This window comes from Streptomyces sp. NPDC054887 (assembly GCF_053610585.1).
Window position 1 is genome coordinate 1 of the sequence record NZ_JBSGYQ010000039.1, and the last position, 54,758, is coordinate 54,758.

52 protein-coding genes and 3 tRNA genes (1 of these 55 running past the window's edge) are annotated in these 54,758 nt (G+C 72.0%); 18 read left to right on the plus strand and 37 right to left on the minus strand.

Annotated elements, in window-relative coordinates:
- Window positions 1-227 precede the first annotated feature (227 nt).
- From ACWGH0_RS21920 to ehuB, 6 genes are all read right to left on the minus strand, one after another.
- Window positions 228-301 (minus strand) — tRNA-Lys (locus ACWGH0_RS21920).
- A gap of 60 nt (window positions 302-361) precedes the next feature.
- Window positions 362-1,120, minus strand: coding sequence for an IclR family transcriptional regulator (locus tag ACWGH0_RS21925; RefSeq protein WP_453405877.1), 759 nt, complete (start codon window positions 1,118-1,120; stop codon window positions 362-364).
- Between the two features lie 165 nt (window positions 1,121-1,285).
- Window positions 1,286-2,041, minus strand: coding sequence for an ectoine/hydroxyectoine ABC transporter ATP-binding protein EhuA (gene ehuA / locus ACWGH0_RS21930; protein ID WP_453405878.1), 756 nt, complete (start codon window positions 2,039-2,041; stop codon window positions 1,286-1,288).
- Window positions 2,031-2,681 carry an ectoine/hydroxyectoine ABC transporter permease subunit EhuD gene (ehuD, locus tag ACWGH0_RS21935; RefSeq protein ID WP_453405879.1) on the minus strand — a complete coding sequence of 217 codons (651 nt, stop codon included), beginning with the start codon at window positions 2,679-2,681 and terminating at the stop codon, window positions 2,031-2,033. The genes ehuA and ehuD overlap by 11 nt, the downstream gene beginning before the upstream one ends.
- A complete protein-coding gene (ehuC, locus tag ACWGH0_RS21940) occupies window positions 2,678-3,361 on the minus strand; it encodes an ectoine/hydroxyectoine ABC transporter permease subunit EhuC (RefSeq protein ID WP_453405880.1) in 684 nt (227 codons plus the stop codon). The genes ehuD and ehuC overlap by 4 nt, the downstream gene beginning before the upstream one ends.
- Window positions 3,358-4,260: an ectoine/hydroxyectoine ABC transporter substrate-binding protein EhuB gene (ehuB, locus tag ACWGH0_RS21945; protein WP_453405881.1), complete on the minus strand. Its 903-nt coding sequence runs from the start codon at window positions 4,258-4,260 to the stop codon at window positions 3,358-3,360. Before ehuB ends, ehuC begins: the two co-directional genes overlap by 4 nt.
- A gap of 96 nt (window positions 4,261-4,356) precedes the next feature.
- Between ehuB and ACWGH0_RS21950 the strand changes: the two genes are divergently transcribed.
- On the plus strand, window positions 4,357-4,869 hold the full coding sequence (locus ACWGH0_RS21950) for a DUF3830 family protein (RefSeq protein ID WP_453405882.1): 513 nt from the start codon (window positions 4,357-4,359) through the stop codon (window positions 4,867-4,869).
- Here the strand turns inward: ACWGH0_RS21950 and ACWGH0_RS21955 are convergent.
- Together ACWGH0_RS21955 and ACWGH0_RS21960 are read right to left on the minus strand one after the other, a co-directional pair.
- On the minus strand, window positions 4,844-6,247 hold the full coding sequence (locus ACWGH0_RS21955; RefSeq protein WP_453405883.1) for an amidase: 1,404 nt from the start codon (window positions 6,245-6,247) through the stop codon (window positions 4,844-4,846). The two genes, ACWGH0_RS21950 and ACWGH0_RS21955, sit on opposite strands and share 26 nt — an antisense overlap.
- Window positions 6,240-7,199 carry a D-2-hydroxyacid dehydrogenase gene (locus ACWGH0_RS21960; RefSeq protein ID WP_453405884.1) on the minus strand — a complete coding sequence of 320 codons (960 nt, stop codon included), beginning with the start codon at window positions 7,197-7,199 and terminating at the stop codon, window positions 6,240-6,242. Before ACWGH0_RS21960 ends, ACWGH0_RS21955 begins: the two co-directional genes overlap by 8 nt.
- 106 nt (window positions 7,200-7,305) lie before the next feature.
- On the opposite strand from ACWGH0_RS21960, the gene ACWGH0_RS21965 reads away from it, so the two are divergent.
- The 3 genes from ACWGH0_RS21965 (at window position 7,306) to ACWGH0_RS21975 (ending at window position 10,110) form a co-directional block, all read left to right on the plus strand.
- Complete coding sequence (locus ACWGH0_RS21965; protein WP_453405885.1) at window positions 7,306-8,094, plus strand: maleate cis-trans isomerase family protein; 789 nt, start codon at window positions 7,306-7,308, stop codon at window positions 8,092-8,094.
- Between the two features lie 2 nt (window positions 8,095-8,096).
- Complete coding sequence (locus ACWGH0_RS21970) at window positions 8,097-8,816, plus strand: maleate cis-trans isomerase family protein (protein WP_453405886.1); 720 nt, start codon at window positions 8,097-8,099, stop codon at window positions 8,814-8,816.
- 196 nt (window positions 8,817-9,012) lie between these two features.
- Window positions 9,013-10,110, plus strand: coding sequence for an LLM class flavin-dependent oxidoreductase (locus tag ACWGH0_RS21975; RefSeq protein WP_453405938.1), 1,098 nt, complete (start codon window positions 9,013-9,015; stop codon window positions 10,108-10,110).
- 51 nt (window positions 10,111-10,161) lie between these two features.
- Here the strand turns inward: ACWGH0_RS21975 and ACWGH0_RS21980 are convergent, their stop codons facing one another.
- Entirely contained in the window at window positions 10,162-11,844 is a 1,683-nt protein-coding gene (locus ACWGH0_RS21980) for a putative bifunctional diguanylate cyclase/phosphodiesterase (RefSeq protein WP_453405939.1), read from the minus strand.
- 520 nt (window positions 11,845-12,364) lie between these two features.
- Here ACWGH0_RS21980 and ACWGH0_RS21985 point away from each other — a divergent pair.
- Window positions 12,365-13,627, plus strand: coding sequence for a M6 family metalloprotease domain-containing protein (locus tag ACWGH0_RS21985; protein WP_453405940.1), 1,263 nt, complete (start codon window positions 12,365-12,367; stop codon window positions 13,625-13,627).
- A gap of 63 nt (window positions 13,628-13,690) precedes the next feature.
- On the opposite strand, the gene ACWGH0_RS21990 is transcribed toward ACWGH0_RS21985, so the two are convergent.
- From ACWGH0_RS21990 to ACWGH0_RS22020, 7 genes are all read right to left on the minus strand, one after another.
- Window positions 13,691-13,764 (minus strand) — tRNA-Lys (locus tag ACWGH0_RS21990).
- The gene (locus tag ACWGH0_RS21995; RefSeq protein ID WP_453405887.1) at window positions 13,755-14,378 is read right to left on the minus strand and encodes a bifunctional DNA primase/polymerase; all 624 of its coding nucleotides are present in this window, start codon (window positions 14,376-14,378) and stop codon (window positions 13,755-13,757) included. Before ACWGH0_RS21995 ends, ACWGH0_RS21990 begins: the two co-directional genes overlap by 10 nt.
- A gap of 187 nt (window positions 14,379-14,565) precedes the next feature.
- Window positions 14,566-14,907, minus strand: coding sequence for a hypothetical protein (locus tag ACWGH0_RS22000; RefSeq protein ID WP_453405888.1), 342 nt, complete (start codon window positions 14,905-14,907; stop codon window positions 14,566-14,568).
- 87 nt (window positions 14,908-14,994) lie between these two features.
- Window positions 14,995-16,350, minus strand: a complete 1,356-nt coding sequence (locus ACWGH0_RS22005) for an AAA family ATPase (RefSeq protein WP_453405889.1) — start codon at window positions 16,348-16,350, stop codon at window positions 14,995-14,997.
- A gap of 97 nt (window positions 16,351-16,447) precedes the next feature.
- Window positions 16,448-18,043 carry a hypothetical protein gene (locus tag ACWGH0_RS22010; protein ID WP_453405890.1) on the minus strand — a complete coding sequence of 532 codons (1,596 nt, stop codon included), beginning with the start codon at window positions 18,041-18,043 and terminating at the stop codon, window positions 16,448-16,450.
- Window positions 18,044-18,140: 97 nt separating this feature from the next.
- Window positions 18,141-19,334 carry a hypothetical protein gene (locus ACWGH0_RS22015; RefSeq protein WP_453405891.1) on the minus strand — a complete coding sequence of 398 codons (1,194 nt, stop codon included), beginning with the start codon at window positions 19,332-19,334 and terminating at the stop codon, window positions 18,141-18,143.
- A complete protein-coding gene (locus tag ACWGH0_RS22020; protein WP_453405892.1) occupies window positions 19,219-20,169 on the minus strand; it encodes a phosphatase PAP2 family protein in 951 nt (316 codons plus the stop codon). The genes ACWGH0_RS22015 and ACWGH0_RS22020 overlap by 116 nt, the downstream gene beginning before the upstream one ends.
- Window positions 20,170-20,396: 227 nt before the next feature.
- Here ACWGH0_RS22020 and ACWGH0_RS22025 point away from each other — a divergent pair, with 227 nt between their 5' ends.
- Window positions 20,397-20,993, plus strand: coding sequence for a histidine phosphatase family protein (locus tag ACWGH0_RS22025; RefSeq protein ID WP_453405893.1), 597 nt, complete (start codon window positions 20,397-20,399; stop codon window positions 20,991-20,993).
- 65 nt (window positions 20,994-21,058) lie between these two features.
- On the opposite strand, the gene ACWGH0_RS22030 is transcribed toward ACWGH0_RS22025, so the two are convergent.
- Entirely contained in the window at window positions 21,059-22,402 is a 1,344-nt protein-coding gene (locus ACWGH0_RS22030) for a hypothetical protein (protein ID WP_453405894.1), read from the minus strand.
- Window positions 22,403-22,640: 238 nt separating this feature from the next.
- On the opposite strand from ACWGH0_RS22030, the gene ACWGH0_RS22035 reads away from it, so the two are divergent.
- Together ACWGH0_RS22035 and ACWGH0_RS22040 are read left to right on the plus strand one after the other, a co-directional pair.
- Window positions 22,641-23,150 carry a hypothetical protein gene (locus ACWGH0_RS22035; protein ID WP_453405941.1) on the plus strand — a complete coding sequence of 170 codons (510 nt, stop codon included), beginning with the start codon at window positions 22,641-22,643 and terminating at the stop codon, window positions 23,148-23,150.
- A gap of 91 nt (window positions 23,151-23,241) precedes the next feature.
- Complete coding sequence (locus tag ACWGH0_RS22040) at window positions 23,242-24,108, plus strand: spermidine synthase (protein ID WP_453405895.1); 867 nt, start codon at window positions 23,242-23,244, stop codon at window positions 24,106-24,108.
- Between the two features lie 19 nt (window positions 24,109-24,127).
- On the opposite strand, the gene ACWGH0_RS22045 is transcribed toward ACWGH0_RS22040, so the two are convergent.
- A complete protein-coding gene (locus tag ACWGH0_RS22045; protein ID WP_453405896.1) occupies window positions 24,128-24,718 on the minus strand; it encodes a hypothetical protein in 591 nt (196 codons plus the stop codon).
- A 67-nt stretch (window positions 24,719-24,785) separates the two neighbouring features.
- On the opposite strand from ACWGH0_RS22045, the gene ACWGH0_RS22050 reads away from it, so the two are divergent.
- The 4 genes from ACWGH0_RS22050 (at window position 24,786) to ACWGH0_RS22065 (ending at window position 29,176) form a co-directional block, all read left to right on the plus strand.
- On the plus strand, window positions 24,786-25,475 hold the full coding sequence (locus tag ACWGH0_RS22050; protein WP_453405897.1) for a response regulator transcription factor: 690 nt from the start codon (window positions 24,786-24,788) through the stop codon (window positions 25,473-25,475).
- Window positions 25,472-26,899: a sensor histidine kinase gene (locus tag ACWGH0_RS22055; RefSeq protein WP_453405898.1), complete on the plus strand. Its 1,428-nt coding sequence runs from the start codon at window positions 25,472-25,474 to the stop codon at window positions 26,897-26,899. The genes ACWGH0_RS22050 and ACWGH0_RS22055 overlap by 4 nt, the downstream gene beginning before the upstream one ends.
- 175 nt (window positions 26,900-27,074) lie before the next feature.
- Complete coding sequence (locus ACWGH0_RS22060; protein ID WP_453405899.1) at window positions 27,075-28,586, plus strand: glycoside hydrolase family 18 protein; 1,512 nt, start codon at window positions 27,075-27,077, stop codon at window positions 28,584-28,586.
- A gap of 284 nt (window positions 28,587-28,870) precedes the next feature.
- Window positions 28,871-29,176 (plus strand): hypothetical protein, encoded by a 306-nt coding sequence (locus ACWGH0_RS22065; RefSeq protein WP_453405900.1) that lies wholly within the window; start codon window positions 28,871-28,873, stop codon window positions 29,174-29,176.
- 27 nt (window positions 29,177-29,203) lie between these two features.
- Here ACWGH0_RS22065 and ACWGH0_RS22070 read toward each other — a convergent pair whose 3' ends face one another.
- The 3 genes from ACWGH0_RS22070 to ACWGH0_RS22080 form a co-directional block, all read right to left on the minus strand.
- On the minus strand, window positions 29,204-29,644 hold the full coding sequence (locus tag ACWGH0_RS22070; RefSeq protein WP_453405942.1) for a CBS domain-containing protein: 441 nt from the start codon (window positions 29,642-29,644) through the stop codon (window positions 29,204-29,206).
- Between the two features lie 82 nt (window positions 29,645-29,726).
- Window positions 29,727-30,098, minus strand: a complete 372-nt coding sequence (locus ACWGH0_RS22075; protein WP_453405901.1) for a cupin domain-containing protein — start codon at window positions 30,096-30,098, stop codon at window positions 29,727-29,729.
- A gap of 73 nt (window positions 30,099-30,171) precedes the next feature.
- Complete coding sequence (locus ACWGH0_RS22080; RefSeq protein ID WP_453405902.1) at window positions 30,172-30,705, minus strand: hypothetical protein; 534 nt, start codon at window positions 30,703-30,705, stop codon at window positions 30,172-30,174.
- 174 nt (window positions 30,706-30,879) lie between these two features.
- On the opposite strand from ACWGH0_RS22080, the gene ACWGH0_RS22085 reads away from it, so the two are divergent.
- Window positions 30,880-31,758, plus strand: a complete 879-nt coding sequence (locus ACWGH0_RS22085; RefSeq protein WP_453405903.1) for a hypothetical protein — start codon at window positions 30,880-30,882, stop codon at window positions 31,756-31,758.
- Between the two features lie 109 nt (window positions 31,759-31,867).
- Here ACWGH0_RS22085 and ACWGH0_RS22090 read toward each other — a convergent pair whose 3' ends face one another.
- The 4 genes from ACWGH0_RS22090 to ACWGH0_RS22105 are packed head-to-tail and all read right to left on the minus strand — an operon-like array spanning window position 31,868 to window position 36,558.
- The gene (locus tag ACWGH0_RS22090; RefSeq protein WP_453405904.1) at window positions 31,868-33,289 is read right to left on the minus strand and encodes a GH1 family beta-glucosidase; all 1,422 of its coding nucleotides are present in this window, start codon (window positions 33,287-33,289) and stop codon (window positions 31,868-31,870) included.
- Between the two features lie 43 nt (window positions 33,290-33,332).
- Window positions 33,333-34,199, minus strand: coding sequence for a carbohydrate ABC transporter permease (locus ACWGH0_RS22095; protein WP_453405905.1), 867 nt, complete (start codon window positions 34,197-34,199; stop codon window positions 33,333-33,335).
- Window positions 34,196-35,224, minus strand: a complete 1,029-nt coding sequence (locus ACWGH0_RS22100; protein WP_453405906.1) for a carbohydrate ABC transporter permease — start codon at window positions 35,222-35,224, stop codon at window positions 34,196-34,198. Before ACWGH0_RS22100 ends, ACWGH0_RS22095 begins: the two co-directional genes overlap by 4 nt.
- Complete coding sequence (locus ACWGH0_RS22105) at window positions 35,224-36,558, minus strand: ABC transporter substrate-binding protein (protein ID WP_453405907.1); 1,335 nt, start codon at window positions 36,556-36,558, stop codon at window positions 35,224-35,226. The genes ACWGH0_RS22100 and ACWGH0_RS22105 overlap by 1 nt, the downstream gene beginning before the upstream one ends.
- A 280-nt stretch (window positions 36,559-36,838) precedes the next feature.
- On the opposite strand from ACWGH0_RS22105, the gene ACWGH0_RS22110 reads away from it, so the two are divergent.
- Window positions 36,839-37,903, plus strand: coding sequence for a LacI family DNA-binding transcriptional regulator (locus tag ACWGH0_RS22110; RefSeq protein WP_453405908.1), 1,065 nt, complete (start codon window positions 36,839-36,841; stop codon window positions 37,901-37,903).
- A 15-nt stretch (window positions 37,904-37,918) separates the two neighbouring features.
- Here ACWGH0_RS22110 and ACWGH0_RS22115 read toward each other — a convergent pair whose 3' ends face one another.
- The 3 genes from ACWGH0_RS22115 to ACWGH0_RS22125 all read right to left on the minus strand — a co-directional run bounded on the left by ACWGH0_RS22115 (window position 37,919) and on the right by ACWGH0_RS22125 (window position 41,737).
- Window positions 37,919-39,655 (minus strand): glycoside hydrolase family 6 protein, encoded by a 1,737-nt coding sequence (locus tag ACWGH0_RS22115; RefSeq protein WP_453405909.1) that lies wholly within the window; start codon window positions 39,653-39,655, stop codon window positions 37,919-37,921.
- Window positions 39,656-40,661: 1,006 nt separating this feature from the next.
- Window positions 40,662-40,859 carry a hypothetical protein gene (locus tag ACWGH0_RS22120; RefSeq protein ID WP_453405910.1) on the minus strand — a complete coding sequence of 66 codons (198 nt, stop codon included), beginning with the start codon at window positions 40,857-40,859 and terminating at the stop codon, window positions 40,662-40,664.
- Window positions 40,860-41,254: 395 nt separating this feature from the next.
- Entirely contained in the window at window positions 41,255-41,737 is a 483-nt protein-coding gene (locus tag ACWGH0_RS22125) for a hypothetical protein (protein WP_453405911.1), read from the minus strand.
- 696 nt (window positions 41,738-42,433) lie between these two features.
- Here ACWGH0_RS22125 and ACWGH0_RS22130 point away from each other — a divergent pair.
- Both ACWGH0_RS22130 and ACWGH0_RS22135 read left to right on the plus strand, forming a co-directional pair.
- Window positions 42,434-43,678 (plus strand): Twin-arginine translocation pathway signal, encoded by a 1,245-nt coding sequence (locus ACWGH0_RS22130; RefSeq protein WP_453405912.1) that lies wholly within the window; start codon window positions 42,434-42,436, stop codon window positions 43,676-43,678.
- Window position 43,679: 1 nt separating this feature from the next.
- Complete coding sequence (locus ACWGH0_RS22135) at window positions 43,680-43,997, plus strand: 4a-hydroxytetrahydrobiopterin dehydratase (RefSeq protein WP_453405913.1); 318 nt, start codon at window positions 43,680-43,682, stop codon at window positions 43,995-43,997.
- Between the two features lie 163 nt (window positions 43,998-44,160).
- On the opposite strand, the gene ACWGH0_RS22140 is transcribed toward ACWGH0_RS22135, so the two are convergent.
- The 4 genes from ACWGH0_RS22140 to ACWGH0_RS22155 all read right to left on the minus strand — a co-directional run bounded on the left by ACWGH0_RS22140 (window position 44,161) and on the right by ACWGH0_RS22155 (window position 46,894).
- Window positions 44,161-44,233, minus strand: a tRNA-His gene (locus tag ACWGH0_RS22140).
- 89 nt (window positions 44,234-44,322) lie between these two features.
- On the minus strand, window positions 44,323-44,925 hold the full coding sequence (gene orn, locus ACWGH0_RS22145; protein ID WP_453405914.1) for an oligoribonuclease: 603 nt from the start codon (window positions 44,923-44,925) through the stop codon (window positions 44,323-44,325).
- A gap of 5 nt (window positions 44,926-44,930) precedes the next feature.
- Window positions 44,931-46,151: a helix-turn-helix domain-containing protein gene (locus tag ACWGH0_RS22150; RefSeq protein ID WP_453405915.1), complete on the minus strand. Its 1,221-nt coding sequence runs from the start codon at window positions 46,149-46,151 to the stop codon at window positions 44,931-44,933.
- A gap of 368 nt (window positions 46,152-46,519) precedes the next feature.
- Entirely contained in the window at window positions 46,520-46,894 is a 375-nt protein-coding gene (locus ACWGH0_RS22155) for a hypothetical protein (RefSeq protein WP_453405916.1), read from the minus strand.
- 307 nt (window positions 46,895-47,201) lie between these two features.
- Here ACWGH0_RS22155 and ACWGH0_RS22160 point away from each other — a divergent pair, with 307 nt between their 5' ends.
- On the plus strand, window positions 47,202-47,723 hold the full coding sequence (locus ACWGH0_RS22160) for a universal stress protein (protein ID WP_453405917.1): 522 nt from the start codon (window positions 47,202-47,204) through the stop codon (window positions 47,721-47,723).
- 33 nt (window positions 47,724-47,756) lie between these two features.
- On the opposite strand, the gene glmS is transcribed toward ACWGH0_RS22160, so the two are convergent.
- Together glmS and ACWGH0_RS22170 are read right to left on the minus strand one after the other, a co-directional pair.
- Window positions 47,757-49,574: a glutamine--fructose-6-phosphate transaminase (isomerizing) gene (glmS, locus tag ACWGH0_RS22165; protein ID WP_453405918.1), complete on the minus strand. Its 1,818-nt coding sequence runs from the start codon at window positions 49,572-49,574 to the stop codon at window positions 47,757-47,759.
- A 36-nt stretch (window positions 49,575-49,610) separates the two neighbouring features.
- Window positions 49,611-49,892 carry a hypothetical protein gene (locus tag ACWGH0_RS22170; RefSeq protein WP_028811565.1) on the minus strand — a complete coding sequence of 94 codons (282 nt, stop codon included), beginning with the start codon at window positions 49,890-49,892 and terminating at the stop codon, window positions 49,611-49,613.
- 269 nt (window positions 49,893-50,161) lie between these two features.
- On the opposite strand from ACWGH0_RS22170, the gene ACWGH0_RS22175 reads away from it, so the two are divergent.
- Window positions 50,162-51,769, plus strand: a complete 1,608-nt coding sequence (locus ACWGH0_RS22175; protein WP_453405919.1) for a beta-N-acetylhexosaminidase — start codon at window positions 50,162-50,164, stop codon at window positions 51,767-51,769.
- A gap of 75 nt (window positions 51,770-51,844) precedes the next feature.
- On the opposite strand, the gene ACWGH0_RS22180 is transcribed toward ACWGH0_RS22175, so the two are convergent.
- The 3 genes in view from ACWGH0_RS22180 to ACWGH0_RS22190 are tightly spaced (each overlapping or abutting the next) and all read right to left on the minus strand, a layout consistent with a single transcriptional unit that may run on beyond the window.
- Window positions 51,845-53,641: an IucA/IucC family protein gene (locus ACWGH0_RS22180; RefSeq protein ID WP_453405920.1), complete on the minus strand. Its 1,797-nt coding sequence runs from the start codon at window positions 53,639-53,641 to the stop codon at window positions 51,845-51,847.
- Complete coding sequence (locus tag ACWGH0_RS22185) at window positions 53,638-54,177, minus strand: GNAT family N-acetyltransferase (RefSeq protein WP_453405921.1); 540 nt, start codon at window positions 54,175-54,177, stop codon at window positions 53,638-53,640. Before ACWGH0_RS22185 ends, ACWGH0_RS22180 begins: the two co-directional genes overlap by 4 nt.
- Window positions 54,174-54,758 carry the final stretch of a lysine N(6)-hydroxylase/L-ornithine N(5)-oxygenase family protein gene (locus ACWGH0_RS22190; protein ID WP_453405922.1) on the minus strand. Its footprint extends 699 nt past the window's final position, so the window shows 585 of its 1,284 coding nt (coding positions 700-1,284); its start codon lies beyond the right edge, outside the window; it ends in the stop codon at window positions 54,174-54,176. The genes ACWGH0_RS22185 and ACWGH0_RS22190 overlap by 4 nt, the downstream gene beginning before the upstream one ends.

Below are 54,758 nucleotides of genomic sequence, written 5' to 3' on the forward strand. Positions count from 1 at the left end.
TCACCGTGCCGCCCGGCACCCTCGCGCACCCGTCACCCTTCCGGCCGCACGTGGCGTGCGGGGCGGCCCGGGCGGGAAGGATCGCGGTTCACTCCGGGGAGGACGCCGTCCGCACGGACGCGTTCGCGCCCGGACGGCGGCCCGGGACCAGCTCCGCGACGACGGCGGCTGCTGCTGAGGGGGAACACGAGAAAGACCCCCGCTTCCGCGAGGGTCTTTTCCGTCTGTGCGCCGCCAGGGACTCGAACCCCGGACCCGCTGATTAAGAGTCAGCTGCTCTAACCAACTGAGCTAGCGGCGCTTGACTCGTAAATAGTACCTGGTCCGCGGGGGTGCCCCGCACCACGCGGGGTGATCGCCGTCACAGGGCGAGCGACAGCACCACCGGGGCCGCCCGGCGGTTCAGCGTGTCCGCCGCCGCGCGCAGCCGGTGGGCGTGCTCCAGCGGCAGGGACAGGGCCAGGCAGCCCACCGAGGAGCCGGCCGTCAGCGGCACGGCCGCGCAGACCGTGCCCACCGCGTACTCCTGGAGGTCGAGGACCGGCACTGTGGGCGGCTGGCTGTCCAGCTTGGAGAAGAGGACCCGCTCATTGGTGATCGTCTTCGAGGTGAGCCGGGCGGTCTTGTGCCGTGAGAGGTGGTCGCGGCGGCCGTTCTGGTCGAGCTGGGTCAGCAGGCACTTGCCGATCGCGCTGGCGTGCGCCGCCGACCTGAAGTCCACCCACTCGTTCACCCGGGGCGTCTGCGGACTCTCGGCGATCTGCGTCACCTTGATCTCGCCGTCGATGTACCGGCTGATGTAGATGGCCGCGCCCACCGTGTCGCGCAGCTGGTCGAGCGTCTGCTGGAGCTTGGCCTGGAGGGCTTCGCGCCGGGTGGAGCCCGACCCGAGCAGGACGAGCGAGTCGCCCACGACGTACGCGCCGTCGGCCACCTGCTCGACGTACCCCTCGCGGCGCAGCATGAGCATCAGGGAGGCCAGGTGGGCGGTCGGCAGTCCGGTCTCACGGGCGATCTGCGCATCGGTCACACCGCCGCCGTGCCTGGAGACCGTCTCCAGTACACGCAGGGCGTACTGCACCGAGTGGAACGGTGCGGTCGGCTCCGGCTTGAGCGCCACGGTTTCCCCCTACCAGGTTGTGACCGCTTGCATCCGTTCCACGATAGCCGCCAAGAACCTTTTGTGGGGCTCCTGTTGGCGACAATGTGGCGCGCCCCCGCCCGGTGCCCGGGGGCGCGCCGCCTGCGCATATGCCAGCGGCAGGATCTTGTTCCGTGCGCGGGGTCAGAGCACCGCGCCGAGGAACTCGCGCGTACGTTCGTGCTCCGGATCGCTGAAGATCTTCTCCGGTGAACCGGACTCGATGACCCGCCCCGCGTCGAACATCAGGACCTCGTCGGAGATGTCCCGCGCGAAGTTCATCTCGTGCGTGACGCAGAGCATGGTGATGTCCGTCGTACGGGCGATGTCGCGCAGGACGTCGAGCACGCCCGCCACCAGCTCCGGGTCGAGCGCCGACGTCACCTCGTCCAGGAGCAGCACCTGCGGGCGCATCGCCAGCGCCCGCGCGATCGCGACCCGCTGCTGCTGGCCGCCGGAGAGCTGGGTGGGCCGCACGTCGTGCTTGTCGCCGAGCCCGACCAGGTCGAGCAGCCCCTTGGCGCGCTCGGCGGCCTCGTCCTTCGACATGCCGAGGACCCGGACCGGCGCCTCGGTGACATTGCGCAGGACGCTCATGTTGGGGAAGAGGTTGAACTGCTGGAACACCATGCCGATGTTCTTGCGGACCTCGCGGATCTCCTTCTCGCCCGCCGGGAAGAGCTGCCCGCCGTTCACCCTGATCACGCCCGCGTCGGGCTTCACCAGGGTCATCAGCAGCCGCAGGATCGTGGTCTTGCCGGAGCCGGAGGGCCCGATGAGGGTCACGTGCTTCCCGGTCTCCACCGAGAAGCACAGGTCGTCCAGGACGGTGTTGTCGCCGAACCGCTTGGTGACGTTGTCGAAACGGATCAGCTCGTGGGGGTTCGGGTCAGCGGACAAGACGACGCTCCAGGGCTCGCATGAGAAGAGAAGCCGGGTAGGCGATGAGGACGAAGGCGACGCCGACGACGGTCAGCGGCTCGGCGTACTGGAAGGTCTGCGCGCTCGCCAGCCGGGCCTGCTGGAGCATCTCCAGCACACCGATGGCCATGAGCAGCGGCGTGTCCTTCAGCATGGAGATCACGTAGTTGCCCAGGGCGGGAACGATGCGCCGGATCGCCTGCGGCAGGATCACCGCGCACCACGTGCGCGACGCCGGCAGGCTGAGCGCCGTGGCCGCCTCCCACTGCCCGGCCGGGACGGCGTCGATGCCGGCCCGGTAGACCTGCGCCGTGTACGTCGAGTAGTGCAGCCCGATCGCCAGGGTGCCGGTGGTCAGCGCCGACGCCTGGACGCCCCACTCCGGCAGCACGAAGTAGAAGAAGAACAGCTGCACCAGCAGCGGGGTGTTGCGGATGAACTCCGTGACGACGTTCACCGGCCAGCGGACCCAGCGCGGCCCCCGGTATCCGATCGCCCAGACCATGCCGAGCGTGAAGGAGAGCAGCGAGCCGAGGACCAGCACCTGGAGGGTGACGAGCAGGCCGTCCCAGAACGCCGGCATGAAGTCCGCGACGGCGGACCAGTCCCAGTTGTTCATCGCGCCCCTCCGGCTCCGGCGGCCGCGGCGGTGATGCCGACACCGGCCTTGGTCTTGCGTTCGAGGGCCCGCATGCCCCGGGTGAGGACGAAGGCGATCACGAAGTAGATCACCAGGGTCACGGAGTAGATCTCCACGCTCTCCTGGGTGGCCAGGCGCACCAGATAGGCGGAGAACGACGTGTCGGCCACGCCGAGCAGTGAGACGAGCGCCGTGCCCTTGAGCAGCTCGATCAGCAGGTTGTTGAAGGGCGGGATCATCTCGGGCACCGCCTGCGGCAGCATGATCAGCCGCATCCGCTGCCAGGGGGTGAAGCTGAGCGCGACGCCCGCCTCGCGCTGCGCGGGGGCGACCGCGCTCAGCGCGCCCCGCACGACCTCGGCCCCGTACGCCCCGTACGACAGGCCCAGCGCCAGGACGGCCGCCCACATGGGGACGAGCGCCCAGCCGAAGAGTCCCGGCATCACGAAGAACAGCCAGAACATCAGCACCAGCGCGGACGTGCCGCGGAAGACCTCCGTGTAGAAGCCCGCAAGGAAGCGGACGACGCGGGAGTGGTGCGTGCGGGCGATGCCGACGCCGAAGGCCACGACGGTGGCGAGCGCGGCGCTGTACACGGTCAGCTGGATCGTGATCCAGATGCCGGGGAGGATCCACTGGGTCCACAGTCCGGCCGTCATGCGCACAGCTCCTCTGCGGTCATCGTGGTCATCTCCGCCTCGGTGAAGCCGAACGGCCGCAGGATGCGGAACAGTTCGCCGCTCTTCTTCATCCGGTGGATCTCCACGTTGAAGGCGTCGCGCAGTTCCGTGTCCGCGAGCCGGAAGGCGAAGCCGCCGCCGTCCACTTTCTTCTTCCCGTCCACGAGCGGCACGAAGGGCTTGGTCGCCTCGGCCTTCGTGCTCTTCTTCACCACGTCCCGGGCGGTCAGCGCGGTGCCCGCGAAGACGTCGACCCGGCCGGACTCCACGGCGTTCAGTCCCGCCACCGGGTCCTGGAAGATGGCTATCTCCCCGCGCGGCACGCCCGCGGCGACGGCGTAGTCGAGCTCGGCGTATCCGGCGCCGGTGGCGATCTTCGCCCCGGCCTCGACGACGTCCTGGTACGAGTGGAGGTTCTTGGGGTTGCCCTTGCGCACGACGAACGAGTCGAGCATCTGGTACTCGGGATCCGCGAAGAGGACCTGCGCGCAGCGCTCCTTGTTGATGTACATCCCGGCGGAGACCACGTCGAACTGCTGCGACTGGAGGCCGGGGATCAGCGAGGAGAAGTCGGTGGGGGAGGGCTGCACCCTCGGCACCCCGAGCCGTTTGAAGATGACCTTGGCCAGTTCCACCGCCTCGCCGGTGAACTCGCCCTGCTCGTCGATGTAGCCGTACGGGGCCTCTCCGGCGATGCCGAGCCGGGCCGTGCCCTGCGATCTGAGCCGGGCGAGCGTGTCGCCCGACGGCACCTTGGCGCAGCCCGCGGCGCCGAGCGCCCCCGCGGCGCCCAGCGCGGCCGTGCCGAGCAGCAGCGAGCGCCGGCGTATGGAGGTTCTGGTGGTACGGCCTGAGTCGTTCCCTGGTGGTGGAGCCATGGGCGCGCGGCTACCCCACTTCAGGCCGCGTATGCCGACGAATTCCGGCCCCCCGCACGGCGGCTGCGCCCTTGACCCCCCGGGGACCATGAGGAGATGACCGACCGATTCGTGGACGTATCGCTCGACAAGCGCGGTGTGCGCTGCACCGCGAAACTCCTGGACGACCTGGCCCCGGTCACCTGCGAGGCGGTGTGGCGGGCGCTCCCCCTGGGCGGCGACGTCTACCACGCCAAGTACGCCCGCAACGAGATCTACGCCCTGGTCGCCCCCTTCGCCGACCGGGAACCGCCGCTGGAGAACCCCACCGTCACGCCGATCCCCGGCGACCTCTGCTACTTCTCCTTCTCCGACACCCAACTGGGCACGGCCTCCCACGGCTACGGCCCCGCGCCCGCCATCCGGCCCGGCCGGGGCGTCGTCGACCTCGCCCTCTTCTACGAGCGCAACAACCTGCTGCTCAACGGCGACACCGGCTGGGTCCCCGGCATCGTCTGGGGCACGGTCGTGGACGGCCTCGACCGCATGGCGCAGGCGTGCCAGGACCTCTGGCGCGCCGGCGCGCTCGGCGAGAGCCTGACGTTCAGGCGCGGTCGGGCGCCCGGCTGACCCCGGCCGCCCCCGCCCCGTACAGCGCGTGCGCCGCGCGCAGCACCAGATCGTCCCGGTGCCGGGCGGCCACCAGCTGGAGGCCCACAGGAAGGCCGTCGCCGTCCAGGCCGCACGGCACGGTCGCGGCGGGCTGCTGAGTGAGGTTGAAGGGGTACGTGAACGGGGTCCACCCCGTCCAGCGGCGGTGACCCGACCCCTTCGGGACCTCGGCGCCCGCCTCGAAGGCGGTGACCGGCAGGGTCGGCGTCAGCAGCAGGTCGTACGTCGTGTGGAACCGGCCCGTGCGGCGGCCCAGCGCCATCCGGGCGTCGACCGCCGCCAGGTACTCCAGCGCGCTGTACCGGGCGCCGCGCGCCGCGATCTCGCGCAGCCCCGGGTCCAGCAGGGCGCGCTGCTCCGTGCCCAAGGGCTGGAGGAGCCGGGCGGCGCCGCTGAACCACAGGGTGTGGAACGCCTCGACCGGGTCCGCGAAGTCCGGGTCCGCCTCCTCGACGTACGCGCCGAGCCCGGCCAGCCGCTCCGCCGCCCCGCGCACCGCCGCCGCCACGGCGGGGCGTACCGCCACCTGGCCGCCGAAGGACGCGGAGTACGCGACCCGCAGGCCCTTCACCCCGCCGTCCAGGGCAGCCGTCATGCTCCCGCCGGGGGCCAGTTGCGACCAGTCCCGCCAGTCGGGGCCGCTGATGACGTCCATCAGCAGCGCGGCGTCCGCCGCGTCCCGCGTCATCGGCCCCGCGTGCGCGAGCGTCCCGAACGGGCTCGACGGGTACAGCGGCACCCGGCCGTACGTCGGCTTCAGGCCGAAGATCCCGCAGAACGACGCCGGGATGCGGACCGAACCGCCGCCGTCCGTGCCGAGCGACAGCGGACCCGCCCCGTACGCCACGGCCGCCGCGCTGCCGCCGCTGGAGCCGCCCGCCGTGCGCGACGGATCGTACGGATTGCGGGTCACGCCGGACAGCGGGGAGTCGGTCACGCCCTTCCAGCCGAACTCCGGCGTGGTCGTCTTCCCGAGGAACACCGCGCCGTGCTCCCGCAGCCGCGCCACCGAAGGGGCGTCCTCGTCCCACGCCGCCGCCGGCCGCACGGTCCTTGAGCCCCGCAGCGTCGGTCCGCCCCGCATCAGCAGCAGGTCCTTGACCGACACCGGTACGCCGTCGACCAGCCCCAGCGGCTCCTTCCGGCGCCACCGCGCGGCGGACACCTCCGCCGAGGCGAGCGCTTGCGGCGCGTCGACGCGGACGAACGCGTTGACGAGCGGTTCCACGGCTTCGATCCGGGCCAGGGCGGCGCGGGTCGCGTCGACCGGTGAGAACTCGCCCTTCTCGTACCCGGCCAGCAGTTGACGGGCGGTCAGTGCGCTCAGGTCAGTCATGGGAGGGGACGTACCCACGTTTCTTGTCCACCACGTTCGGCAGCGGGCTTCCGGCCGCCCACAGCTCGTACAACCCGACGAACTGAGCGCCCAGTTCGTCGCGCCATCCGGCCGTGTCGCCGCTCATGTGCGGGGACACGAGCAGCCCGGGCACGTCCCACAGAGGGCTCTCCGGCGGCAGCGGCTCCGCAGCGAACACGTCGAGCGCCGCACCCGCGATCCGCCGCTCGTGCAGGGCCGCGACGAGGTCGTCCTCGACGACGAGCGGGCCGCGCCCCACGTTGATGAAGCAGGCCGACGGCGGCATCGCGCCGAAGGCCGCCGCGTCGAACATCCCGCGCGTCGCCTCGGTCAGCGGGGCCGCGCACACCACCCAGTCGGCGCGTGAGAGCAGCGGCGTCAGCTCCTGCGCGCCGTGCACGCCGGGGCGTGCGGTGCGCCCGACCAGCTCGGTGACGACCCCGAGCGCCCGCAGCAGCCGGGCGGTCTCCCGCCCGATCGGCCCCGACCCCACGACCACCGCCCTGCTACCGGCCACCCGCCGGGTCTCGCGGTGGCGCCAGCGCCGCTGCCGCTGGAGCTCCAGCGTGCCGGGCAGATCCTTCGCCATGGCGATGACCAGGCCCGACACGTACTCCGCGATGGGCAGGTCGAAGATCCCCCGGGCGTTGGTCACCACCGTGTCCGACGCGACCAGCTCGGGACACATGAGGTGGTCGACGCCCGCGCTCGCGGTGTGCACCCAGCGTGGCCGCGGGCCGGCGCCCGGCCAGGCGCGGCGTACCGCGTCGGAGGTGAAGTCCCACACCAGCAGGACGTCGGCCAGCGGGAGTTGACGGGCGAGCGTCTTCTCGTCACCGTGCAGGATGCGGGCACGTCCGGCCAGCCGGCTCAGGCGTGGCGGCGGATCGGCGTCAAGGACGAGAAGGGTCACTTCGGTCTCTTCGGACATGGAGGCGAAACCCCTTCGACACGTCTGACATGTACGGATTGCAGTACGGATCGACCACGCTCGCACCCGAACCCACGGTCGTCAACACAGGCATCTGGGGGCCGCATTGGACATCTCCTTCCTCGGCGGACCACGGCCGCAGCGCGGTGTGGGCGTGGTGGCCCCCTTCGACTTCGCGCTGGACCGTGAGCTGTGGCGCTGGGTCCCCGACGAGATCTCGCTGCACCTCACCCGTACCCCGTTCGTCCCCGTCGAGGTCAGCCTCGATCTGGCCCGGCTCGTCAGCGAGCACGAGACGCTGCGCGAGGCGGTGCGGGCCCTGTGCGCGGTGGCACCCGAAGTCGTCGCGTACGCCTGTACGTCGGGGAGCTTCGTCGGCGGAGTGGCCGGTGAGCGCGCGATGTGCGCGGCGATGGCCCGGGCCGGGGAGCTGCCCGCGGTGACGACGTCCGGAGCGCTGCTCGAAGCACTCGCCGTGATGGGCGCGCGGCGGATCGCACTGGTCACCCCGTACACCCGGTCGGTCACCAGCGCGCTGGAGGAATATCTCGCCCAGGCCGGGATAGCGGTCACTGGACGCGCTTTCCTCGGGCTCACCAGGCACATCTGGAAGGTGCCCTACCGGGACGTGGTCGACATGGCGAGAGAGGCGGTGGCGGGGGCGGCGGACTGCCTCTTCATCAGCTGTACGAACCTGCCGACGTACGACGTGATCCCGCAGCTGGAGGCCGAGCTGCGCATGCCGGTGCTGTCCGCGAACCAGGTCACGATGTGGTCCGCATTGCGGCTGATCGGCGCCTGCGCGGTCGGCCCGTACCAGCGGCTGCTGATCGACGAGGCGGAGAGGGCGCGGGAACGGTCCAGGCAACAGCGGCAGCGACAACAAGAGGGGTGAGGATGACAGCCGTCGGCTTTCTCTATCCGGGTTTCTCCGCGGAGGACGACTACCCGCGGATCGAAATGCTGCTCGACAGCGACGTGCGGCTTGCCGTCGTGCACACCGACATCGGCGAGGACGCCCACCGCGTCGACGCCCTCCTGGAGATGGGCTCGCCCGCGCGCCTGGCCGCCGGGGTGGAGGAACTGCGGCATGCGGGCGCGGAGGCGGTGGTGTGGGCCTGCACGAGCGGCAGCTTCGTGCACGGCCCCGAGGGCGCCCGGGACCAGGTGCACCTGCTGGCCCAGGCGGCCGGCCTGCCGGCCTCCAGCACGTCGTTCGCCTTCACCCACGCGGTACGCGAGCTCGGCGCGTCCAGGGTCGCGGTGGCGGCGACGTATCCGGACGACGTGGCGGCCTGCTTCACCGACTTCCTGAAGGCGGCCGGAACCGAGGTCGTCGCGACGCGCGGCAGCGGCGTCGTCACGGCGGCCGAGGTCGGCACGTGGGGCCGGGAGGAGGTGCTCGACCTGGCCCGGGCGGGCGACCGTCCGGAGGCGGAGGCGGTACTGCTGCCGGACACGGCGCTGCACACGGCGGCGTACCTGCCGGAACTGGAGGAGGCGCTGGGCAAGCCGGTCCTCACGGCGAACCAGGTCACCGTCTGGGAGGGCCTGCGCCTGGCGGGACGGCGGGTGCGCGCGAAACACCTGGGCGCGCTGTTCGCCCGCGAGGCGTAGGCGCGGGCCGGCGCGGCGGAGCGGCGCGCGGGGGCCGCCCCGGGCGTCGCTCCGCCGCGCACCCGACGGGCCGCCTGCGGCCGTGGCGTCCAGCCGCGCGGCCGCCCCGGTCCCGTCCGTGACGCGATCCGTCCCTGCTGCCCGCCCCTTCCCGATGCCGGGAATAACCGGAGCCACCCTCCTGTTGTCGCCCCCGATGTACGCACCGCACTACGCAGGAGGACCACCGGTGGACGCCATCCGAGGCACGGCGAGCGGCAGCGCGCCCGTACCCCTTTCCGTACTCGATCTGGCGACGGTGGGCAGCGGCAGCACCGCGACCCAGGCCCTGCGCACCGGCGTCGCCCTCGCCCGCCAGGCCGAGGCGCGCGGCTTCCACCGGTACTGGGTCGCCGAGCACCACTCCATGCCCGGCGTCGCCAGCTCCTCCCCGGCCGTGATCCTCGCCCACGTCGCCGCCCACACCGAGCGCATCCGCCTCGGCTCCGGCGGCGTCATGCTGCCCAATCACGCGCCGCTCGTCATCGCCGAGCAGTTCGGCACCCTGGAGGCGTTCGCGCCCGGCCGCGTCGACCTCGGGCTCGGCCGCGCCCCCGGGACCGACGGCGCCACCGCCGCCGCCCTGCGCCGCACCGAGCGCCTCCACGAGGGCGCCGACGAGTTCCCGCAGCAGCTCGCCGAGCTGACCCGGTTCCTCGACGACGACTTCCCCGACGGCCACCCGTACGCCCGTATCCACGCGGTGCCCGGCCCCGTGCAGGGCCCCTCCGGCCGCCCGCCGATCTGGCTGCTCGGCTCGTCCGGCTTCAGCGCCCGCCTCGCCGCCACCCTGGGGCTGCCGTTCGCCTTCGCGCACCACTTCTCCGCGCAGAACACCATCCCGGCGCTGGACCTCTACCGCGAGTCGTTCCGGCCCTCGGCCGTCCTCGACGCCCCGTACGCGCTCATCGGCGTCTCGGCCCTCGCCTCGGACGACGAGCGGGAGGCCCGCCGGCAGGTCCTGACCGGCGCCCTGTCGATGGTCCGCCTGCGCACCGGCCGCCCCGGGCTCATCCCGACGCCGGAGGAGGCCGAGGCGTACGAGTTCAGCCCCATGGAGCGGGACTTCGTCGACGGCTGGCTCGGCAACGTCGTCCACGGCACCCCGGACGCCGTCCGCGCCGGTCTCGACGACCTGGCCAAGCGCACCGGCGCCGACGAACTGATGATCACGGCCAACGCGCACAGCGGCGACGCCCGCCTGCGCAGCTACGAACTCATCGCGGACGCCTACGGCCTGCCCCGCCTCGGCTGAGCGCGCGAGCCCTCGCGGCGGGACGGCTCCGTACGCCGTGCGCCACCGGCGTCAGACCCGCAGGCCCGGCCGGTCCTGCGGGCCGACGGCGATCATCGCGGCGATCCGCTCCGGCGTCACCGCCCGCGAGTACAGCCACCCCTGCCCCGTGTCGCACCCGATCCGGCGCAGCCGCGCCGCCTGCCCCGACGTCTCCACGCACTCGGCCGTGACGGTCAGCCCCAGCCGGTGGGCGAGCTGCACCAGCGCCTCGACGATCGTCTCGTCGGCCGGGTTCGCGTGCGCCTCGTCCTGGAAGCCCCGGACGAACGAGCCGTCCAGCTTGAGCACCGAGACGGGCAGCCGGCTCAGATAGGCGAGGTTCGAGTAGCCGGTCCCGAAGTCGTCGATGGCGATGTGCACGCCCATGTCGCTCAGCGCCTGGAGCGCCTGGAGCGGGCGCCCCGCCGAGCCCATGACGGCGGACTCGGTCAGCTCCAGTTGGAGCAGGTTCGGCGCGAGGCCCGTCTCGGCGAGGATTCCGGCGACGTCCGCGACGAGGTCCGAGTCCCAGACCTGGCGTACGGCGACGTTGACGCTGACGAAGATCGGCGGCGTGCCGGGGTGCGCGATCTGCCACTGCCTGGCCTGCCGGCAGGCGGTCCGCAGCACCCAGCGGCCGAGCTGGACGATCGAGCCGTCCTCCTCGGCGATGGAGATGAACCGATTCGGCGCCAGCGTCCCGAACTGCGGGTGTTCCCAGCGCACGAGCGCCTCCACCCCTCGGACGCAGCCGCCCTCCAGGTCGACCAGGGGCTGGTACTCCAGGGTGAACTCGCCGCGTTCGACGGCCGGGCGCAGCGTGCTCGACAGGGCCTGGCGGGTCATCCGGTGGGCGTTGCGCTCCGGGTCGAACAGCGTCCAGCGGGCCTTGCCGTCCGCCTTGGCCCAGTACAGCGTCGTGTCGGCCGCCTGCATGAGACCCGTCGCCGTCGTTCCCTCGGCGACCCGCTCCACGACGCCGATGGACGCGGACACCGCCAGCCGCTGGCCCGCCAGGTCGAACGGCTGCTGAAGGGCGGTCAGCACGGACTGGGCGAGGTCGGCGAGCTGTTCCGTACCGGTGGAGTCCTCGACGAGCAGCGCGAACTCGTCGCCGCCGAGCCGCGCCACCAGATGGCCGCCGGCCCGGGCGTAGCCGTACTGGTCGGCGCACCGGGCCAGCCGGGAGGCGACGGCGGTCAGCAGCCGGTCGCCGACGCGGTGGCCGAGGGTGTCGTTGACGGCCTTGAACCCGTCGAGGTCGAGGTAGCAGACGCCGATCCGGCCGGTGCCCCCGTCGTCGTACGCCGAGTTCTCCAGCGCGGCGGTGAGGCGCTCGAAGAAGAGCGTCCGGTTGGGCAGGCGGGTCACCGGGTCGTGCATCTGGAGATGGCGCAGCCTGGCCTGAAGTTCGCGCCGGTCGCTGGTGTCCGCGACCGACAGCAGGACGCTCCCGCCGTCCGGTACGGGCGTGGCCGTCACCTCGGCCCACAGCGAGCGCCCGTCGAGGTGCTTGAGCCGGCGCGTGCAGCGGAAGCGGGCGCGCCGGCCGGCGAGGACTTCCAGGTACGCGTGGAAGCTGCGGGCGTCGGACGCCAGGTCGAGCAGGTCCGCGGCGCTCCGGTCGCGCAGCCGGCCCGCTTCGGTGCCCAGGAGTGCGCCCAGGGACGGGTTGGCGGTGACGACGAGGCCCTCGCGGTCCACGACGGCCATGGCGAGGTGCGCGGCGTTGAAGGCGGCCCGGTAGTCGTGCGGCCCGCACGCGTCGCGCGGCGCGGACGCCGCAGCGCCGACGTCGTCACTCACCGTGACGGTCGATCGGATCGTGTCGGGGGCCGAACCGGGTTTTTCGGAGGTTCCGCTCACCGCTCGCTCCCGCGGGGCATTGATCGCTTACAGATGTCGTCGGGGTCGTCGGTGGGGTGGAGGCCCCCCAAGGGGCGGACTCCACGCAGGAAAGTGTGCCGATCATAGAGGCTGTCGGCAGGGCCGTTCCAGCTACGCCGCCGTGATGCGGAGCACCCGAGGGCCACGGACGATCGTTTCTGCACAGGTACGCCTTGCGGTGTTCCTACGTGATCGAATGTGACTTTCCGTGATCTCGTCGGGGTGTCGGTCCGGCGGGTACGTGTGAAGCCCCGGTCACCCGTGTGGGGCAGTGGAACAGGGCATACATCATCAAAACCGAACAATGTGGGTGGCGTGCCCCGTATTTCCGCACCCGGAGGTCGACGTGGTCCGCCAGCAGACACCCGGGGGAGCCGACCGGTCCCGCCGCTGCCGCCGCGAGCGTCTGCGCAGTACGGCCGCCGTCTTCACCTCCCTCACGGCGCTCGCCGCCACCTCGCTCGTCGCGGGGCCGGCCGTGGCGGCGCGGGGCGACGGCCCGTGCGTGCTGACGCGCACCGCGGCGCACCACTCCCTGGGCCTCGACACCTGGAACCCCGCCTACCCCCGGCCCGTGGACACCCTCGACGCGGTCATGATCTTCCTGGCCTTCCCCGACTCCGCGCCCACCACCACCCCGGACGAGCTGGCCGCCGACTACTTCCCGGCCACCAGCGACTTCTTCGAGCGGGCCTCGTACGGGAAGTTCGCCCTGCGGCCGCACCCCCAGCGCGAGTGGGTGGAGATGCCGCAGGACTCCACGGCGTACGGGATAGAGCGCGACTGGGACGCGGGGCGGCGTACCGCCTATCTGCGCGACGCGGTCGCGGCGGCCGACGACCGGGTGGACTTCACGCGGTACGACATCGTCTACCTCGTCGCGGACCCGGACGCGCCGGGCGTCGACTCCGACGCGACGAAGGTCGTGAACTTCGACAAGCCGCTGCACGCCGACGGGCGTGACATCAGGCGCATCGTCACCGTCTTCGAGCAGCACCCGCCGGACCGCAACGTGCTGGCCCACGAGACCGGCCACGTCTTCGACCTGCCGGACCTGTACCACCGGCCGGTGGACGGCAAGGGCGACTGGGACACGTACGTCGGCGACTGGGACGTCATGGGCAGCCAGTTCGGGCTCGCCCCCGAGCTCTTCGGCTGGCACAAGTGGAAGCTCGGCTGGCTGGAGCGCCGGCAGGTGGCCTGCGTGGCGGGCACCGGCCCGACCCACCTGACCCTGGAACCGCTGACGGCCGAGCCGCCGCGGGGCGCGCGGGGCGGCACGCGGCTCGCGGTCGTGCGGACGGGGAAGGGCAGCGTGCTGGCGATCGAGGCGCGCGGCGGGTCAGGCAACGACGAGTCACTGTGCACGGAGGGCGTGCTGATCTACCGCGTGCGCAACGGGGCCGCCTCGGGCGGCGGGCCGATCGAGGTCGTGGACGCCCACCCGGAGAGCGAGGCGTGCTGGGACCGGTCGGTGTACCCGCCGCTGGCGGACGCGCCGGTACGGGAGGGGGAGACGTTCACGGTGCCGGGCGAGGGCACGCGGGTGGAGGTGGCCGACCGCACACGGTCCGGGGCGTGGACCGTACGGATCACGCCGGGGGCGTGAGACCGGCGCGGCCCGCGGACCACGAAAAAGCCCCCCGCTTCCGCGAGGGGCCTTTCCCGTCTGTGCGCCGCCAGGGACTCGAACCCCGGACCCGCTGATTAAGAGTCAGCTGCTCTAACCAACTGAGCTAGCGGCGCCTGCTGACGTCGTAGACATTAGCACCCGGATCGGCGGGAGGAAAAATCGATATCCGGGGCTCGGCCGCCTGGCCGGTGCGGGCCGCCCGTACGCACGCCCAGAGCATCGCCTCGGCGCCCGGCAGCCACGGACGCCGCACGTCAGGGGCGACCAGCCAGCGCGGTCCCGCGCCGGCGGGACCGTCCGGGGCGCTCAGTGGGGGGACCGTCACCGCGTCGCCGGGCCCGTGGCACAGGACCGGCACCGCGGTGGTCCGCGCGGCGCCGCGGCCCCACTGCTCCCAGGCGAGCAGCGAGGGGAGGCGCTGGGCGGTGCCGGGAGCGGTGAAGAGCAGCATGCGGCCCCGGTGGGTGGCGACCGGCCCCGACCCCGGCCCGTCGGCCCATAACCGGTCCAGCATCCGGCGGCCGAACATCGCGGGTGCGCTCACCACGTCGAACACCGATCCGCAGGGCAGGACGCCCGCGTCGGTGGGACGGGACTCCCAGAGCGAGAGCGTGCTGCGCGGGTACGCGGCGGCGGACGCCAGCCAGGCGGCCCCGGCGGCGGTGACCTGGGCGGGGGCGGCGGGGTGCGGGTAGGCGGCGACAGCGGTTTCCTGGAGGACGGTCATGACACCCACATCTACCGGGCGTAGCCGCTCCGTTTCCCAGAGTTGCGGGAAACGGGGACAAGCCGGGGCGCGGAGGAGTATCTTGCCCGCCCGGCATATGCCACAAGCCCGTGACCCCGCCCGCCGGGGGCAGACGGTGGCACCCCTGGGGCTCCTGGTGCTTGTGGGACCACTGGTGCGTGCGGAACTACGGGTTCTTGGGGCCGCGCAGCAGATCGCGGCCGAACTCGACCATCTTCTTGGCGTAGTCCTCGGTCCAGTCGGCGCGCCGGGCGATGTCCGCCGCCGACAGCCGGTCGAACCGCTTCGGGTCGGCGAGCTGGGCGGCCGCGATGGCCTGGAACTCGGTGGCCCGGTCGGTCGCCGTGCGGAACGCGAGCGTCAGCTCCGTGGCACGTTCCAGCAGCTCGCCCGGGTCCTCCATCGACTCCAGGTCGAAGAAGTGCTCGGGATCGGCGGCTGCCTCCGAAGGCTCGAAGAGCAGCGGCGCGGGGCGCAGCCGCCGCTCGGTGCGCTCGGGTTCCGCCATGGGGTTTCCTTCCCTCTCGCGACCACGTGTGCTCGATGGCCACCGTCCATTGTCCCGGACCGTGCAAGTGGGCCTCCGGCGCGCGCCTCAGCCCCGGTACCGCACGCGGTGTTCCGACAGGTGCGCCAGGACCGCGTGGTTCGCCTCCCAGCCGTCCGGGAACTTCACCGTGACGCCCAGCTGCACCGGCTCCGTCGAGGGATGCTCGTCCAGCAGCCCCGCCACCCCCTCCCGGCACACCACCACACACGCGTGCCGGTGCCGGGACGCCAGCACGCACAGGCGGCCGGTCTCCAGGTGGAACGCCGTCGCGTCCGGCCGTCCCGACAGCGGGTGCAGCACCACCGTCACGTCGAACTCCCGGCCCTGGAGACGGTTCGCCGTGTCGACAGCGACCCCCACGACACCGAGGCCGGCCAGCGCCGCCCGGACCGCCGCGGCCTGGTCGCGGTGGGCCGTGCCGACCGCGACGCGGTCCGCCGTCAGCGGCACCGGGTCGGGGGAGCGTTCGCTGACGGCCGCGCCGCCCCGGTCCAGGAGGCGGCGTACGACCTGGGCCACCGCGCCCACCGCCTCCGGGTCCGTGCGCGGTGTGTGGCGGGCCGGCAGCTCCAGCAGGCCCCAGCCCGAAGCGGCCGCCTCGTCCAGCACCCGGTCCGGTCCCGAGCCGTCCGACGCGACCCCGAAGGTGAGCCGCCGGTCCCCGTGCTCCGTACCGCTGCGGAACGGCGTGTACGGGTAGAACGCGTCCGACACGAGCGGCGCCGCCGAGGCCGGCAGCCGCCAGGACACGGGCAGGCGGTGCTGCGGCAGTTCGGGGTTGTGCGCCAGCAGGGTCGAGACCGCGCTCGCCGACGGGTCGTACGACAGCCCGGCCCACTGCTCGGCGCCGACGACGGAGAACGGGTCGAGCTGGCCCGGGTCGCCGACGAAGAGCGCCCGCTCGAAGAGCCCCGCCACGGCCAGCAGGGCGTCCGAACGCATCTGGTACGCCTCGTCGACGATCGCGTGCGTCCACGGCTCCGCGGTCTTCACGTGCGCCCACTTCGCGGCCGTCGAGATCACCACGTCCAGACCCGCCAGGTCGGCGGCCTTCGCGGACTTGCGTACGTTGGCCAGGTCGTCGAGGGCCTTGTCGTACGGGTCGGTGTCGCTGCTGTGGAGGCGGCCGACCGGCAGGTCCGGCGCCTTCTCCGCGAGCCGCAGGACGAGGTCGTCGACCTGCGCGTTCGTCTGCGCGATCACCATCAACGGGCGTCCCGCCGCCGCCAGTTCCAGCGCGGCGCGCACCACGAGCGTCGACTTCCCGGCGCCGGGCGGCGAGTCCACGACGACGCCCCGGTGGGCGCCGTGCAGCGTGTCGTGCAGGATCGCCGCCGTCGCGCGGCCGGCCTCGGCGCCGGGGTCGAAGCGTGGTGCTCCCGGGGGCGGGGGCTGGTTCACGAAGGGTCCTCCGGGGACGTGCGGGCGGGGCGGCGGCCGGTGGCCGCGAGCGCCGGCGGCGAGGTCGCGGGCGTACGGGGGACGGGAGCGCGGTGGCTCACAGGATGTCCTCCGCCGTCACCGGGTCGGGGCGCTCCGGGCCGGCGCCCGGCGGGCCGCCGTGGGTCCAGGGCGTCGCCTCGGGCTCGGGCAGCTGCGGGCCGCCGCGCTGGTCGTGCTCGAACAGGGTCCAGCACACGCGCTCGCCCTTCTCCGGCACGGAGCCGGGGGCCGGCTCCTTGCCCCGGCCCATCTTGTCGGTCAGCCGCAGGACCAGGACGCCTGGCTCCTCCTCGTACCGCACGAACTCGGCCGTCTGCGGCCGGCCGTCCAGCGAGCGGTAGACCTTCGCGCGCTCGCCCAGGTGCGGGGCGTCGTCCGTGCGGACGGTGACCAGGGGGCGGGGACTCGGCCGCGCGCCCTCGCTCATGGCCGGCAGCACGTCCAGGACCTCGCTGGTGAACGCCTCGCCCGCCAGCCGGCGCCCGGCCATCACCAGCGGATCGTCGAGTGCCTCCTGCGCCTCCAGCTGCGCCTGCGCGGTCTCCCGCGCGGCGAGCTTGCGCGCGGCGGTCACCGCGTCGTCGCGCCGTGGCTGTGGCGGCTCCCCGGCCCGTACCCGGTCGCGGTGGCCGGTGAACGACCACCGGTCGCGCGTCCAGCGGTCCGCGGCCCGCGCCCCCTGCGGCAACTCCCGCAGCAGGTCGAGACCGCGCCACACCGCGTCCCACGTGGGCCGCATCTGCGCGCCGAGCAGCTCGCGGATGTGCCGCTCGGCGGCGGCCAGTTCACCGAGGTGCCGGTCGGCCGCCGGCCCGTCCTCGGCGGCGGCCAGGGCCTTGCGGGCCCGGTCGTAGCGGTCGATGGCGGGGGCCAGCAGCTTGTTGTCGAACGCCGGGTCGGTCGCCGGACCGGCCGGCGGGCACACCAGCTGACCGTCCGCGTCCCGCTCCAGCTCCGCCCGCAGCGCGGCCCCCGCGCCGGACCCGTCCGCCGCGCCGTACGGATCGATCCAGGCGAGCAGCGCGCCCAGATGCTGGTCCTCCAGGCTCGACTGGCCGGTCGCCCAGTGCCGGCCCAGCAGGTCGGTCGCGGCCAGCAGCAGCGAGGACCCCGGCACCCGGGCCCGCTCCCCGAAGTGCGTCAGCCAGCGGCCGAGCAGCGGGATGTGCGGCGGCGCGGGGTAGGGCGTGTCCGGGTCCTGGTCGGCCGTACGCCGAAAGCGCGTGGATCGCCCCAGCAGCCGTACGTACTCGACGCCCGCGCGGCTCGGCACGATCAACTGCGGCGCGTCGGCGCACAGTTCCACCGCGACCTTGACCCGCTTCCCCGTCTCGGGATCGGTCTCGTTGCGTTCGGCCGCCTCGACGTCGTCGGCGTAGCCGTCGATGTACGGCAGGACGCTCTCGGCCAGCTCCGCGAGGAACGCGAACCGCAGGTCGCGGTCGCGCGGCTGCGTCACGGCGAGCAGCCGCGGAGCGTCCCGGTCGGTCCCCACGAGCGCGCCCAGCGGCGCGCCGGCCTCGCCCGCGGTGGTCAGCGGAACGAACACCATCGGGCGGTCCGACAGATGCCGGTGCCGGACGGTGGCCAGGGGCTGCGCCCGCCCGCTGCGTACGGCGTCGAGCCGCGCGAGCGTGCTGATCAGCGACATGCGGCGCCTTTCTGTCGGCGGTGGACGGGGGAGGGGACCGGCAGGGCACGGCCTCGCGGGCGCGGCGCCCGGCCGGGTACGGGCAGGCCAGGCGGTGTCAGCACCCGGCCTCCGCTCCGGCCAGCGCCTCCGACCGCAGGGCAGCCGCTCTGCGCAGGGCGGCCACCGTCGGGTCGTCCAGGTCGCCCGCCACGCCTTCCGCCGCCGCCAGGACCTCGCCGATCGTCGTCAGACCGCCCAGCTCACCGCGCACGCTGCGCCCGAGCGCCTCCACCGCGCCCGCCGCCCGCGCCTTCTCGCGGCAGTGGAAGGCCAGCTCGCAGGCGGCGAGGCACTCGGGGGCGTACGCCGCGTCGACCGCCTCGACCGCCGCGGCCAGCTCCTCCGCCGGAGCCTCCAAGTCGAAGGTCGTGCCCTCGGGCAGCGCGGCGGCGAGGTCCTCGATGCGGGTCAGGCGCTCCAGCTGGCGCCGGGTCACCGACCGCTGCTTGCGCACGTCGACGACGGACGCCGCCGGCAGGTTGGAGAAGTCCTTGGGGCAGACCAGCAGCACCGCGTGCCCCACCCGGGCGTCCGCCACCTTCGCCGCCACCCGCTCCAGCGCCAGGACGTACACCGCGGCCTGGCGGGCCGCCGCGCCCACCTTCGCCGCGTCCGCCGAGTCGTCGATCATCGGGAACGACTTGATCTCGACGACGGTCCAGTGCCCGTCGGGGTGGACCACCACGGCGTCCGGCTCCAGGTACGCGGGGGAGCCCGCCACCTCGAGGGCCAGCATCGGATGGTCGAGCAGCGACCAGGCGCCGGCCGCCGTGGCCTCGCGCAGCGCCAGCGCCGTGCGGGCCGCCCGGCCCTCCGGGCCCGCCGCCGACAGGTCCGGTACGCGCGTCTCCCCGGGGACGGGCGGCTCGCCGCCGGCGCCCGTCCGCTCGTACAGCAGCCGCATCAGCTCCGTGCCGCCGTCGGCCTTGACCCGGGCCTCGAAGGCGTTGCCCCGCATGAAGGCGAACTGCGACTGGCCGAAGGCGGAGGGGGAGCCGAGCGCCGTCGCCAGCGCCGCCTTGTTCACCCCCGCGCCGTCGAGCAGCGCGCGGCGTCTGCACCCCGGATTGGCGGCCAGCGCCGCCAGCGCACGCGCGTCCATCGGCAGCGGCGCGGCGGACGGGCCGCGCAGCTCAGCGAGCCGCTGCCGGAGCGTCGTCGCCGGCGCCGGCGTCCGCCTCGGAGCCGTCGCCTGCGAAGGCACGCGCGGAGGTGTGGGTTCGGGTCCGCTGCCCAGGGATTCGCTCACCCTCGGAAGTCTCGCATCCGCCACTGACAACGCCGTCGGACACCGCGGACTCCGCCCGGCCGGCCACCGGCGCCGGGCTCGGTGCCACCCGGTCGACCAGTCGCATGAAGGGCCTGGTCAAAGCCGCTCCGAGGCCCATCACACCGGCCCCCGCGACCGCGTCGAGGAAGTAGTGGTTGGCCGTCCCCATCACCACGAAAGTGGTCAGCAGCGGGTACGCGACACCCAGCCACCTCATCAGCGGCGTGCGCCCGTGCCGCCACAGGAGCACCCCACACCACAGCGCCCAGCCCACGTGCAGGCTCGGCATCGCCGCGTACTGGTTGGTCATGCCGCCGAGCCCGCGCGGCGCGCTCGCCTCGGCGCCCCACCAGCCGTACACGCTGTACTGCGCCATCGTGTCGACGAAGCCGTGGCTCGCGTCGAGCAGGCGGGGCGGGCAGGTCGGCAGGAAGGTGAAGCCGACCAGGCCCAGGAGGGTCGACAGCATCAGCCAGGTCCGCGCGGCGCGGTAGTGGGCGCCGCGGCGCCGGAACAGCCAGACGAGGACCGCGGGGGTGACGAGGTAGTGCAGCGACGCGTACGCGAAGTCGGCGGGTATCCCGATCCAGGCGTGTTCCGTGAAGAGCCGGTTGAGGGGGTGCTCGGCGTTGAGGAACAGGAGCTTCTCGGCGCGCAGTATCGCCAGACCGTGCTCGACGGCCGCCGGTTCGCCCCCGCGCACGAGCAGCCGGCCGCCGCTGTAGGCGGCGTAGACGACCACGACGAGCAGCAGCTCGGTCCACCAGCGGGGCCTTGGGCGGGGCGCGGTGTCCTGCATCCGGACGCTCTCCATTTGTCTGCATGTGCGGCCTACGGGCTGACTGGCCACCCTTTCAACCGTACGGTGTACGAGAACACGTGTGCGCACCGGGTACGCAGGTAGGTGGACGTGGAAAACGCCCCGGAGGTTGCCCGTGCGGCACGTGCGCGATGATGGGGCGGGCAGCGTCCTCCGCTGGTGGGGCGCTCCGCACCGCAACCGCAGCACGCCTTCTTCGCACCGCCCAGGGAGACATCGTCATGGCACCGCGCATCCTGCTGGCCCGGCACGGACAGACGGAATGGTCCCTGTCCGGAAGGCACACCGGCAGGACCGACATCCCTCTGCTCGACGAGGGCCGCCGCGGCGCGAAGCTGCTCGGCGAGCGCCTGAACCGCGCGCCGCTGGACGGCCTCCCGGACGCCGAGGTGCGCACGAGCCCGCTCCGGCGGGCGAGCGAGACCTGCGCCATCGCCGGGTTCGGCGACCGCGCGCGGGAGTGGGACGCCCTCATGGAGTGGGACTACGGGGCGTACGAGGGCATGACGCCCACCGAGATCAAGGCCGAGCGCCCCGACTGGTTCATCTGGCGCGACGGGGTGCCGGGCGGCGAGACGCTCCAGCAGCTGTCGGACCGCGCGGACGAGGTCATCGCCTGGGCGCACTCGGCCGACCGTGATGCCCTGGTCTTCGCGCACGGCCACATCCTGCGCGCGCTGGGCGCGCGCTGGCTCGGCCTCGACGTGTCGTTCGCCGCCCGCATCCGACTGGACCCGACGTCTCTTTCGGTGCTCGGCTGGGCCTACGGCGACCCGGCGATCGAGCGCTGGAACGACACCGGCCACCTCACCGGCTGACCCGAGCCCGCCCCACCCGCGCCCGGCCGGTTCCGCTCACCCGCACCGGGCGCGGGCGCCCGGCCTCACGCGGTGTTGCGCGAGGTGGCCGCGTGCCGGGTCAGGAACGGCGCCACCGACGGCGAACGGCGGTGCGGCAGCAGGACGCGGGTCGTTTCGGCCACCATCGTCCGCACGCGGGAGGACTGGACCTCCTCCAGCAGGTCGAGCACGCCCTCGCCCACCGCCGCCGCCTCGTCCGGCGCTCCGGCGCGGGCCAGGTCGTCGGAGAGCTCCGCGCTGTAGAGGGCCAGGTTGCGGGTGAAGTGAGGGTCCTGGAGCGCCGCCGCGCGCCGGGCGTGGCGCGCCGCGCGCGCCCAGTCGCCGAGCGCCGACCAGCACTGGGCTTCCAGGCCCTCCAGTTCCGCCTCTCCGAAGAAGCTCATCCACTCGGGATCGGCCTCCGCCGTGCCGCGCTCGAAGAGCGCCTTGGCGCGGGTGAGCGCCTGTTCGCAGCCGCTGCGGTCACCGAGCCCGGCCCAGCCGCCCGCCTCCCGCAGGGTGAGCAGCGACAGCAGCCGCGGCGAAGCCACGTGCCGCGCCGCGCGCTGCCCCGCCTGGGCCGCCCGTACCGCCTCGCGCGGCCGCCCGGTGTCGCGCGCCAGGAACGCCGAGTTGCTGAACGCGTGGGCCTCCAGCGCCGGATCGCCGGCCACCCGGGCCGTCGCCAACGCCTCCGCGTAGTGGGAGCGGGCGTCGTCGAAGCGGCCCGAGTCGTGCGCCAGCCAGCCCACCGAGAGGGCCAGTTCACCGGCGCCGGTGTGCAGCCGGTCGGCCATCGACCTGCGGGAGGTCGTACTCGCCTCCAGCAGGGCGTAGGCGGTGCGCAGCGGCAGCGCGGCGCGCTTGTAGAGGCCGTCGGCGCCGTGCCGGTCGTCGAGCAGCCGGATCTGGCGCACCGCGTCCTCCACGGCGCTCACCTCGGCCTCACCGACCCGGCGGTGCGCGCCCGCGTGCGCGGACGCGTCCTCCGGGGCGGCGGGGGAGGTGGCACAGGCTCCCGGCGCGGTGCCGAGTCCCAGGGATGCGGCCGCCAGCGTGGCGGTGCCGCTCGTCATGAACGCGCGACGCAGCACGTCGCTCTCCTCGTCGCTGTGGTCAGGGGTCGTGGTGGTGCGCGCCCCCCTGCCACGTACCGTTTCGCGGGCCGAGAAGCCCAGGTCCGCCAGCGTCAGACCGGGGAACATGTACAGGAAGACGCGCTCGTACGCGTAGTTGGGACAGCGGATCTCGCCGGCCTCGACGCGCCCGATGTAGCGGGCGTCGCACGCGACCTGTTCACCGATCTCACGCGCCGCCCTGCGGACCGCGGCGGCGAATTCGGCCGGTGAACGAGACCCTCGCAGTCGGCGGAAGTCGTTGTTCGGCATGACCAAGACCTCCCGCGGGGTTCGCGTGCTTCGGCGGAGCAAAAACGTACCGGCTGTGACGGCTCGGACACGCGGTGTTTCGATACAAACGGGATATCTCATCCACGATCTGCCATGAACTGCCATCCTTTGCGGCGGCGCGGCGCCGTAGCCGTTGACACCTCCGCGCGTTGAACCTTGAGGAGAGGGAGCGCGGCTCCCACTCGAGCGAGGAGGGGTTCCCTTGTTGGAGGCCGACATGGAGATCAGCGGCGCACGGACGGGTTCACGGACCGGCTCACGGTCGACGGCCCGGCACCGGCCCAGCCAGGACTTCAGCGCCGTACCCGCCTCCGGCGCCGACGCGGGCGCGGGCGCCGAACCGTGCGACCTGGTGACCGTCCCGGTCCGCCAGGGCCTCGAAGCGGTGGACATCCTCCGCCGGGCGTCCGCCCCCGCCGTCGGGCCCGTCCTGCACGACGGCTCGTGCGCCACCCTCGGCTTCCTGGTGCCCCCCGGCACCGCCGACGGCTGGGACCTGCCGGGCAGCGCCTGTACGCAGACCTCCGGGCGCGGCCTGCGCCTCCCGGCCGCCCTGACCGGCGACATCGGGGCGGACGCCCCGCAGCCGTTCCCGGAGCCGCCCGTGTCCGGGACCGGCTGGCTGCTGCCGCCCACCGACACCGGCCCGGTCACCGACCCGGCCGTGCTCAGAGCCGCGCTCGGCGAGGCGGCCCGGCTGATCGAAGCGGCCGACCGCGTCCGCTGAGGACGGCTGCGACGCCCGCAGCGCGCGGGCATCGCCGCAGGCGGGAGCCCCGCCGCAGACGCCGGGGAGCCGCGCGGCCGATACTGGCTGCGTGGCAAAGAACAACAAGCGGCGCGAGCGCGCCGCCCCCGAGCCCGTCGTCGCGCGCGTCGACGGCGGACTCGCCGAGCTGATACCCGACCGGGACCGCCCGCGCGCCTGGACCCTGCTCATCGACGGCGCCCCGCAGTCCCACGTCGACCTCGACGACCCCTCCCACCTCGACTTCGCGTACCAGCGCAGGCTCGGCCACGTCATCGACCTCACCGCCCCGCAGGGACAGCCCCTACACGTCCTGCACCTGGGCGGCGGCGCCTTCACCCTCGCCCGCTACGTCGCCGCCACCCGGCCCCGCTCCACCCAGCAGATCGTGGAGCTGGACGCGGCGCTCGTCCAACTCGTCCGCAGGGAGCTTCCGCTGGACGCCCAGGCCCGCGTCCGCGTCCGCTCGCTCGACGCCCGCGCCGGCCTCGGCAAGGTGCCGGACGGCTGGGCGGACCTGGTCGTCGCGGACGTGTTCGGCGGCGCGCGTACGCCCGGGCACCTCACCAGTGCCGAGTTCCTCGCCGACGTACGCAGGGCGCTCAGGCCCGGCGGCTGCTACGCGGCCAACCTCGCGGACGGGCCGCCGCTCGCGTACCTGCGGGGCCAGATCGCCACCGCGGGCGCCGTCTGGCCCGAACTGGCGCTGGCCGCCGACCCGGCCGTGCTGCGCGGCCGGCGCTTCGGGAACGCGGTGCTGCTGGCGTCGGACCGTGCGCTGCCCGTCGCCGAATGGACCCGGCGGGTCGCGACCGACCCGCACCCCGGCCGGGTCGAACACGGCCGGGGACTCGCCGACTTCACCGGTGGCGCCGCCGTCGTCACCGACGCGACCGCGCGGCCCTCGCCCGAACCCCCGGAGTCCGCCTTCCAGTAGGGCGTCCCCGGACGGGAGGTCAGGACTTCACTATCTCGACCGTCGGCGCGTGGTGGTGCCAGGTGCAGAAGACAGAGACACTCGCCGCGCCGCCCGTGAACTCCACCCGGATCCAGTTCGGGTCCTTCCAGACCTGCATCGACCAGCCGGTCGCCGGCGTCGCCGAGACCAGTGAGGCGGACGTCTTCCCCAGGTCGAAGGTGACCCGCCCGCCGTCGGTGCTGTAGCTCTTGACCTGCCCGTCCGCGGGCGCCCCTGACCGCGCGCCGGAGGCCGGCGGGCTGGTCGGACCGTCCGGCGTACGGCTAGGGGAAGGCGTGGCGCGGCCCGGGGTGCCGGTCGGCGACCCCGAACGCGCCGGTGACGCGGACGGCTTCGCCGTGTCCGCCCGCTCGCTCGCGGGACGGCGCGTCGACGACGCCTGCGGCTTCGCGCCCTGCGGCGCGCCGCCGCGCGCGGGCAGGTCGGTGGGGATCGGAAGCGCCTGCGGAGCGTCGTACGCCGTGCCCGACATCACCGTGTGCACGCCCCACCACGACAGCGTGACCGCCGCGCCCGTGGCGAGCGACCACGCGACGGCGTGTACGAATCCTCGTTGCATCGGGGCCATACTGCACCACCCGCCCGACCCCGTCCCAGCGGGACCGGCATCCCCCGTATGGCGTACGGTGCCGCCCATGGCAAGTGTGCTCGTGGTCGAGGACGACCAGTTCGTACGTTCCGCCCTCATCCGGCACCTGACCGAAGCCGCCCACACGGTGCGCAGCGTCGGTACCGCGCTGGAGGCGCTGCGGGAGGTCGCTCATTTCCGTTTCGACGTGGTCGTGCTCGACCTCGGTCTGCCCGACCTCGACGGGTCCGAGGCGCTCAAGATGCTGCGCGGCATCACCGACGTTCCCGTCATCATCGCCACCGCGCGCGACGACGAGGCGGAGATCGTGCGGCTGCTCAACGACGGCGCCGACGACTACCTCGTCAAGCCCTTCTCGGTCGAGCACCTGTCCGCCCGCATGGCCGCCGTGCTGCGGCGCGCCCGTTCCGCCGCGGGGGCCGAGCCGCCGTCCCGGGTGCTCCGGGTCGGCGGTCTGGCGATCGACCCGCTGCGCAGGCAGGCGGAGCTGGACGGCGGGCGGCTCGACCTGACCCGCCGCGAGTTCGACCTGCTGGCGTTCCTCGCCGGGCGGCCCGGAGTCGTCGTACCGCGCAAGGAACTGCTCGCCGAGGTGTGGCAGCAGAGCTACGGCGACGACCAGACCATCGACGTGCACCTGTCCTGGCTGCGCCGCAAGCTCGGTGAGACGGCGGCCAGCCCGCGTTATCTGCACACCCTGCGCGGTGTCGGCGTGAAGCTGGAGCCGCCCCGATGAGGTGGGCCCTGGTCAAGGTGAGCCTGGCCGTCACGGCGATGGTCGTGGTGGCCTTCGCCGTACCGCTCGGACTCGTCGTCAAGGAGATGGCCCGCGACCGGGCCTTCTCCAACGCCGAACGCTGGGCCGCCACCATCGGCCCCACCCTCTCCATCACCACCGACCGCGACTCGCTCGACCGGGCGGTGCAGACCACCGAGGTCGGCATCGAGGGCCGCATGGCCGTGCACGTCCCGGCTTCCGGCGAACCGGGCGGCCGGCCGCTGGAGATCGGGCGGCGGCGGGCGGCGCAGCAGGACCTGGAGACCACGCGGGAGATCGGCCGCGCGTCGATCTCGGAGGTGCCGGGCGGCTTCGCGCTGCTCCAGCCCACCGCGGTCGCCAGCGGGAAGATCGCCGTGGTCGAGGTGTTCGTGCCCGAGGAGGACGTCAGCAACGGCGTCGCCACGGCGTGGCTCGTGCTGGCGGGGGTCGGGCTCGCCCTGATCGTGGGCTCGGTGGCGGTCGCGGACCGGCTCGGGGTACGGATGGTCCAGCCCGCCCAGCGGCTCGCGGGGGCGGCGCACGACCTCGGCGAGGGCAGGCTCGGTGTGCGCGTGCCGGAGGAAGGGCCGCCCGAACTGCGCTCCGCAGCCGTCGCGTTCAACTCCATGGCCGACCAGGTGGTGCAGCTCCTCGCCAACGAGCGGGAACTGGCCGCCGACCTCTCCCACCGGCTGCGCACCCCGCTGACGGTGCTGCGCCTGAACGCCGCCTCGCTGGGCGAGGGCCCGGCCGCCGAGCAGACCAGGGCCGCGGTCGAGCAGCTGGAGCGCGAGGTCGACACGATCATCCGTACGGCGCGCGACCAGCGTTCCCAGACGCAGGGAGCCGCCGGCCACGGACCCGGCGCGGGGTGCGACGTCTCGGAAGTCGTGCGCGAACGCATGGACTTCTGGTCGGCGCTCGCGGAGGACGAGGGCAGGAAGGTGCGGCTCGCGGGCGTCGAACGGCCGGTGCGCATCCCGGTCGCCCGCCCCGAACTGGCCGCCGCGCTCGACGCGTTGCTCGGCAACGTCTTCCGCCACACCCCCGTGGGCACGGCGTTCTCGGTGGACGTGCACAACGGCGAGGACGCCGTCATCGTCCTCGTCTCGGACGCGGGCCCCGGCATCGCCGACCCGAAGGCGGCGCTGGTGCGCGGCAACAGCGGCGGCAGGGACGGCTCCACAGGCCTCGGCCTCGACATCGTGCGGCGGGTCGCGGAGTCCACGGGCGGCGACGTGCGCATCGGGCACTCGGTGCTCGGCGGTACGGAGGTCCGCATCTGGATCGGGCTCGGACTCGACGGGCGGCGCGCCGCGGGCGACCGGAGCGGTCACCGGCTGGGGCGGCGCAAGCGGGCGGGCGCGGTGCCGAAGCGCGTTTCCGGCGTGAAGCTTTAACTGGCTCCCATGGGTTCCTTAACTGCGCCCTAAGATCCGCAAGGGCCGCACCGAACCGGGCATTTGTCCGTTTCGGTCTCGCTAGCGTGCTGCCGCACCCCTACGGCGTGACTCCCGCGCCGTAACCCCCCGGGGCCGTCCCCCTGGGGTTCCCGTAAGCAGAGGCAGGCACGTGATGAGCAGTACGACGCACCGGCGCAGGACGAGCGGCAGGACAAAGGCGCTCGGCGCGGTCGTCGCGGCGGCGGTCGTCGGCGGCGCGGTGTTCGCGTTCACCGGGACGGCACAGGCCGCCTCGGTCGGCGCGGCCTACACCCGGACCAGCGGCTGGAGCGGCGGCTACACCGGCCAGTACGTCGTCACCAACGAGAGCGGCGGGGCCCGCGCGGACTGGACGCTCGAGTTCGACCTGCCGGCGGGCACGAGGCTCGGCTCCCTGTGGAACGCCGAGCACACGGTCGACGGCCGGCACGTGACGGTCAGGCCGGCGAGCTGGAACAAGGACCTGGCGCCCGGCGCGTCGGTGACCGTCGGCTTCGTCGCCTCGGCCGACGGCCGCGGCGAGGCCGGCGACCCCACCGGCTGCCTGATCGACGACGTGAAGTGCTCGGTCGACCCCGGCGCGACCCCGCGGCCGAGCGGGCGCCCGACCGAGAACCCCGAGCCCACCGGCTCCGCGACTCCCTCGCAGCGGCCGACGTCGGCCGCCCCGACGACCGCACGCCCGACGACCGCGGCGCCGACGACCGCCGCACCGACCACGCCGGCCCCCACGACCGCGCCGCCGACGGCCGCGGGCGCGCGGTTCGCCCCGTACGTCGACACGTCCCTCCACCCGGCGTACGACCTGGTGGACGCGGCCGCGAAGACCGGCGTGAAGGAGTTCAACCTGGCCTTCATCACCTCGGGCGGCGGCTGCGCCCCGCTGTGGGGCGGCGTGACGGAGCTGACGGGCGACAAGGTCGCCGGGCAGATCGGCGCGCTGCGCGCCAAGGGCGGCGACGTACGGGTGTCGTTCGGCGGCGCGGCGGGCCATGAGCTGGCGCTGAACTGCGCCTCGGCCGACGAGCTGGCGGCGGCTTACGGCAAGGTCGTGGACGCGTACAAGCTCACCAAGGTCGACTTCGACGTCGAGGGCGCGGCGCTTCCGGACACCGCCGCGAACACCCGGCGGGCGAAGGCGATCGCGCTGCTCCAGAAGAAGCACCCGGGCCTGGACGTGTCGTTCACACTGCCGGTGATGCCCGAGGGGCTGACCCAGCCCGGTGTCGACCTGCTCGCCGACGCCCGGAAGAACGGCGTGCGGATCGGCGCGGTCAACATCATGGCGATGGACTACGGACCCGCGTACAGCGGCGACATGGGCACGTACGCGGTGCAGGCGGCGACGGCGACGCAGGCGCAGCTCAAGGGCGTGCTCGGCCTCTCGGACGCGGCGGCGTGGAAGACGGTCGCCGTCACCCCGATGATCGGCGTGAACGACGTCACCACGGAGATCTTCACGGTCGGCGACGCGACGCAGCTCGTGGAGTTCGCCAGGGAGAAGGGGATCCGCTGGCTGTCCATGTGGTCCTCGACCCGCGACAAGCAGTGCCCGGGCGGGGCGCAGGGCACGGCCGACGCGACGTGCAGCTCGGTCCTCCAGGAGCCGCTGGCCTTCACGAAGGCGTTCGCCGCGTACAAGTAGGGACCGCGTACACGTGAGGACCGCGTACACGTGAGGACCGCGTACAGGTCCGCCTGCGCGTGGGACACAGAAGCAGGGTCGCGGCCGACGCCCCCCTCGGCCGCGACCCCAGGGCGCGCCCTCCGCCGGAACCCCACCCGGCCGGGGGCGCGCCGCACGCTCGTACGGTCGATGAGATGTTGCCGCCCCCAGAGGCCCGGGGCGAGGCTGGGCGGGACGGCAGCGGGCATCCGTGTGCGCGGACGGGACCGCGCCGGCCCTGCTGTGCCGAAGGAGCGAACGCCATGAGGGTCATGCTGCACGCCCACATCGACACCGAGGCCGGCAACGAGGCGATCCGCAACGGCACGTTGCCGCAGATGATGAGCAGGGTGACGGAGCAGCTCAAGCCCGAGGCGGCCTACTTCTTCCCCAGCATGGGCCGGCGGTCCTGCATGTTCTTCTTCGACATGCAGGACAGCTCGCAGCTGCCTCCCATGGCGGAGACGTTCTTCATGGAGCTCGGCGCGGAGGTCGAGATCCTCCCGGTGATGAACGCCGACGACCTCAAGAAGGGCTTGCAGGCCCTCGCGTCCCAGGGCAAAGACTGACCCGTCCCGCCCGGTCGCCGTACGGAGCTATCCGGCGACGTTCGCGTAGACCCGGGTGGCGAACTCGGCGATCTGCTCGTCGCTGAGGTTCTTCGCCAGGTTGGCCTCGGTGATCATCCCGACCAGCTGGTGGCCGCCCTGGACGTCGATGACGGGGAGGCGCTTGATCTGGTGCGTCTCCATGGATTCGAGCGCCTGGTTGGCGTCCGCGTCGGCGTCGATCCAGTGCACGTGACCGCCCAGCGTGCCTGCCTGGACCGTCGCCGGGTCGACGCCCTCGGCGCAGCACTTCACGACGATGTCGCGGTCGGTGATCAGACCGGTGAGCCTGTTGTCGTCGCCGCAGATGGGCAGACAGCCGACGTTCATGTCGCGCATCATCTGTGCCGCGTCGAACAGCGACTGGTGCGCGCCGACGCACTGCACCCCACTCGTCATGATGTCGCGCGCCTTGAGCTGCTTGTTCATAGCCATGATCGTGCATCCTCCCGCGCTCGGGACGTTCTTCTCTCCTCCCTCGATGACAACACGGATGGCCTACGGGCGCCCCTCAGGAGCCGGCGGCCATGGCGTAGTCCCCGAAACCCACCCAGTCGAGCGTGACGCACGGCTCGTCGCCCAGGACCCAGGCGTCGTGGCCGGGTGCGATGGTGATGAAGTCGCCCGGTCCGGCTTCGGCGCTCTCTCCGTCGTCCATGACGACCTTCATCCGGCCGCTCACGACGTAGCCGACGTGGGAGGCCTGGCAGCTGTCGGTGCCGGCGATGGGCTTGACGTGCTTGGACCACTGCCAGCCCGGCTCGAAGACCGCGCGGCCCACCGGGCCCCGGTCCGTGTTGAGCAGATCGAGCCGTCCCTTGCCGTCCTCGAAGGGCCGGGTCTCGTCCGCGGAGTCGAAGTTCCTGCACATCACCACGGCCATGATCATCCGCCTTCCGGTGATCGCGCTGCGTTCCCCGAGTCCTCTTCCAGGCTACGCGCCGGGGGGTCGGCGGTCATTCCTCGGACGCGCTGTCCTGGAGGAAGCGCTCGACCTCGTTGGCGACACCCGACCGGGCGGTCGACGTGCGGGGGCCGGTGCCCGTGGAGCCCTCGTGGACCCCGAGCCCGCCGACCCACACGTAGCCGAACGACGGTTCCTCGTCGATCTTCGGACTGATCTGGATGCTCATGTCCTTGAGGCGCGCGGCGGACGCCGCGACGTAGAGGGTGGCCGTCACCCGGCGCTGCGGATAGAGGTTGAAGTCGTGGATGGCGTCGGCGGCGTACTCGTCGACGAAGGCGCCGTGGCCCGCACGGCCCACGCGCACCTCGTAGTGCTCGGGATGCGAGTTGAGGTCGATCGGGAAGAACGTGGAGCCGCGGTTCTCGAAGGTGACGTGGAAGCCGACGTACGTCAGACCCTTGGCGTCGTCGTGGCGGCCACGCGGCGGCACGGCCTTCTTGATGCCGTGCACGCGCACGCGTAACCCGGCCCACTCCCCGGACTGGTATTCCTGCCAGTCCCCCACCACGTTCGGCACGTCCATGATCCCACCCCTTCGGCTGACGAAAGCCTAGAGCGAACGCGGAACACAGCACAGACCGCCCGGACCGGGCGGAGGGTGCGAGTCCGCATAAATGCTGCGTAGGCCCGGTGGCCGAGGGCACCCGATGCCGGGTCAGACCGTGAACTGAAGGACCGGCACCGGAAGTGGGGTTGCATGTTCGGGTTACGCGAAGGACTCAGGGCAGGAGCCGTAGGCGTCGCGGGAGCCGTCGCCTGTACGGCGCTGGTGGCGTGCGGGAGCGACGGATCGGAGCCGGGCGCCAAGTCGGCCGGTGAGGGGAAGGCCGCGGAGAAGAGCCCCGGGGCCCGGGAGGACGGCACCGCCGCCGTCCGTACGGCGTACGAACGGACCGCCGAGGCCGAGACGGCGCGCATGACGCTGCGCACCTCCGCCGAGGGCCGGACCGTGTCCGCGAACGGCCAAGGTGTCATCGATCTCGCCGAGGGCGACAGCGAGATGACCCTCACCGCCGACGGGCAGAGGATCGAGCAGCGGGTCGTCGACGGCGTCCTCTACCAGAAGCTGCCCGAGGCGCAGCAGGCGAAGGTGCCGGGCAAGAAGCCCTGGGTCAAGATCGACCTGAAGAAGGCCGCCCGGCAGAGCGGCGGCGGCTCCTCGCAGGCGAACGACCCGGCCGAGTCCGCCGCCTTCGCCAAGGGCGTCACCGACAAGGACGTCAGGAAGCTCGGCACGGAGCGGGTCGGCGGCACCGACACGACCCGCTACCGCGTCACCGTCGACGTCGACAAGCTCGCCGGTTCCGGCGACCGCGCCAAGGCCGAACAGCTGAAGAGGCAGCTCGGCCCGACGCTGCCGATGGACGTCTGGCTGGACGACGACGGGCGCATCCGCCGCCAGCAGATCGACATGCGGGTGAACGCGCCCGACGGCGACCGGTCCGGCGGCCCGCGGAAGGCCGAGGTACGGACCGTCGTGGAGTTCAGCGACTTCGGCGCCGAGCTGGACGCAGAGGCCCCGCCGGCCGCCCGGACCGCCGACATGACGGGCAGGGCGACGCAGCAGCAGCGGTAGGCCGCCGCTCTCCCGGCTCGGACAGCCCCCGCCCGCCGGGGACCCGCCTCCCGTCCGGCGGGCCGGGCGGCTTCCCGGCGGCGGCGCGCGCCGCCGGGTGCGGGCCGGCTCACTCCTCCAGTACGGGATAGGGCAGTACGCCCGTCCTGGCGACCCGCGCGTACCACCGCGCGCTCGACTTCGGTGTGCGCCGCTGCGTCTCGTAGTCGACGTACACCGCGCCGAACCGCTTGCTGTAGCCGTACGCCCACTCGAAGTTGTCCATCAGGGACCACAGGAAGTACCCGCGCACGTCCGCGCCGTCCCGCATCGCCCGGCGCACCGCCGCCAGGTGGCCGTGCAGGTAGCGAATGCGGTCCGGGTCGTGGACCGCGCCGCCGTCGCCCGGCTTGTCGTCGTACGCCGCGCCGTTCTCGGTGACCATCAGCGCGACCCCGGGCGCCTCCTCGGCGTACCGCGTCAGCAGGTCGTACAGGCCGGTCGGGTCCACCGACCAGTCCATCGCCGTCAGTTCGCCCGGCGGCTGGTGGAAGGCCACCGTCTCCGATCCCGGCCAGGGGGAGTGGTCGCTGACGCCGTGGCCGTCGTGGCGGGAGCCGTCGCCGCCGGCCGGCGCCGAGACCACCGCGGGGGAGTAGTAGTTGACGCCGAGGAAGTCGATCGGCGCCCCGGCCGTCGCCGGGTCCCCGTCCTGTACGAACGACCAGTCCGTCAGGTGCGCGGTGTCGGCCAGCAGGTCGGCCGGGTAGGTGCCCCGCAGCATCGGGCCGGTGAAGATCCGGGTCGCCAGGGCGTCGATGCGGCGCTGCGCGTCCAGGTCCTGTGCCGACCGCGTCAGCGGCCTGACCGCGCTCGGGTTGAGGCTCACGCCGATCCGCGCCCGCCCCGGCAGGGCGGCCCGCAGCGCCCGCACGCCCAGACCGTGCGCCAGGTTCAGGTGGTGGGCGGCGCGCAGGGCGGCCACCGGGTCGGTGCGGCCGGGCGCGTGCACACCGGACCCGTACCCCAGGAAGGCGCTGCACCAGGGCTCGTTGAGGGTGGTCCACAGCTCCACGCGGTCGCCCAGTGCCCCGGCGACCAGCCCCGCGTACTCCGCGAAGCGGTGGGCGGTGTCCCGCTCCGGCCAGCCGCCCGCGTCCTCCAGCTCCTGCGGCAGGTCCCAGTGGTACAGGGTGAGGCTGGGCGTGATGCCGGCGGCCAGCAGCTCGTCCGTCAGCGCGCGGTAGAAGTCCAGGCCGCGCCCGTCGGCCGGTCCCCGGCCGGTCGGCTGGACGCGGGGCCACGACACCGAGAACCGGTACGCGTTCAGCCCCAGGTCCGCCATCATCCGTACGTCGTCCCGCATCCGGTGGTAGTGGTCGACCGCCACGTCGCCCGTGTCGCCGTCCCGCACCTTGCCCGGCGTACGGCTGAAGGTGTCCCAGATCGACGGCGTACGGCCGTCCTCGTGCACGGCGCCCTCGATCTGGTACGCGGCGGTCGCCGAGCCCCACAGGAATCCGGGCGGAAAGCTGTCGGTGCCTTCGGTCATGGAAGCGCTCCTGGTGGTGGGAGGAAGTGTGAGAACCCGGGCGTCAGCCCTTGACCGCGCCCTGCATGATCCCGCCGACGATCTGCCGTCCGAAGAGCACGAAGGCCAGCAGCAGCGGCAGCGTGCCCAGCAGGGCACCGGCCATGACGACCGACTGGTCGGGCACGAAGCCCTGTCCGAGGTTGGCGAGCGCCACCTGCACGGTCGGGTTGTCCTGCGTCAGCGCGATGACGGGCCAGAAGAAGTCGTTCCACGCGGCCACGAAGGTGAGCATGCCCAGCACCGCCATCGCGGGCCTGGCGGCGGGGAACACGATGTGCCAGATGATCCGCAGGCTGCTCGCGCCGTCGACCCGCGCCGCCTCGACCAGCTCGCTGGGCAGGGCCTGCGCCAGGTACTGGCGCATGAAGAACACCCCGAAGGCGCTGACGAGGGTCGGCAGGATGACGGCCTGGAGCTGGTCGGTCCACTCCAGCTCGGCCACCGTCATGAACAGCGGTACGACGCTGAGCTGCGGCGGCACCATCATCGTCGCCACGACCAGCAGCATCAGCACGTTCTTGAACCGGAAGCGCAGCTTGGCGAACGCGAAGCCGGCCAGGGTCGAGAAGAGCACCGTGCCCAGCGCGACGGTCCCGGCCACCACCGCCGTGTTCAGCAGGGCGAGCCCCATGTTGGCGTCGGTCCACGCCGTCTGGAGGTTCTTGAAGAGGTTCCCGCCGAACCAGAACGGCGGCGGTGTCTGGGACAGCCGGGTGTTGTTCCGGGAGGCCGCGATCGCCGTCCACACGAGCGGGAACAGCGACCCCACCGTGAAGACGACCAGGACGGCGTACGTGAGGGGGCCGCCGTGGAGGTGGCGCCCGGCGCGGGCGCGCAGCACCGGCTGCCTCGGTTGCGTCGGCTTCATTGGCTCTTCCTCAGGCGGCGCGCGACCAGCAGGTGGATGCCCGCCACGATCAGCAGGATCAGGAACATCGCCCAGGCGATCGCGGAGGCGCGCCCGAGGTGGAAGTTGAACCAGCCCTGTTCGTACAGGTAGAGACCGAGCGTCTGGAACTGGTGGGACGCCCCGCCCTTCTGCCCGCCCGCCCCGCCGAACAGCAGCGGCTCGCCGAACAGCTGTGTCGCGCCGATCGTCGACACCACGACCGTGAAGAGGATCGTCGGCCGCAGCGAGGGAATGGTGACGTGCAGGAACTGCTGCCACCGGGTGGCGCCGTCCAGCGCCGCCGACTCGTACAGGTCGTGCGGCACGGCCTGCATCGCGGCCAGATAGATCAGCGCGTTGTACCCGGTCCAGCGCCAGATGACGATGGTCGACACCGCGATCTGGGACGACAGCGTCCCGCTCTGCCAGTCGACCTTCCCGAGTCCCACCGCGTCGAGCGCCCAGTTGATCATCCCGTAGTCGCGCCCGAACAGCAGCACGAACACGAGCGTCGCGGCCGCGACCGAGGTGGCGTACGGCGTGAGGATCGCGACCCGGAAGAAGGCCGAGGCGCGCAGCCGGTAGTTGAGGAGGTGCGCGATGCCCAGCGCCATGAGCAGCTGGGGGACCGTCGAGAGGATGCCGATCGTGAAGGTGTTGCGCAGCGCGTTCCAGAAGAACTCGTCCTCCAGGAGCCGCGTGTAGTTGTGCAGCCCCACCCACTCCATGTCGTTCGGCGCCGACAGCGACACGCGGTGCAGCGACGACCAGCCCGTGTAGAGGAGGGGGAAGACCCCGAAGGCCGCGAAGAAGACGAAGAAGGGGGCGACGAAGGCGTACGGGCTGTACTTAGTGTCCCAGCGGTAGCGCCTGCTGCGCCACGCCCGCCGGCGCTCGTCGGCCCGCGGCGGTGCGGCCACCGCCGCCGGCGGGTCGCCGGCCGGGACCGCGTCCCCCGAAGAGGGGGACGCGGCCGGACCGGCCTGGTCGGTGTACGGACGCATCAGCCGTCCACCGCGTTGTCGATCTCCTTCAGGGCCGCCTTCCAGCCCTCCTGCGGGCTCTTGCCCTGCTGCTCCACCTGGAGGATGCCGACGTCACCGAACGCGGTGCCGATCTGCTGGTCCTTCGGGCCGATCACCAGCGTGGGGATGCCCTGGGCGGCCTCGGCGAAGAGCCGGCCGGTCGGCGCGTCGCCGAAGTACGGGTTCTTGGCCGACGAGACCACGTCCATCTCGTACGCCGGCGGGGTCGACGGGAAGCTCGCCTGCTTGTCGAAGAGCTTCGCCTGCTGTTCGGGCGCGGTCAGCCAGGCCGCCAGCTTGACGGCCTCGGCCTTGTTCTTGCCGGCCTTCGGCACACCGATGAACGAGCCGCCCCAGTTGGCGGGCTTCGGCGCCGCCGCGACGTCCCACTTGTCCTCGCCCGCCGTGCCGGCCTTCTCCTTGATGTAGCCGAGCATCCACGGCGGGCAGGACACGGTGGCGAAGGAGCCGTTGGCGTACGCCTGGTCCCACGCCTTGTCGAACTGCTTGAGCTTGGCGGTCAGTCCGCCCTGCGCGGCCTGCATGGCCAGGTCCCAGGCCGTCTTCACGGCCGGGCTGTCCTTGTGGATCAGCTCGCCGTCGGCGCTGTAGAACCGCTCCGCGTACCCGTTGTTGACGGCGGCGAAGAGACCGGCCGCCGAGTCGGTGAAGGTGGTGCCCTTCGGGCCGTTCTTCTTGTACCTCTTGCCCGCGTCGACGTACTTCTGCCAGTCGCCGGCCCACAGCTTGCCCACCGCCTCGCGGTCGGTCGGCAGCCCCGCCTTCGCGAAGAGGTCCTTGCGGTAACACAGGCCCATCGGCCCGATGTCGGTGCCGAGCGCGACGGTCCGCCCGTCCTTGGTGGACCCCTGCGCCCATTTCCAGTCCAGCCAGTTCGCCTTGTCGACGCCGGGCGCCTTCGACAGGTCCTCGAACTTGTCCGCCTGCGTGGTGACGATCTCGTTGATGTTCCCGACCTCTATGGCCTGGATGTCCTGGAGGCCGCTGTTGGCCGCGAGGTGCGTGAGCAGCTCCGGGTAGTACGTGTCGTTGCGCTCGGTCACGTCCTCCTTGATGACGATGTCCGGGTTCAGCTTCATGTACTCGTCGTAGAGCCCGGCCTGCTTGTAGCCGAAGACGCCGAAGGTGCCGATCTCGATCGTGGTCTTCCCCTTGGCGTTCTTCGTGCCGCCGCCGGAGCCGCCGGTTCCCTCGTCGCTGTCCTCGGCGCAGCCGCCGAGGAGCCCCGCGCCGAGTGCGACGACGGCGGCCACGACCACCGCTCTGCGACGCGTTCGGGTACTGGTGCGCATTGCGTCCTCCTTTGCCCTGACGTGCCGACCCCCCGGCCAACTGTGCTGCTACGGCCCGCAGTTGCGGCTTCGGCCCGGGCGGGGAACGTGCGGGACGTGTATGAGTCAGGTACGGTGGGAGCGCTCCCATGTGTGATGTGTTGAAGGTTCGCGGCTCCCCGCGGGGGTGTCAAGGTTCCGGACGGCGGATTTCGTGTCCGAGACCGCCATGAGATATTGCGCAGCGCCGGACGGCGACCGGACGGGGTCCGGACGGGGCACAGTATGGGGAGGTCGGGACATGGTGACGCACGGAATCCGGGGCCCGGGGGGCCGCAGGGGCGGGCGGCCGACCCTGGAGGAGGTGGCCGCGCGCGCGGGTGTCGGCCGGGGCACCGTCTCGCGGGTGGTCAACGGCTCGCCGAGGGTCAGCGAGGAGACCCGCGCCGCCGTGGAGGCCGCCGTCCACGAGCTGGGGTACGTACCGAACCGCGCGGCCCGCGCCCTGGCCGCCAACCGGACGGACGCCATCGCGCTCGTCGTCCCGGAGGTCGAGTCCCGCTTCTTCGCCGAACCGTACTTCTCCGACATCGTGCGCGGCGTCGGGGCCGCGCTCGACACCACCGAGATGCAGTTGCTGCTCACCATCGTCGGCAACGACCGCGAGCGCAGCCGCCTGGCCCACTACCTCGCCGGCAACCGCGTGGACGGCGTGCTCCTCGTCTCCGTACGCGCCGACGACCCGCTGCCGGAGCTGCTGGTTCCGCTCGGCATCCCGGCGGTCATCAGCGGCCGCAGATCCGAGCGGGAGCCGCTTCCCTGGGTCGACGCGGACAATGTGTCGGGCGCCCGCCTCGCCGTCGACCACCTCATATCCCGTGGCCGCCGCGCGATAGCCACCATCACCGGCCGGCTCGACATGTACAGCGCCCAGTGCCGGCTCGACGGCTACCGCCAAGCCCTGGCCGGCGCCGGCATCGAAGCCGACGAGCGGCTGGTCGCGCCCGCCGACTTCACCGAGGAGGGCGGCCGGCGCGCCATGACGGAGCTCCTCGACCGCTGCCCCCGCCTCGACGCCGTCTTCGCCGCGTCCGACGTGATGGCGGCGGGCGCCCGCCAGGTCCTGCGCGAGCGGGGCCGCAGCGTTCCCGGCGACGTGGCGCTGGTCGGCTTCGACGACTCGGCCATCGCCCGCCACATGGACCCGCCGCTGACCAGCGTCCGGCAGCCGATAGAGGAGATGGGGCGGGAGATGACCCGCCTACTGCTCGCGGAGATCGAAGACCGACGGCCGACCGGGACGCGCAGGGCCGGCCGGCCGCAGATCATGCTCCCCACCGAACTGGTCGGCCGGGCCTCCTCCTGATCTGAGCGCTCCTGGTCAGAGCGCCGGGTGGGCGTTCTTCATCAGCTCCTGGAACTGCGCCGAGAACCACGCCCCGGAGAGGGGGGCGTTCGGCAGCGCGCCGGACAGGTTGTTGTTGTTCCGCGGGTTGCCGGTGTACGTCGGGTCGCACATCCGGTCGAACCCCTTGCCCTCGTCGTTCGGGATCTCCTTGCTGGCGCCGTCGGACTCGCCCGGCGGCTTCATCCACACGTACGCGTCGATGCCCGCGGCCGGTGCTGCCTTGGGCCGCTCACCGAGTCCCGCCCCCGACTGGTTGCACCAGTTGCCGAGGTGGATGCGCCGGTCGTAGCGGCCGCCGTTGACGTACGTGTCGACGTTGGTCGTCGCGCCCGGTCCGGACGGCCGGGCCGTGCCGCCCCAGCCGTTGCGGGAGGTGTCGATCAGCATGCCGAGGTTCTGGTCGAAGCCGAGCGAGACCAGCTTGGCGCGCATGGCCTGGGCGTACGACAGCTCGTCGGTGTACCGGTTCCAGTCGACCCACTTCGACTGCCGCACGGACACGCCGCCCACCGCGTCCTCGATCTTGAAGTGGTCCTCCTTCAGCGCGCTGTAGTTGGCGGTGTTGACGATGAAGCCGTGCACCTTGGAGACCGTCGAGCCCTCGGCGGTCGCGGCCTGCTTGAACAGCTCGGCCGACGGGCCGAAGTTGTCGTCCCAGCCGAGCCAGCCGTGGTGGCCGGCGTCCACGTAGTTGTAGACGTTGGCGACCGCGCCCAGCTTGTTCAGCGCGTACCCGACGCCCTTGATGTAGTTGCCGTTCGCCTTCATCACGTCGCAGTTCGGCGTGGCGGTCGGGCGCGGGGTCACGTTGGTGACCAGGTTGGGCAGGGAGTCGATCTCGACGGTCGTGACGATGCGCAGGCCCGCGTACTTCGGGTCGGCGAGTATCGCCGCGATGGGGTCGATGTACTGCGTCTTGTACTTGTCGATCTCGGTGGGGCCCAGTTCGCCGTTGGAGGCGAGGGCGGCGCAGTCGCGGCCCGGCAGGTTGTAGATCACCAGCTGGACGACGAGCTGCCCGGAGCCCTTCTGCCGCAGCGCCTCGTCGAGGTGGTCGCGCAGGCCCATGCCCGTGCCCACGCCCTCGATGGCGGCCGTGCGGTCCAGCCAGACACCGGTGGGCTGGTCGGCCACTCGGGAGCCGCCGGGCTCGGCGGCGGCCTTCGCCGACCACTCGGGGTTCACGTAGCCCTTGGCGCCGCTGTACGGGTTGTCGACGCGGCCGGACGGAGGATCGGTGGGCGGGTCGGTGGGCGGGTCGGTCGGGCCGCCGGAACCGCCGTTGCAGGTGACGCCGTTCAGCTTGAACGTGGCGGGCACCGCGTTGGTGCCGCTGTAGGAGCCGTTGAAGCCGAAGGAGGTGGAGCCGCCCGTGGCCAGCGAGCCGTTGTAGGACACGTTCTTGGCGGTGACGGCGGCCCCCGACTGGGTGACGGCGGCGTTCCAGTGCTGGGTGACCCGCTGGTTGCCGGCGTACGTCCACTCCAGCGTCCAGGAGCTCAGCGGGTCACCGGTGTTGGTGACCGTGACGTTGGCGCCGAATCCGGAGTCCCACTGATTGGTGACCTTGTAGTCGACGGTGCAGCCGGGAGCGGCGGCCCCTGCCGACGTGGTCATGGCGGTGGCGGTGGCGCCGGTCGCCGCGAGCAGCGCGCAGGCGGCCAGGAGAGCTGTGCGGCGCCGGGTCGGCGCTGCTGTGGTGTGACTCATGTCCGGGGGGAACCTTTCGGTCGAGGGCGCGCGGGCGGTCGCGCGGCCCGGTGCTTCATGCGGTGGGTGTGCCGTTGTGGTCGCTGATCAGGGCCGGTCCCGGGGGGCGGTTCCAGGTGTTCCGGGTCCAGCCGTCGCGCTCGTACGGGCGTTGGATTCGGGTCCGGACACGGTTGCCGGCAGAGATCGGCAACCGCCTTCCGGTCGTGCTTGCAGGCATTCGCGACCGGGATCCGGAAAACAGATGCGTATTGCGCGTGCGGCATCGGTTTTTCCGGCAGCCCGGCGTGAATGTCGTGGAGGCGCGCGGAATTGCCCCGTGTACGGGCCGTGCGTTCAGTGGAGTCCGACGACCGGCGTCATTCCGTGATCGATTCCTTGATCGCGTCTCGACGCGGCGCACGAAAGCACGGACGGCCGGGACCGGCGGGCACCCGCGTACTCCGATTCGAGGTCGCCCAGGCGCCCGTCAGGAATCTCCGGGCCCTGTGCGCGCCGGAACCCGTCGCCGGAGCGGCTGACTCCGAGCAGCCGGCGGGGACCGGCCGTTGACCCCGCTGTGGCCGGTGACGGTCCCGGCGGCGGTGACCGGGGAGGGCGCAAGGTACAGACGCGGGGGTGGTCGACGTAAAAGTGATCGCATTCGAGCGACTCCCTGCTGATCGGCAGCGCCTTTACGGCACCCGACGAACGGAATCGCTCCCACTGGTTTCATCGGAAGGTAGCGCCAACCAGTGAATTGGGCCAGGGGGCATGGAGAACTTCTGCTGTCGAATTAATTCGACAGTTCGCTCTTGTCTTTTCCCTTGACACGCATTGCGCCCCGCTCGACGCTTGGGAGCGCTCCCACTGGTTCAAGACTTGTGCGTTCGATCCACCGGACCACCACCCCCACGGACATCAGGAGAGCCGTGACGACAGCCACCACCAGGGGCCTGATCGCCCTCCGATCCCGCAGAAGGCCCGCGCCGGCCGCCGACCCCGGAGCATGACGGCGGGGGCGGCCTCAGCGGCCGAGCGCGTACGGCTTCCGTGTCGCCGGGTGCACCACGACCACGAACGGATCCCCGTACGACTTCCCGGCCCGGCCCCGCCCCCTCTTCGGCGACGGCCCCGCCATCGCCTTCCACGCCCGGTAGACCTCCACCGCTTCCGCGTACCGCGGATCCACCCACTCGCGCACAGCACCCTCGCCCTCTCGCATCCCCCGACGGTACGGTCGCGGACGAACGAGAACAGCCCCACCCCGCAATCCGCCCCCGAACGGGGGAAGTCAACGCCGGGCGAGCCTGCCAGGCCGCGGCGCTCCACGGCACCGGTTCCACCCCGTACCGGCGGCGGGCCTTCCGGCGAGGTGGGATGTCCGGGCTTCGACTCGCCCAGCAAGAAAGCCCCGGCCGCCCACGCCCGGCGCGGCCTGACCGGGGCGTGTTTCAGCCCTTCGGCGCGGGCACTACGAATGCCCTCGCCGGTTTGCGCTGCGGGTCCCGTGAGTCCGGTTGCTGTGCGCGCTTCCACGCCGCGATCAACGACGCGTACCGCGGGTCAGTCCATTGCTTGTCCACAGTTCTCCCTTCTGGTCGCAGCGTAGAGGGTCGGTCAACTGGGCCTGGGAATGATCACGATGGTGCCGCCGTCGTCGGAGTGCTGGCACGACGCTTCGACGGGGATGCTTCCGTCGGTGGGGGCCGTCCACATCTCGGGGCGTGGGATGTACCCAGCAGAACGGATGGCGTCCTCGGTGCGTAGCAGGCTGTCCATGCTGCGGTTGTCGGGGTCGGGAGCCTCGGGCGCGTGATGCACGAAGAACCCGAGGCGGGCGGCGACGGTGGCCTTGACCCGCGTGTGCAGGATCAGGGAGTGCCAGCCCGCGTCGACTACGCGCGACGGTGCCAGGCCGACGGTGGGATTGGCCGCGCAGGCCGCCTCAAACTTCAGCGCCTCCAGGGTGATGGCCTCCGCTACGTCGTACGCCATGCCGGGGTTGTTCCGTTGAACGGTCGCCGCAACGGTGCGGAGGTCTTCTGGGTTGATCAGGTCGCGGGCGTCCCGCGTCGCAGGTGCCTCGGTCGCGTCAATCATGGTTGGTACCCCTTCTCGTAGTGGTTGAGGCGCGGGAACTCGTCTCGGACCGGCGACCTCTCCAGGCCGTGGCGGCCGTGGCGGGCGGTGGAGCGCAAGGATCGGTGCGAAGTCCTCCGGCGTGATCGGCGGCCCGTGCCACAGCAGGGTGACGCCGTGCTCGTCGCAGCGGGCGCCGACTTCGTCTTCGTCGGGGACCTCATGGCCCCCTTTCGGGCACACGGTCATCGCCGCGCCTCGCGTGCCGCTCGTCGCAGTCGCGCGCCGTCCTCGCAGCCGGTGTCCGGGCACCTCGGGCAGTCCGCGCAGTGCGCGAGGAGTTCGCGGTACTCGCTCTCTCCCCTGTGGTTGTCGCATTTCCGGGGGAACCACTGTGTGACGTCGTCGAGGAGCCGGATCCGGCGCGGGCCGAGGTCGACTGCTGTTTCCGGTGACAGGACGATCCCGCAGAAGACGCAGTCCACGCCTCGCTGTTGGCGCTGGGACAACGTCTCCGGCGGTGGCACTGCCGAGTCCGGCACAGCCCTACCTCCCTGTCTCGTCGGAGTGACAGTCACTGTGTTTGCTGTACGACCCGTGCTCACAGGTCGATGATGGGCGCGCACGGTAGCGGCGTAATAGGCCACCGCGCGGCCATGCCTGGCCACGTGGCGGCCACGGCCGGAAGCGTGAGTGATGACACCTCAGACTGGGGCCATGGAACGGAACGACGCCTTACGAGCCGCCCGGCTGCGTCGCGGGTGGCGAAGTGTCGAGGCGGCTGCGACCGCGCTGCAAGCCCACGGTCAGCAGCTGCTCGACGACCCGCATTTCACCGTGTCCGCCAGGACATGGCGACGCTGGGAAGGCGGGCACCCGGGCTGGCCGGCGGAAGTGACGGCGATCGTCATCCACGACGCGCTCGGACGGTGGCCCGAAGACCTCGGCTTCGCCTCGCCACCGGGGTGGATCCGTCCCGAGCGCCACGAAGAGCACGATGTGAACCGTCGCGCGTTCGTCTCCGTCACGGCTGCCGCGCTCGTCGCCGGACCCATGGCACCGCAGCACGTCGACCCCGCCCTGATCGACTATTTCGAGCAGCAGTTGGAGGGCCATTACCGGGCGGACATGCTCCTGGGCCCTCACGACCTGATCGGCACGGTGTCCGCTCAGTACCAGCTGATCGACAAGTTGACCCGATCGTCGGCAGGCGCGACCCGCCGTGGCCTGCTCCGCGTCGGCGCCGCCTACGCCGCGCTTGTCGGCTGGCTGTACCAGGACGCAGGCGACATGGAAGGCGCCGCGTTCTGGCGCGGGACCACGCAAGAGATCGCGATGCGGTCGCGCGACCCGCAGCTGATCGGTTACTCGCTGGTCAACCAGGCACAGGTGCGGACGGATCTCGCGGACGGGCCCGCCGTCATCGATCTCTGCGAAGCCGCGCTGGACGACGCCGGACGGCTGTTGCCGAAGGTCCGGATCATGGCCATGCAGCAGCAGGCCCACGGTGCCAGCCTCACGGGGGACCGGACCGCCGTCGACCATCTGATCGACCAGGCCGAGCGGATCATCACTCGGGTCGACGACAACCTGCCCTGGGGGAACGCCTGCCGACGGACACCCGGATACCTCGAAGTGCAACGCGCAACGTGCTACGGCCGCCTGGGGCTCGGGTCTGAGGCAGGGCAACTTTGGGAGCAGGTGCTCCAGGTCGTGCCCCGGACCGCACGTCGTGATCGCGGGGTGTACCTCGCGCGGCACGCCACCGCGGCAGCGGCCGCACGCGAGCCGGACCAGGCGGTGGAGATCGTGCGGCAGGTACCGCAGATGGCTGTAGAGACGCGGTCGGCACGGATGCTGCGGGAGCTGCGCGGCCTGGAGCGGGCGATGCGACCGTGGCAGGATGCCTCGATCGGCCGGGAACTGGATGAGTTGCTGGCCCCGGTGACCAAGAGGGGATGACGTGGCTCAGGGACTGGAACCGCTGACGGACCACGAGATAGCGGAGCGCCTGGAGCATCTGCCCGGCTGGGAGCAGGTCGGGAACGAAATCAGCCGCCGGTACGACATCCGGTATCACGCAGGCGTGGCAGTCATCGTGCATGTTGCGGACCGCGAGCGCCGGATCCAGCACCACGCGGACATCGACCTGCGAATCGACCATCTGCGATTCGGCATCACCACGCACGACGCAGGCCACGTGCTGACCGCAGCAGACTTCGACCTGGCTGCCCGGATCGACGCCATCGTGCAGGCACACCAAGCGATCCCGATCGACTGACAGCCGGCGTACACAGGCGTCCCGTGTGTGGGCCGATGCCCCCACATGGGGCGTCATGCGGATGTGAGGGCGAGCACACCGGGGGCCCGACGCGGCGCCGGACGGCGTTTCGGGTACGAAGAAGCCCCGGGCTGTTTTCACAGGCCGGGGCTTGATCGTTCAGGGTGAGTGACGGGACTTGAACCCGCGGCCACCTGGACCACAACCAGGTGCTCTACCAACTGAGCTACACCCACCGTGGCCGGTCGTTTCCGACCGGCTGAGAAAAAGTGTACAGGGTCTGGGAGGGTGCTCGCGCCAGGTTTAACCGGGGCCCACCGGACGGCTACTCCGCAGGCAGGACGTGCTTCGCGGCGATTCTCTTCGCCGTTTCGGAGTCCGGACCGGGCTGCGGCACGAAGACCGACTCCCGGTAGTAGCGCAGCTCCGCGATGGAGTCGCGGATGTCGGCGAGCGCCCGGTGGTTGCCGTTCTTCTCGGGGCTGTTGAAATACGCCCGCGGGAACCAGCGGCGGGCCAGCTCCTTGATCGACGACACGTCCACGATCCGGTAGTGGAGGTACGCCTCCAGCGTCGACATGTCGCGCAGCAGGAAGCCGCGGTCGGTGCCGACCGAGTTTCCGCACAGCGGCGCCCTGCCGGGCTCCTTCACGTGTTCGCGCACGTACGTCAGGACCTGCTCCTCGGCGTCGGCCAGCGACGTGCCGCCGGCCAGCTCGTCGAGGAGGCCCGAGGCGGTGTGCATCTGCCGCACCACCTCGGGCATGGTCTCCAGGGCCGCGTCCGGCGGGCGGATCACGATGTCCACCCCGTCGCCGAGCACGTTGAGCTCCGAGTCGGTGACCAGTGCGGCCACCTCAATGAGTGCGTCGTCCGTCAGCGAGAGCCCGGTCATCTCGCAGTCGATCCACACCATGCGATCGTTCATGTGTCTCACCCTACGGGGCGTTCCCGCTGGCCGGGGAGCGTCGGACGGCCGGGGGTGTAGACGTCGGAGCCGGGTTTGCCCGGCTCCGTGACCGCCGAGGCGGTCGCCGACAGGCCCGGCTGCGTACTGGCCGCCGCCGCGCGCCTGGCCTGCTGCGGCACCGCGTCCCCGGCCTGGGTGGCCGCGGACGGGCCCGGGTGGGCCTCGCTCTGCGGGCGCCGGGCCCGGTACGCCGCCCGGTACGCCGCCGGGGACGAGCCGAGCTGCCGCCGGAAATGCCCGCGCAGGGCGACCGGCGAACGGAAGCCGCACCGGCCCGCCACCTCGTCGACCGAGTAGTCGGACGTCTCCAGCAGACGCTGCGCCTGGAGCACCCGCTGAGTGATCAGCCACTGCAGGGGAGCGCTCCCGGTGAGCGACCGGAAACGCCGGTCGAACGTGCGACGGCTCATGTAGGCGCGCGCGGCGAGCGTCTCCACGTCGAACTGCTCGTGGAGGTGCTCCAGCGCCCAGGCGACGACCTCGGCGAGCGGGTCGGCGCCGATCTCCTCAGGTAAAGACCTGTCGAGATAGCGCTCCTGGCCGCCGCTCCGGCGCGGTGGCACGACGAGCCGGCGGGCCAGTGCCCCCGCCGCCTCCGTGCCGTGGTCCGTGCGCACGATGTGCAGGCACAGGTCGATGCCCGCCGCCGTGCCCGCCGACGTGAGCACGTCGCCGTCGTCGACGAACAGCTCGCGCGGATCGACGTGGACGGACGGATAGCGCTTGGCCAGCGTCGGCGCGTACATCCAGTGCGTGGTGGCCGGGCGGCCGTCGAGCAGCCCCGCCGCCGCCAGCACGAACGCGCCGGTGCACAGCCCGACGATGCGGGCCCCCTCCTCGTGCGCGCGGCGCAGCGCGTCGAGGGCCTCCGGCGGTGGCGGCGACGTGATGGACCGCCACGCCGGTACGACGACGGTGCCGGCCCTGCTCATCGCCTCCAGGCCGTACGGTGCGGTCAGTTCGAGCCCGCCGGTGGTCCGCAGCGGTCCGTCCTCGCCCGCGCACACCAGAAGCCGGTAACGGGGTACTCCTGCGTCCTGCCGGTCAATGCCGAACACAGAGAGCGGGATGGAGCTTTCGAAGATGGGGCCGCCACTGAAGAGCAGTACTGCGACGATCTCCCGGCGGCGGCGTCCGGAGAGCTTCCGTGCGGCCTCCGGTACGGCAGTGGAGTCCTGGCTCATGACGCTAAGCCCCCCTCGGTGTTCGCGTCCTCTCGGTCCTGCACGTTTCCCCTCGGTCCTGCATGAATCCCCCGCCGTATATACCCATGATCGAATCTACTGTGTCCCGTGGCGCCGGCGTGACAACTTCGGCATTCGGCACTATGTCGACAAGACAACTTGGCGCGAAGCATTCGATCACGAAGCGTTCCACTCGCGAGCCCCGCAGGGAAGTACGCATCCCGCTCATGGCCCGTCCCCGTAGGGTGCATTGGCCGGAGTCGGTCCTTTCATGCCTGGTGGTACGGGGGGTGGGAGGGCATTTCGCCAAGGGTGGGGTCACGGCCAGAAGTTGGCTGAAAAGCAATGGGTCCGTGCGTACGAAACCCTCATTCGTCCGGAGCTCCGGGCCCCGCGTGACGCCCGCCCCGGCGCGCTCGCGCCGGCCCCGTCCGCGTCCGCCCGGGCTCCCGCGCCGCCGCCTCGGCCGCGACGCGTTCGGACCGGCGCAGCAGCACGCGGCAGGCGGCGGTCACGGCGGCGAGCCCCAGCGCGGCGGCGGCCGCGCCGCCGACGGAGGTGCCGTACAGGACGAGCACGACGGGGACGAGTGCGCAGCTGAACGCGGCCCAGCGGACGAGTCCGCCGACCGCGTCGGCGGGGTGGGGCCCCCGGGGCGCCGGGGCCGGCGGCCCGGCCGTCCGGCGGTGGCCGCGCGGCGCGGGGACGGGTGCGGTGGCGGGGCCGGTCGAAGGTCCGGGCACGGCGGCTTCCTCACGTACGCGGGTGGGCCGTGCCTAACGGACGGTGGCCGTCAGGGGTCACTGAGGGGTCCGTCTGTCGAGACGGCTGTAGGGGGCAACCGGCATTGCCTTACGCTCCGGGCTCGTGCATGCTCCCTGAAACGCCGTGCGAGGGACCGGCGGGCACTGGGCAGGAAAGGAGTGTCGCCGTACCCTTGGGGGTATGGGCTTGGGAAGATGATTCCCAGACACAGTTCACTGTTCAAATTGTCGTAGCTTCCCTCAGTAAGAGCGACCCCTCCCCAGAGGACTTCTCGCCGAGACACTCATGGCCGGTCACGAAATCCCCGAACCCGCGGACCGCAAGCAGGTCGTCGATCCCCTGGACGACCTCCGGGCGGTGGAACAGACGCGCCATTCCTGCGACCCCGCCTTCCGGCACGGTGTCGTCGTCGGCTTCGACGGCTCCACCTCCAGTGAGCGGGCGCTTTCCTATGCCATCGGCATGGCGGTGCGGTCGGGCTCAGGCCTGATCATCGTCCATGTCGCGAACCGGCTGCCGACCACGGTCTGGGCGGGCTGCGAGCCCCCGGTCTTCGTGGACGTGCCGGATCACCGCACCGAGGTGCTGGGCCTGGAGCTGGCCTGCGCCGACTACCTCGCCGAAGTGCCGTGGATCCTCGTCGAGCGCGGCGGCGACATCTGCCACGAGCTGGAGGAGGTCGGCCAGGAGTACTCGGCCGACGCGATCGTGGTCGGGTCGACCCACGGCATCGTCGGGCGGATCTTCGGCTCCGTCGCCGGCCGGCTGGCGCGGCGCGCGCAGCGGCCGGTCATCGTGATCCCGTAGCGCACGGGACCACGACGACGCGGCGTCCGGCTGCTACTCGACCGTCACGGACTTGGCGAGGTTGCGCGGCTTGTCGATGTCGCGACCCATGGCCAAAGCCGTGTGGTATGCCAGGAGTTGAAGCGGAATGCCCATGAGGATCGGGTCCAGCTCCGTCTCGTTCTTCGGCACCACAATGGTGTGGTCGGCCTTTTCCTGCTCGCGGTGCGCGACCGCCAGGATCCGGCCGCTGCGGGCCTTGATCTCCTCCAGCGCCGCGCGGTTCTTCTCCAGCAGCTCGTCGTCGGGCACGATCGCGACCGTCGGCAGCGCGGGCTCGATCAGGGCGAGCGGGCCGTGCTTCAGCTCGGAGGCGGGGTACGCCTCGGCGTGGATGTAGGAGATTTCCTTCAGCTTGAGGGAGGCCTCCAGGGCCACCGGGTAGCCCCGGACGCGGCCGATGAACATCATCGACTGGGCGCCGGCGTACTCCTCGGCGATCTTCTTGATGTCGTCCTCGGTCTCGAGGATCTCGGCGATCTGGGCGGGCAGCTTGCGCAGGCCCTCGATGAGGCGCTTGCCGTCCGAGACGGACAGGTCGCGGATGCGGCCCAGGTGCAGCGCGAGCAGGGCGAAGGCGACCACGGTGTTGGTGAAGCACTTCGTGGAGACGACGCAGACCTCGGGGCCGGCGTGGACGTACATGCCGCCGTCGGCCTCGCGGGCGATCGCCGAGCCGACGACGTTGACGACGCCCAGGACGCGGGCGCCCTTGCGCTTCAGCTCCTGCACGGCCGCGAGCACGTCGTACGTCTCACCGGACTGGGAGACCGCGACGTACAGGGTGTCGGGGTCCACGACCGGGTTGCGGTAGCGGAACTCGGACGCCGGCTCGGCGTCGGCGGGGATGCGGGCGAGCTCCTCGATGAGCTGCGCGCCGATCATGCCCGCGTGGTACGAGGTGCCGCAGCCGAGGATCTTGACCCGGCGGATGCCGCGCGCCTCGCGGGCGTCCAGGTTGAGGCCGCCCAGGTGCACGGTGGAGAACCGGTCGTCGATGCGGCCGCGCAGCACGCGGTCCACGGCGTCGGCCTGCTCGGAGATCTCCTTGTGCATGTAGGTGTCGTGGCCGCCCATGTCGTACGACTCGGCCTCCCACTCCACGGTGGTCGGCGTGGCCGTCGTGCGGGAGCCCTCGGTGGTGTACGTGCGGAAGTCGTCGGCCTTGAGGGTGGCCATCTCGCCGTCTTCGAGGGTGACGATCTGGCGGGTGTGCGAGACGAGCGCGGCGATGTCCGAGGCGACGAACATCTCCTTCTCGCCGATGCCGAGGACGACCGGCGAGCCGTTGCGGGCGACCACGATGCGGTCGGAGAAGTCGGCGTGCATGACGGCGATGCCGTACGTGCCCTCGACGTGGCGCAGGGCCTCGCGGACCTTCTCCTCCAGCGTCACGGCCTGCGAGCGCGCCACGAGGTGGACGAGGACCTCGGTGTCGGTCTCGGAGAGGAACTCGACGCCGTCGGCGACCAGCTTCGCGCGCAGCTCGGTGGCGTTGTCGATGATGCCGTTGTGCACGACGGCGACGTTGCCCTCGGCGTCGAGGTGCGGGTGGGCGTTCTCGTCGCTCGGGGCGCCGTGGGTGGCCCAGCGGGTGTGGGCGATGCCGGTCGTGCCGGCGAAGCGCTTGGGGACCCTGGCCTCCAGGTCGCGGACGCGTCCCTTGGCCTTGACCATCTTCAGGCCGCTGGCCTTGGGGCTCGTGATCACGATGCCCGCCGAGTCGTAGCCGCGGTACTCCAGGCGCTGGAGCCCTTCGAGCAGCAGGGGGGCGACGTCACGCTTGCCGATGTAACCGACGATTCCGCACATGAAGTGTGTATCCCTCGAGTCGTTGAGAGTGGGTGCTCAGCCGTAGACGATGCGGCGCAGCTGCCGGAGCGAGAGTTCCGGCGGCGCCACGGCGCGGTGCGGCATCTCGGCCGCGATCCGCTCGAAGATCTCCGCGTTCACCAGGCCGCCGGACTGGAGCTCCCGGTGGCGGCGGCGCACGAAGTCCTCGGCCGTCTCGTCGAAGTACGCCAGTACGTCGAGCACCACCCGGGCGGCCTCACCGCGCGGGAGCGCGGTGCTGCGGACCAGGTGGTCGATGAGGTCGTCGTACGGGGACGACGGGCGGCGTTCGAGCACCCGTAGATACTGCGGGGGATCCGGGGTGTACGCAAGAAATCTGCCCGCTATCGGGCAGGATTCTCGTCACAAACGGAAAAGCCCAGGTCGCGGCTGCTGACGCGGCGGGCGCTCGGGGGCGCTTCGGGGGGCGCTCGCCCGGCCGCGCGGGGCGACACAGGGCGGCCGAGTGGTCTACACCCTTGACCCCGGAGGGGGCGCGCGATACGCATGGTGACCGTTCGCCTGCACCATGCCACTGTTGCGAAGCCCCGCCGAAGGGACCGCCCGTGAGTCAACGCAGAAGGATTCCAGGTCTGTTCGCCCCGCTGCTCCTGGTCGTCGCCGCCGGCGCGGGCAGCGTCGCGGCCGCTCCGGCCGCCGCCGAGCAGGCCGCCCGGGCGAGACCGTTGAGCCAAGTGGTTCCGGCGCCCGCCTCCGTGTCCGAGGGCGGGCCTTCTTACGCCCTGACGGCCCGCACGCGCATCCGCGTGGACGACGACTCGCGGGAGGCGCGGCGCATCGGCTCGTACCTCGCGGACATCCTGCGCCCCTCCACGGGCTTCGAGCTCCCCGTCACCGAACGGGACGCCAGGGACGGCATCCGGCTGCGGCTCGGCTCCCGGGACGCCTCGCTGGGCGACGAGGGGTACCGGCTGGAGTCCGGCCGGCACGGCGTGACCATCACCGCCCGCCGGGCCGCCGGGCTCTTCCACGGCGTCCAGACGCTCCGTCAGCTGCTGCCCGCGTCCGTGGAGAAGGACACCCGGCAGCGCGGGCCCTGGACGGTCGCGGGCGGCACGATCGAGGACGCGCCGCGCTACGGCTACCGGGGCGCGATGCTCGACGTGTCCCGGCACTTCTTCGGCGTCGACAAGGTCAAGACGTACATCGACCAGATGGCGCTGTACAAGATCAACAAGCTGCACCTGCACCTCTCCGACGACCAGGGCTGGCGCATCGCCATCGACTCCTGGCCGCGCCTGACCACGTACGGCGGCTCGACCCAGGTCGGCGGCGGCCCCGGCGGCTACTACACGAAGGCGGACTACCGGGAGATCGTGCGGTACGCCGCCTCCCGCCACCTGGAGGTCGTCCCCGAGATCGACGTGCCCGGCCACACCAACGCGGCCCTCGCCTCGTACGCCGAACTGAACTGCGACGGCGTCGCGCCGCCCCTCTACACGGGAACCAACGTGGGCTTCAGCTCGCTGTGCGTGCCGAAGGACGTCACGTACGAGTTCCTCGACGACGTGGTGCGCGAGATCGCCGCGATGACGCCCGGCGAGTACCTCCACATCGGCGGCGACGAGGCGCACTCCACGCCGCACAAGGACTACGTCGCCTTCATGGACAAGGCGCAGGCCGTCGTCGGCGAGTACGGCAAGACGGTGATGGGCTGGCACCAGCTCACGGGCGGCAACCCGGTCGAGGGCGCGGTCGCGCAGTACTGGGGCCTCGACCGGACGTCGGCCACGGAGAAGGCGCAGGTCGCCAACGCCGCGAAGAAGGGCACGAAGCTGGTGCTGTCGCCGGCCGACCGGGCCTACCTCGACATGAAGTACGACAAGAGCACCCCGCTGGGCCTGTCCTGGGCCGGGTACGTCGAGGTGCAGCGCTCGTACGACTGGAACCCGGGGGCCTACCTGCCGGGCGCGCCGGCGGAGTCCGTCCTCGGCGTGGAGGCGCCGATGTGGTCCGAGACGGTGTGGACCAACGACCAGGTCGAGTACATGGCCTTCCCGAGGCTGCCGGGCATCGCCGAGCTCGGCTGGTCGCCCGCCGCCACGCACGACTGGGACGCGTACAAGGTGCGACTCGCGGCCCAGGGGCCGCGGATGTCCGCGCTGGGCATCGACTACCACCGCTCGCCGCAGGTGCCCTGGCCCGCGGAGTAGCGGCGGGCGGCGGATGGTGCGGCGGGCGTCCGTGAGGGCCTGGGACACGGGCGCCCGCCCGTCCATGCGTCCCGGTCAGGCGGGTGCGTACCGCGCGATCGGGTTGTCGAGGGCGCCGACGAGCTGGAGGGCGCCCGCCGGGTCCTGGAGGTCGACCATCTGCTTGTTGTTCCGCAGCTGGAGCCGGTTCAGGCAGGACAGCGCGAACTCGGGCGCGAACATGTCGTACTGCGCGAACTTGTCCGCGAGCTCCGGGTGCGCCTTCTGGTAGTCGGCCACGCACTCCGCGACCGCCCGCCAGAACGTCTCCTCGCCGACGACGCCGTCCGTGTCGAGCGTGGCGCCGAGGAAGCGGAAGAAGCAGTCGAAGACGTCGGTGAAGATCGACAGCAGTTTCATGTCCTCCGGCACCTCGGCGCGCACGCGCTCGACGGCGGGCGGCAGCACCGCGTCCGGGTCCATCACGCAGATCTCCTCCGCGATGTCCTTGAAGACCGCCCGGGTGACGACGCCGTCCTCGATGGCGAGGATGACGTTCTCGCCGTGCGGCATGAAGACCAGGTCGTACGCGTAGAAGCTGTGCAGCAGCGGCGTGAGGTACGCGTGGAGGTAGCGGCGCAGCCACTCCTCGGGCGCGAGCCCCGACTCAGCGATCAGGGCGCCCGCGAAGGATCCGCCGTCGTCGTCGGTGTGCAGCAGCGACGCCATGGTGGCGAGGCGCTCGCCCGGCGCGAGCGACGGGACGGGGCTCTCGCGCCAGAGCGCGGCCAGCATCTTGAGGTACGGGGAGCCCTTCGCGGTGGCGGCCTCGTACTGGCGGTGGTGATAGCCGATGGCCGCGCGCTCGCGGATGATCGTCAGACCGGTCGCCCGGAAGGTGTCGTCACCCGCGATCAGGCCGGCCAGCCAGTCGTTGATGGCGGGCGTGGCCTCCATGTAGGCGGCCGACAGTCCGCGCATGAAGCCCATGTTGATGACGGACAGGGCCGTCTTCACGTAGTGCTTCGCCGGGTCGCTGGTGTTGAAGAAGGTGCGGATCGACTGCTGGGCGAGGTACGTGTCGTCGCCCTCGCCGAGGCAGACGAGGCGGTGCTGGGCGACCTCGGCGGAGAAGGTGACGGACAGCTTGTTCCACCACTGCCAGGGGTGGACCGGGATGAGGTAGTAGTCCGCGAAGTCGAGGCCGAGGCCGGACAGCGTCGCCGCGAACCGGTCGACGGTCGACTCGCCCAGCTCCTCCCGTACGAAGCTCTCGTAGTCGAGTCCCACGCCGGCCGTGAAGGTGGCGTGGTCGCGCCGGGCGGCCAGCCAGATCAGCCGGACGGGGGCCGCGGTCTCGGGGGCGTACGCGCGGTACTCGTCGATGCCGAAGCCGAGGCGGCCGTTGTTCGCCACGAAGCACGGGTGGCCCTCGGTCATCCCCGTCTCGACCGCCTGGAAGCCGGAGCGGCTGAGGGCGTCGGCGGAGACGGGCGTCTTCGTGAGCTTGTACGCCGTGCCGGAGAGGGTGGAGCTGATCTCCTCCAGGTAGACGGGGAGGATCTCCGGGCTCAGGCCGAGCGCCTCGCGCAGCTCGATGAAGAACTCGAGCGCGTCGAGGGGGATCTCGGCGCCGTGGCGGTGGCGGGTGATGGAGTCGGCGGCCACCTGCCAGTGGTCGAGCGCGTGGCGGCGGGCGGCGAAGCGGTACTCGGTCGCGCCGTCGTCGGAGCGGACGGAGTACCGGTCGTCGCCGAGCGGCTCGGGCGTCAGCAGGCGCTCGTGCGAGAACTCGGCGAGGGCCTTGCGGACGAGCAGGCGGCTCGCGCGGGCCCAGCGCTCGGGCGTGAGGTGGGTGACGGCCTCGGCGGGGGACAGGGCGGTGGAGGTCACAGGGCGGCTCCCACGGCGGCGTTGAAGCTCTCCCGCGTGCAGATGCTCAGGTACGCGTCCTTCTCCGGCTTGGCGATCTTCTCGACGATCTCGAAGCCGACGGCCTCGTTCAGACGGTGGACGGCGGTGTTGCGCACGTCGGGCTCGACGACGACACGGCGGGTGGCCGGGTCGGCGAACAGCGCCTCCATCACCGCGGTGATCACGGCGCGGGTGAAGCCGTGGACGGGCGTGTCGGTCGGCGCGACCAGGAAGTGCATGCCGACGTCGCCGGGCCGGGAGTCGAACAGGCCCACGAGTTCGACGTGGGCAGGGTCGTAGCGCTCCATGAGGAAGGCCGGCCCGCCCTCGTGCTCACCGATGAAGGCGTCGTGGTGCTCGGAGGCGCATATCGCCATGTACTCGCGCTCGACGTCCGGCAGCGAGGCGTCCTGCATCATCCAGTACGCGGCCTTGGGGTGGGTGACCCAGCCGTGCAGCAGCCGCGCGTCGGCGAAGGGGTCGAGGGGGCGGATCGTGAACTGCGGCGTGCTCATACGGCGAACTCCTGGAAAGCGATGGCCTTCTCGACCGGGTAGTACTCGGAGCCCAGCAGCTCACGGATGATGAAGGCGTTGCGGTACGCGCTCATGCCCAGGTCGGGCGAGGTGATGCTGTGGGTGTGGACGGCGGAGTTCTGGAGGAAGATGCCGCGTCCCGTCGTGTCGATGCTGTAGTTGCGGGCCACGTCGAAGCGGCCGTGACCGTCCCAGCGGATCCGGTCCCGTACGCCCTCCAGGAAGGCGGGCGTGCGATAGCGGTAGCCGGTGGCGAGGACCAGGCCCTCGGTGGTCAGCTCGAAGTCCTTGCCCTGCTCCTCCTGGCGCAGACCGAGGGCGTACGTACCGCTCCCGGCGTCGTAGCTCGCGGTGTCGAGCGAGGAGTTGGTGAGCAGGCGGGTGGGGACGGGGCCCTTGAGGCTCTTCTGGTAGAGCAGGTCGAAGATCGCGTCGATCAGCTCGGAGTCGATGCCCTTGAAGAGGTTCTTCTGCTGCGACTCCAGGCGGTAGCGGGTCTTCTCCGGGAGCGCGTGGAAGTAGTCGACGTACTCCGGGGACGTCATCTCCAGCGTGAGCTT

What these genes read in the sequence shown, in the direction of transcription:
- ehuD (WP_453405879.1), bottom strand. Translation starts at nt 2,681, where the DNA reads ATGAACAACTGGGACTGGTCCGCCGTCGCGGACTTCATGCCGGCGTTC.
- ehuC (WP_453405880.1), bottom strand. Translation starts at nt 3,361, where the DNA reads ATGACGGCCGGACTGTGGACCCAGTGGATCCTCCCCGGCATCTGGATC.
- ehuB (WP_453405881.1), bottom strand. Translation starts at nt 4,260, where the DNA reads ATGGCTCCACCACCAGGGAACGACTCAGGCCGTACCACCAGAACCTCC.
- ACWGH0_RS21950 (WP_453405882.1), top strand. Translation starts at nt 4,357, where the DNA reads ATGACCGACCGATTCGTGGACGTATCGCTCGACAAGCGCGGTGTGCGC.
- ACWGH0_RS21955 (WP_453405883.1), bottom strand. Translation starts at nt 6,247, where the DNA reads ATGACTGACCTGAGCGCACTGACCGCCCGTCAACTGCTGGCCGGGTAC.
- ACWGH0_RS21960 (WP_453405884.1), bottom strand. Translation starts at nt 7,199, where the DNA reads ATGTCCGAAGAGACCGAAGTGACCCTTCTCGTCCTTGACGCCGATCCG.
- ACWGH0_RS21970 (WP_453405886.1), top strand. Translation starts at nt 8,097, where the DNA reads ATGACAGCCGTCGGCTTTCTCTATCCGGGTTTCTCCGCGGAGGACGAC.
- ACWGH0_RS21975 (WP_453405938.1), top strand. Translation starts at nt 9,013, where the DNA reads ATGTACGCACCGCACTACGCAGGAGGACCACCGGTGGACGCCATCCGA.
- ACWGH0_RS21980 (WP_453405939.1), bottom strand. Translation starts at nt 11,844, where the DNA reads ATGGCCGTCGTGGACCGCGAGGGCCTCGTCGTCACCGCCAACCCGTCC.
- ACWGH0_RS21995 (WP_453405887.1), bottom strand. Translation starts at nt 14,378, where the DNA reads ATGACCGTCCTCCAGGAAACCGCTGTCGCCGCCTACCCGCACCCCGCC.
- ACWGH0_RS22000 (WP_453405888.1), bottom strand. Translation starts at nt 14,907, where the DNA reads ATGGCGGAACCCGAGCGCACCGAGCGGCGGCTGCGCCCCGCGCCGCTG.
- ACWGH0_RS22010 (WP_453405890.1), bottom strand. Translation starts at nt 18,043, where the DNA reads ATGTCGCTGATCAGCACGCTCGCGCGGCTCGACGCCGTACGCAGCGGG.
- ACWGH0_RS22020 (WP_453405892.1), bottom strand. Translation starts at nt 20,169, where the DNA reads ATGGAGAGCGTCCGGATGCAGGACACCGCGCCCCGCCCAAGGCCCCGC.
- ACWGH0_RS22025 (WP_453405893.1), top strand. Translation starts at nt 20,397, where the DNA reads ATGGCACCGCGCATCCTGCTGGCCCGGCACGGACAGACGGAATGGTCC.
- ACWGH0_RS22030 (WP_453405894.1), bottom strand. Translation starts at nt 22,402, where the DNA reads ATGCCGAACAACGACTTCCGCCGACTGCGAGGGTCTCGTTCACCGGCC.
- ACWGH0_RS22035 (WP_453405941.1), top strand. Translation starts at nt 22,641, where the DNA reads ATGGAGATCAGCGGCGCACGGACGGGTTCACGGACCGGCTCACGGTCG.
- ACWGH0_RS22045 (WP_453405896.1), bottom strand. Translation starts at nt 24,718, where the DNA reads ATGGCCCCGATGCAACGAGGATTCGTACACGCCGTCGCGTGGTCGCTC.
- ACWGH0_RS22050 (WP_453405897.1), top strand. Translation starts at nt 24,786, where the DNA reads ATGGCAAGTGTGCTCGTGGTCGAGGACGACCAGTTCGTACGTTCCGCC.
- ACWGH0_RS22055 (WP_453405898.1), top strand. Translation starts at nt 25,472, where the DNA reads ATGAGGTGGGCCCTGGTCAAGGTGAGCCTGGCCGTCACGGCGATGGTC.
- ACWGH0_RS22060 (WP_453405899.1), top strand. Translation starts at nt 27,075, where the DNA reads ATGAGCAGTACGACGCACCGGCGCAGGACGAGCGGCAGGACAAAGGCG.
- ACWGH0_RS22065 (WP_453405900.1), top strand. Translation starts at nt 28,871, where the DNA reads ATGAGGGTCATGCTGCACGCCCACATCGACACCGAGGCCGGCAACGAG.
- ACWGH0_RS22070 (WP_453405942.1), bottom strand. Translation starts at nt 29,644, where the DNA reads ATGAACAAGCAGCTCAAGGCGCGCGACATCATGACGAGTGGGGTGCAG.
- ACWGH0_RS22075 (WP_453405901.1), bottom strand. Translation starts at nt 30,098, where the DNA reads ATGGCCGTGGTGATGTGCAGGAACTTCGACTCCGCGGACGAGACCCGG.
- ACWGH0_RS22080 (WP_453405902.1), bottom strand. Translation starts at nt 30,705, where the DNA reads ATGGACGTGCCGAACGTGGTGGGGGACTGGCAGGAATACCAGTCCGGG.
- ACWGH0_RS22085 (WP_453405903.1), top strand. Translation starts at nt 30,880, where the DNA reads ATGTTCGGGTTACGCGAAGGACTCAGGGCAGGAGCCGTAGGCGTCGCG.
- ACWGH0_RS22090 (WP_453405904.1), bottom strand. Translation starts at nt 33,289, where the DNA reads ATGACCGAAGGCACCGACAGCTTTCCGCCCGGATTCCTGTGGGGCTCG.
- ACWGH0_RS22095 (WP_453405905.1), bottom strand. Translation starts at nt 34,199, where the DNA reads ATGAAGCCGACGCAACCGAGGCAGCCGGTGCTGCGCGCCCGCGCCGGG.
- ACWGH0_RS22100 (WP_453405906.1), bottom strand. Translation starts at nt 35,224, where the DNA reads ATGCGTCCGTACACCGACCAGGCCGGTCCGGCCGCGTCCCCCTCTTCG.
- ACWGH0_RS22105 (WP_453405907.1), bottom strand. Translation starts at nt 36,558, where the DNA reads ATGCGCACCAGTACCCGAACGCGTCGCAGAGCGGTGGTCGTGGCCGCC.
- ACWGH0_RS22110 (WP_453405908.1), top strand. Translation starts at nt 36,839, where the DNA reads ATGGTGACGCACGGAATCCGGGGCCCGGGGGGCCGCAGGGGCGGGCGG.
- ACWGH0_RS22115 (WP_453405909.1), bottom strand. Translation starts at nt 39,655, where the DNA reads ATGAGTCACACCACAGCAGCGCCGACCCGGCGCCGCACAGCTCTCCTG.
- ACWGH0_RS22120 (WP_453405910.1), bottom strand. Translation starts at nt 40,859, where the DNA reads ATGCGAGAGGGCGAGGGTGCTGTGCGCGAGTGGGTGGATCCGCGGTAC.
- ACWGH0_RS22125 (WP_453405911.1), bottom strand. Translation starts at nt 41,737, where the DNA reads ATGATTGACGCGACCGAGGCACCTGCGACGCGGGACGCCCGCGACCTG.
- ACWGH0_RS22130 (WP_453405912.1), top strand. Translation starts at nt 42,434, where the DNA reads ATGGAACGGAACGACGCCTTACGAGCCGCCCGGCTGCGTCGCGGGTGG.
- orn (WP_453405914.1), bottom strand. Translation starts at nt 44,925, where the DNA reads ATGAACGATCGCATGGTGTGGATCGACTGCGAGATGACCGGGCTCTCG.
- ACWGH0_RS22150 (WP_453405915.1), bottom strand. Translation starts at nt 46,151, where the DNA reads ATGAGCCAGGACTCCACTGCCGTACCGGAGGCCGCACGGAAGCTCTCC.
- ACWGH0_RS22160 (WP_453405917.1), top strand. Translation starts at nt 47,202, where the DNA reads ATGGCCGGTCACGAAATCCCCGAACCCGCGGACCGCAAGCAGGTCGTC.
- glmS (WP_453405918.1), bottom strand. Translation starts at nt 49,574, where the DNA reads ATGTGCGGAATCGTCGGTTACATCGGCAAGCGTGACGTCGCCCCCCTG.
- ACWGH0_RS22185 (WP_453405921.1), bottom strand. Translation starts at nt 54,177, where the DNA reads ATGAGCACGCCGCAGTTCACGATCCGCCCCCTCGACCCCTTCGCCGAC.